This is a genomic window from Cedecea neteri, assembly GCF_000758305.1.
Taxonomy (GTDB): Bacteria; Pseudomonadota; Gammaproteobacteria; order Enterobacterales; family Enterobacteriaceae; genus Cedecea; species Cedecea neteri_C.
The window spans coordinates 3,379,416-3,433,137 of sequence record NZ_CP009458.1; the positions used below are offsets into that span (position 1 = coordinate 3,379,416).

The following is a 53,722-nucleotide window of genomic DNA, read 5'->3' on the forward strand; positions in this document are numbered from 1 at the left end:
ATAGGTGCCTGGCATGCTGCGCAGCGTGGCATCCAGAGATTGCAGGTTTTTATCCGTGGCGCGTGAGCTGGTTGCGCCAGGTTTTTCCAACGCTTCTTGCTCGCGGGTAATGTTTCCGGCAGAAACATTAAGTGGGCTAAATATCACCGAACCTTTTTTATCCCCGTTAGTTATTTCATCATTATTTTTTGCCAATCCGCTGGCGCTGAGCAATAACATGCCCGAGCCGAGAGTTACGGCCAGTTTATTAACGTTCATACGTGTCCTTGAAGTATTGTAATAAAATAAAAGTTATTTTTATTATTATGTCGCCTGAGCTGGCCTTCCCATTAAAGGAAGGCTTTCAGGTTAGCGCTGTTTATCTGCCTCCAGAATAAAACTGTATTCGAGGGCGGTATTCTCCAGACGTTTTATTCGGCCAGATTTACCGCCGTGCCCGGCCTGCATATCGGTCAGCAGAAGGATTTTGCCCGACCCCCGTTGGTTTTCCCGTAGCTTCGCAACCCACTTTGCGGGCTCCCAGTACTGCACCTGCGAGTCATTGAGGCCGCTGGTCACCAACAGATTCGGGTAGTGCGAAGGCTTAACGTTGTCGTAAGGGCTCCAGGATTTGAGCTGCAGATAGTCCGTTTCACGATGCGGGTTGCCCCATTCGTCATATTCTCCCACCGTGAGCGGCAGGGATTCGTCCAGCATGGTTGTCACCACGTCCACAAAAGGCACCTGCGCGACCACGGCATTGAAAAGCGTGGGTTGCTGATTAATCACATTACCCATCAGCAAGCCCCCGGCGCTTCCACCCATGGCGTAAAGCCTGCCGGTCTGCCCGAAGCCCAGCTTAACCAGGCCGTGGGTCGCATCAAGAAAATCATTGAAGCTGTTCGGCTTGTTTTCCAGCTTCCCCTGCTGATACCACTGCTGGCCCAGTTCACCCCCGCCGCGAACGTGCACGATAGCGAATACAAAACCACGGTCCAGCAGGCTGAGGCGGTTGGCGCTGAAGGCCGGATCCATGCTCATTCCGTAGGCACCATAGCCGTAAACCAGCAGCGGACTGTGGGCCGGTTTAAACATTTTCTTGTTATAAACTAGCGAGACAGGCACCTTCACACCGTCACGCGCGGTAACCCAGATTCGTTCGCTGTGATAGTTCTGTGGCGAGGTGTTATTAACCTCCTGGCGTTTGAGCAGGGTACGTTCGCCGCTGGCCAGATCCCATTCATAAGTGCTTGTAGGCGTGGTCATCGAAGAGTAGCCATAGCGCAGCTTGCTGGACTGAGGATCCGGGTTATAGCCGAGCCAGGCCATATAGCTGGCGTCATCAAACTGCAGCGTCTGCTCACTGTGGCTCAGCCAGTTAATCTTGCGTATCTGACTCAGCCCGTCCCGGCGTTCAGCCACCACCAGCCAGTCTTTAAACAGGGTAAATCCTTCCACCATTATATTGGCGTCAGGCGCAACTACAGCCAGCCACTTGTCGCCGGGCGCGTGGCTTTTATACAGTCCAAAATTGGCGCTTTCCTGGTTTGCACGCAGGTAGAATTCGCCCTCAAAATGGTCAAGATAATATTCAATCCCCGGCCTGCGGGTGGCGAAAAGCACAGGAGGTGTTTCGGGCTTATCCGCATCGATCAGACGAGCTTCCGATGAGGTGCTGGCGCTGAGCGTGATAATTAAATAGCGGTCCGATGCCGAACGGGAAAGCCCGAGATAATAGCCGCCGTCAGTCTCTTGATAGACCAGCACATCCTCGGCGACAGGCGTGCCAGGGCGATGCCGCCAGACCTGCGAGGGTACCAGCGTTTGCGGGTTATTACGGAGGTAAAACAGGTAGCGCCCGTCATTAGACCAGACCATATTCCCGGAGGTGTTTTCGATCTCATCCGGGAGCCATTGCCCGCTGTTTAAATCGCGCAGTGACAGGCGATACTGGCGACGGCCCGTCGTGTCTTCGGCAATCGCCATCATCTGATTATCCTGACTGACGACCAGGCCGCTTCGCTGGTAATAGGCCTGGCCTTTGGCGCGTAGGTTGCCGTCCACCAGCGTTTGCCAGTCGCCTTTGCCCCCGACGGACTGCCGCTGGCTGACGGCGTATTCTTGCCCGGCCAGATAAACATCCTGATAGCGATAACCGTTTCGCTGGAAGGGCACCGAGCGGTTTTCCGGGCTCATTCGTGCAACCATTTCCCGATACAGCCTGTCCGTTAACACTGCGGACGGCTTCAGTACCTCGCGGGCATAGTTATTTTCGTCCTCAAGATGACGCAACACTTTCGCGTTGCTGCGGCTGTCATCCCTGAGCCAAAAATAGTTATCCACGCGAACATCGCCATGCTCAATAAGCTGGTGGGGGATTTTTGGCGTAGCCGGGGGCTGCGGCACGTCAGCGATTGCCCAACTGGCTGGCAGCGAGCAGACGAGGAGCAGTGGCGTGGCTTTCCATAGTTTTTCCATGAGGCGTCCTTAATGTCGGGCGATGGCACGCCCTGCCGAATATTCAGCATAAAGTTAACGTTCAGGTTGTGGGGCTTAGCGCTAGCTTCGGCTAAGTTCCGTCAGGTCGAAATTGATTGGCATTGTGACGTTATACACGCCTCCCTTTAAGCGCTCGGCAGGTGGTTTCGGCAGCGGCTGGGCACGTTCTAAAACGGCCACGGCTTCTCGATCAAGCGAGCGCGTTCCCGATGAACCGGTCAGAGAACTGGCAACAACTGTGCCCGCAGCATCCACGGTAAACGTCACCACTGCGATGCCCGTTCTGGCACGCTGACGGGCATCGCCAGGGTAGCGTTTGAAGCGGTTGAGATGGCCTTTGACCCGACTCTCCCAGGCGTCCTGCTGGCTATTTTGTTTCTCGGCATCGCTGTGGTAAGGCGCGGCAATACGCGATGAAACCACGCTGGGCGGAGGGGCGGCATTGGTCGAGATGGCCGCCTGGCTGTTGTCGCTGGTTTGCTCCCGGACGTTGCGAGGTGGACGAGGTTTTTTCTTCTCACCTTCGGCGGCTTTTTTCCGACGGGTGACTTCAATTAGCGCGTCTTTATCTTCTGGCAGCGGCCTTTGCTGCTTATCTTCGGCCTGCCGCTTTTCCTCAGCGGCCGCTGACTCCTGCTGGGCGATACCCACCGGAAGCGGGACGGGGACTGGTGGGGCTTCGATATCCTCCGCCCATTCCAGCATGACGGCGGGCGCTGGCTGCAGGGCCGGCGGCGTGTCAGAGACCTGCCAGATTAGCGCTAAAAAAAGGCCTCCGTGGAGAAGGAGAGACAGCGTAAAGCCCGTGCCGCTTCTTCCCGCCAGAGAAGGAGTAAACGTGTCTGTCATCCACGGTTACCGTTTTGCCGGAGCAGGTGCAACAAACCAGACATAATCAGCCTGATCCGCAGTGATATTCATGCCTTTTTCCGCCAGCATCAGTACAACCGGCAGCGACGGCGGAGACAAGTCTTCCATATGCAGCGGCACGCCGATGCTTCTGGATGCATGATAGCCGCCGGCAATCAGCAAAGCGGGCGTTGGGGCGTTCAACAATTGCTGGGCCATATAGCGATCGCGCTGCTGCTGAATCGCCAGCATCGACGTCAGCTGCTGGCCTTCGATATTGCCGCCGTGCATGGAAATAATCGTTTCCTTCAGCGCGGCCTGAACGGCGGGCGCAGTTGATTTTTTCCCTTCCGGAAAGCGTGGGGCTTTATAAAGGCGCATTATCTCATCGCGGTTGATATTGGCGTTGAGCAAAGGTGAGGGCGCGCGCAGGGCTTCGGTCACAACGCAACCGTACATCTCCCACGGCCAGCCTTTTTGCCAGTGAAGCAGTGCCTGAATGCGGCTGTCCCGCACCTGCGGCTCCTCTTTCAGCCAGGCTTTCACCTGGTTGACGCGCGGTTGCTGGTCAGCGGTCAGCATTTCCAGCAAGACGCTGCCCTGAGGGCGCTCTTTTTGCAGATTCTGCAGCAGCCAAAGTTCAATGTGATGGTGTTCGGCGTTATCGTGCTTTTCGCCGACGATAAGCCGCTGAGCGCCCGCGAGTTTGACCAGCAGCTGCCGTTCAGTCAGCGTTTCGCCACTCTGCAAATCAATGATTTGCCCACGCGTGACGGCGGCATGGCTTGCCGCTTGAGGAGAGTGAGTGGTTTGGCTGCAGGCGCTGAGGCCCAGGCTGGCTAACGCTATCAAAGACGTAAGGATCAATTTTTTATGCATATCTTTTGCCCGGAGGTAGCCTTCACTGGCTGTTAGTCTTGATGTCGATCAATTTACCGCGGGCAGGATGTTAACAAACAATAAACTTAAATGATACTCATTATCATTTAAATGTTTTCATAAGAAGGTGATTTGAGCGGTAGATCGCATTCATAGCAGCAAAAATGCCGCCTGAGGGCGGCATCTGTGGGGCAAAATAGCGTAAGCGCTTAGCGGGCGTAACGCGGCGCTGGCTGAGAAGCGCTCAGATGCGAGCTAATCACCCGGCGTTCGGCCTCCCACTCATCCCATTCGCTGCCTTCCTGCAATGCAGGAATGGTGACTTTCTCACCAGCATCAAGGCCGACCAGCGCGGCGTCCACCATATCTTCGGTACTCATCACCCAGCTTTGCGGCAGATTTTCGTGCCCGCCCACGCCGGCAATATTCCAGAAATCCGTGGCCGTGGCGCCAGGCAGTACGGCCTGAATACGCACGCCGGACTCCGTCAGCTCCTGCTGCAAAGAGTGGCTTAATGCCAACACGAACGCTTTACTGGCGCCGTACACGCCGTTCAGCAATTCAGGCGCAATGGCGACGACTGAGGCAATGTTAATAATGGTGCCGTGCTGGCGGGCGGCCATTGCCGGGGCTGCCGCATAGGTCAGGCGGGTTAACGCGGTGACGTTGAGATCTATCATCGCGGTCATCTCATCCACGCTCGCTTCCAGCACGCTTTCTTTTGAACCGAAGCCCGCGTTGTTAACCAGCAGCGAAATGGACTCGTCGTTTTTTAGCCGCGTTTCGATCTGCAGCAGTTCAGCCGCGTTACCCAGATCGGCGGTAATGACCTCCACCGCTTGCCCGCTTTCCTCGCGAATGCGTCGGGCAACCTGGTTCAGGCGGTCTGTGTTGCGGGCTACCAGAATCAGGTTATAACCGCGTTTGGCCAGACGGGCCGCGTAGACCGCGCCGATCCCGCCGGATGCGCCAGTGACCAGGGCTTTGCCTTTAGATACGTTGCTCATTGTGTGACTCCTGAAAAGAGGATTAATTGACGAAGGCAACATTAACACTGGCTTTTTGTGTCTCAAATGTCATATAACCGTCTTTTTATGACATCATCAATCATGGCGGTCTGTCTCATGCAAAAGGTCGGTTTTGTTGTTACTCCCGGGTATTCCACCATGGGCTTTGCCGTAATAACGGCGTTTGAAGTTGCTAACCTGATGGCGAGCGAGCCGGTGTATGAACTGCATTTACTTTCAGAGCAAGGCGGCAGGGTAACAACGTCAGCCGGGTTTGACGTGATGACCGAGTCAATGGCGGATACGCAGTACGATCTCCTGCTGTTTGGCGCCACGATGGAGCAGGCTTCCCCCACGACGATTCATTTTGTGCGTCAGGCTGCAGCCTATGCGCGCCGCGTGGCTGCCGCTTGTCTGGGAACATTTTTACTGGCCGAGGCCGGGTTGCTGGAGGGCAGACGAGCCACCACGCACTGGATGTACGCGCGAGACCTGCAGCAGCGCTATCCGGGCATCAGCGTGGAAGAAGACAAAATTTTTATTTGCGACGGGCCTTACTGGACCTCGGCAGGGATGACGGCCGCCATCGATCTGGCGCTGGCGCTGATTGAGGACGATCTGGGGGCAGATATCGCGAGAACCATCGCCCGGAAGCTGGTGCTCTATCATCGCCGGGCTGGCGGTCAGTCGCAGTTTTCCTCCCTTCTTGAACTGGAGCCTAAATCGGATCGTATTCAAAAAGTGATGACTTACGCCCGTGCGCACCTGGAAAACGCCTTGAACGTGGAAGAGTTGGCGGCGGTGGCAAATTTATCTCCCCGCCAGTTTAGCCGCAGTTTTCAGGCTGAAACCGGCCAGTCGCCCGCCCGCGCCATAGAGCATCTGCGCCTGGAGTCTGCCCGGATGTTGCTTGAAACCAGCGCCCGCTCCATCGACGAAGTGGCGCGCCAGACCGGATTTGGCGAGCGGGACAGAATGCGCCGGGCGTTTTTGCGCGCCTACGGCCAGCCACCGCAGGTGATACGCCGCCAGGCGCGAGGAGATGAAGAACTGCAAGCCTAAAATTGGCAGTAGCGACATGTTTTTATCTCTGTATTATCAGGCGGATAATTTTCGGACAGAGAGGAAAAGCATGGCCAATTTAGTCTATTACGTCGCCGCAACGCTGGATGGATACATTGCCGACCAGCAGCATCAGTTGGACTGGCTAATGAACTTCCCGCTGGGCGACGACGCAACGCCATACGATGAGTTCTATCAGACCGTCGGGGCGGTGATCATGGGGGCGGAAACCTACAGTTGGATCCTGGAAAATTCGCCAGAGGCCTGGCCCTATGCCGATGTCCCGGCATTTATCGTCACCCGTCGTCCGCTCTCCGTTCCTGAGGGGCAAAATATCACGCTGGTACAGGGCGAAGCCGCCGGCATTGCAGTACAGGCTCGCGCAGCCGCCAAAGGCAAAGATGTCTGGCTGGTTGGCGGAGGCAAAACCGCTGCCCTGTTTGCCGAAGCCGGAGAGCTGCAGCGCCTGTTTATCACCCAGATCCCGGTCGTTATCGGGGCGGGGATCCCGCTGCTGCCGGTGAGTAAGCCGCTAAGTTTCTCTACGGTGAACCAGCGCCTGCTTAAGAGCGGGGCTATTGAGTTTATTGCTGATGTGAGTAGGGCGTAGAAAACTGTTCAGGCGATAGGTTTATTTTTCGCTGCTTTCGCCATCTTTGTGAACGATGGCGTAATGCAGCAAATGAAAGTGGCAACCCATATACCGATGAGACCGGGAAACTGTGCCCCATGATAGTATTTGTCGCCAATGAGATTGCCCAGAGAGTAGCAGGAATAAATAGTGGCAAAACCTACCCATCCATCGGCGATAATTTCTCTACTGTAGGAAAGCAGTGCTCTGCACTTGATCAAAATTTCTCTACGATTCATGGCCATCATCCATTTTTTTGCATCGCCTATTTCTAGCGGTTTTATCTCCAGTGCGTCAGCTATTAATCCTGGTAGAGCAGGCTCTTACTTTCGGTATAAATTGCCCTGGCCCGACCTTGCTCGACCCCAGATTTCTTCATCCTGTAAGGGAATACCAAAATGATGGAAGGTGTAAGTTACATCAGGCTTCATGCTGCCTCGCTGATCGGTTTCGTCACTGTTTTTGATAAAGCCCGGCCAGTCAGTTGGCCGGGTTGAATACTTATTTTTCCATTACTCCGTCTGGTGCGCGGCAGAAAAATCGTTGGCCCGGCGCCAGCGAATCACATCGAATCCGATAAACATAAGCAGGCTGAGGCCCAGCACTGGCATAGCAACACCGAAAAGAATCGCAAGAATCAGAACTGATACTCTTGCTCGGAAGGATAAATCGTACCAGCTCTGCGTCAGCGTCAGGAGTGGATTGTATTTGGCAGGGGTGGGGCGACGTATCCACCACAGACGGTAGCCCATGACAATCATTACGCATAAGCCTGTACCGAATGCGATCAACAACAGTTGGTTAACCAGGCCAAACAGCACGCCCATGTGAAAGTCCACGCCCCATCGGGTCAGCTTTGCCATCAGGGGAAACGTTTCAAATCTGGTGTGATCCACGACTCGCATTGTGGCAGGATCGATAGCCACCGCGTCAACCTGGGTCGGCCAGCCGCGATCAATTTCGGTCACAGTCCAGGCTTTGTCGTGGCTTTTGGCCGGCTTTATCTCGATAGAGTTTGCATCAATCCCGACGCTTTGTGCTAACTGGCGCATTTTATCAAACAGGGAAAGATCTGGGGACATATCCATATCCATCTTCATTGGCATCGTCATACCGGCATGATGTTCTGCATGCGGATCCTGAGCACTGTTCGCGCCGCTGAGTTGTGTTTTAAGCTGAGGGGTTTCCCAGTTGAATGCCGCTCGAAGCAGATCCACATTGCCGCCCGCCCACTGCGACCAGGTTAAACCGGTGGCTGAGAACACCAGCATACCTGCCAACAGTAACCAGCCGAGGGTCACATGCCAGCGGCGGGTGCGCTGGACAAGATTGTTCATTCGACGTTTGGGACGAGTATAAAACCAAAGTGCGATCCCGCCACAGGCGACAATCCACATCCACGAAGCGGCTAATTCACTGTAAAGCCTACCTGCGGAGCCTAATAACAAAGAGCGATGCGCATAATCAATCCATTGACGCAGAGGCAAAATGCCTGAGGTGCCATAGACCGTCATATCTCCCTTTACGGCCAAAGTGATGGGATCGATGAATATAGCCCGGCTTTCAGAACTCCCCAGGCCCGGCGCGTTAAACATTACGCGGGTTGTCACGCCGGGGAGCATTCCCGGACGAACAGCGTACAGCGGCAAATGCTCGCCCGTGACTTGCCTGGCGACGGCGATCTGTTCAGCAATTGAGTGAGTTTCACCGCTTGTGTTTGCCGTTAGCGCATCATGATAAATAAACGACTCCAATTGAGGCGTGGCAACGTAAAGCGTGCCGGTTAGCGCCGCGACGAAAATAAAAGGCCCTACAAATAAACCAATAGCAAAATGCAATCGACGTAGAAAATTTATCCAGGCCGCGCGCGGGGTGCAGGTGGTCATACTTTTCCTTAATACAAGCAAAACGAAGTTATGGCGTTGAAACGCCCATATTTTTAGTTTTCAGCAGGTAAAGTCGTTTATGCCGGAGGCGCGCGAGGATGAGGGTAAAGCCAGGCAAAGAAATGCCGTATTTCGAGTAAAGGTGATGAGGGTTGAAAGCCCTGGAGCAAGAAAAGAGTGTGAAGGGGGGTAATTAGCTCTGGCTGTATACCTGGCATGTGCGACAGCAGTACGCAGTAACCGCAGGCCTCAGCGTGATCGATGGGCATCAGAACCGGTTTATGCCCGGAGTGGTGCTCATCCATTTCCATCATAGGGTGGTGCATCATGCCTGGCATCATCGCCATCGGCGATTTTTGCAGAGATATCGAGACGAGCGGCGCCACAACGATCAGGGCAAGCGCAAACAGCGCCAGTCCAGCGGCGATAACTCTGCTACGACCACGATGAAATCGATTCTCTGCCATGCTTCCCCCAGACTGCCGGAGGAGTGTAAATGATTTGAAGCGGTGAAGTTAATAAAAACTGTTAGTTCTGGGGCTGGTCTGCCGTTTCGTCAAATCAACCCAGAATACCGTCTGCAAACCAACAACGCCGAAATGGCGTCATACCGTCGATAAATTAAAGCGTTATTTCCGGCACTGGGTTTGAGGTGGTGCAATAGCCCTAACATACCGGCTCCTGCCTGCTGCATTCCTTCGCTCAGGGCTTGCTGTTGCTGCCAGCCCGCGACAGAAGAGAGATAAAGCTGCCTTTGTGGCCCGGAGAGCATTAACTGCTTGCAGCTTTCCACTTCGATCTTCTGCGGTAAATCACGAGCCACTTCTTCTTTGGTTCGGCGTAATGTTTGCGGCTCGATCAGCGAGCGTAAACTTTCCAGCCTTTGTGTATCCCGGTCAGCTTCGTTTTCGATGGAGCGAACATAGTGTTTGCCGAATTCATTCAAGGCACCTAAAAGCCCCGGATTTGGGGAGGTTTACTCCGCTTACGGGAATCCAGTCCGGCTGGATAAAATCCTTGCTGGTGGCTTGGGGAGAGTATGTCGGGGGTAAGACTCCGGCAGAATATCGACTCGAGAACTGCAACTGGCTTATCACTGCAGCTAAAAATAATGAGTGGTCCGATGCGCAGCTTCAGCGCATTACCGAAGCGGTAGCAAAAGCAAAGAGAGAGGGGTTTACTGGCCGCCCGGCCGTTGCTCGAGCGCACACAATTCTTTGGGCTAAATCGCTAAGCGAGATGATAGACGAAACAAACCAACGTGAAGATGCCGATCTCGTTGAGCGTGCTGTACTCGCAGCTTTCAAAAGCGATGCTCCGGTGCTGCTAATTGGCCTGCAATATTATACGAGCAGGGCGAAGATTGCGGATATTGCCAGGGAACTGCAAAGAGTGGCGCCGTGGCTGGCAGAGCATGAAGCCCGCCGGCGGTGCCGTTGGTGCGTACAGATATTTGAGGCGAAGGTTTTTCTGGCGGTTCGCAGAGAATCAGCAGTGGATTGACAATATGCAGTATCAAAAGCCCGCGGGCAGAAGCTAGCCTTGATTTGAAAAACCCCAGATTGATAGCCTGGGGTTTAATGAGGAGTGGTGTTGCTCAAAATTTGATGCATGTTCAACATGTCCCAGCCTTAACTCGCTGGTGTGTTATTTTTTGTGGCAAATTTTTGAGTAAGAAATGTATAAATGGCAATACATGGGATAACTACTGCAAAGAACGGCCATAGCGAAGCGGTAATAAACGTTTCAAAAAAGTTAAATTCAATATCGTGTCTTTTATCTCCACGCAGCGACAGCAGCCACATCCCAGCAAAGCCTACGAAATAAGTTGCTAAATATAGGATCATCACTAATTCCATTTAGAGTGTGCGGGATAATTTTAGTGCCAATAGCCATGCAATTAAAATTGGTGTTGTAGATCAATAATCTGAAATTGATCGTTCAAAACGATCAATTAATAAGATATTTCTCGGATTCATGACGGTGGAGCTAAAAAAACAATGATTAAGTTATCGCAATGTATATTATGTTGCGGGAAAGTAATTTCATTTAAGTATTGAAAACGAGTCAGGAAACTTGATAATTGGCTCATGCTTAGCAGAGCTGCGCCACGATGGCAGCGTCGTAAAGCCTAAATAGTCAAACATTAAAACCCCGCCTTGGCGGGTTTTTTTGTGCCTGCATTATTTGTCTGTTGCTGGTCATGCGTACCAGAGTTATTCCCCTGACTGTACGCAGGGATGGAGTTTTTATTATGGCCAAAGCGATTTTTCCCTGGGTGAGCGGCAAGAGAAAGCTGGCCCGGCATCTCCTCCCATTGTTCCCGGAGCACACCTGTTACGTTGAGCCGTTCTGCGGCGCTGCTGCTCTATTCTTCATGAAAGAGCCGTCAAAAGCAGAAGTACTGAACGATATTAACAGCGATATAGTGAATCTATACCGGGTCATACAGCACCACCTTGAAGAGTTTATTAAGCAATTCAAATGGGCGCTGACGAGCCGTGAAATTTTCAAGTGGTAGAACGATACCCCTCCGGACACGTTAACGGATATCCAGCGGGCTGCGCGGTTCTACTACCTTCAGAAATTGTCTTTTGGCGCGAAGACAGGTAGCCGCACATTTGGCGTTCGGAAGGATTCACCGTTGAGCCTGAATCTTCTCAGGCTTGAGGAAACGCTCTCTGAAGCATGGCTACGGTTAAACCGGGTCACGATTGAACATCTGGACTGGAAGTCATGCATCACGCGCTATGACCGCGCCACTACATTGTTTTATCTCGATCCGCCGTACTGGCAGACGTTGGATTACGGTGTCCCGTTCGAGCTGACCGAATACGTTGCGATGGCTGAGCTGGCACACCGGAGCCGGGGAAAAATGATTATCTCGGTGAACGACCATCCCGAAATGCATCGGATATTTTCAGGGCTGGAAATTACCGACGTTAAAACGACCTATACGGTGGGGATTAAAAACACCCATCAGGCTGGGGAGTTGATTATTAGCAATTTCAAGCCATCCGCATCGAAGTAACAATCCGCGCCACGCTCGGCGCAATAACCATAAAGTATTTCAGGGGTGAGTTATGCGCCCGTTATTTAACGAGCATACAGAGAGTATCGTCACACGCTTTTTTGCCGTCGTAGCAGCTTGGGCAGCGGCGATGGGCGTATCTACGCAGGATCTGGCTTATATCGCCTTTGGTGCGCTTGGGGTGATGGTTTCCGTTGTCTCGTTCGTGTGCGGTCGTATCGATGCAAAACACGCTCGAAAAGAAGATTCGAAGCGCACCGCGATAATCGCTGAATACGCTAAAAGCGCGGCAAGTAATGGGCATAACCCGGCGGCGCTGGATGTGCTGATTCATACGTTAGAGAAGGCAAGGAAGAAATGAGTCCATCCCTGAAAAAAAAACTGGCCGGGCTTGGGGCTGCGAGCGCGCTGACGATCGCCAGCTTCGTTATCCCGGAGCTGGAGGGTGTTCGGCATACGCCGTATTACGACGTCGTCGGCGTTCTTACTGTTTGTTATGGCCATACCGGGGCCGACATTATCAAGAGCAAAAAATACACAGAAGAAGAGTGCCAGGCGATGCTGGATAAAGACATTTTGCCTTTTGCCCGATCTGTTGAACGGTCAGTGAAAGTCCCGACTGACGAGTATCAAAAGGCCACACTGATTAGTTTCAGCTACAACGTTGGTGTCCGGGCATTCGAGCGTTCATCACTGCTACGACAGATTAACGCTGGAAATTATCAGGCGGCGTGTGATGGCCTGCGGCAATGGATATATGCCAGTGGCAAGCAGTGGCAAGGCCTGATGAATCGGCGTGAGGTGGAGCATGAGATTTGCATGTGGGGTCAGAAATGAACCTCGCAATGATAATCATCTGCGCCGTAGTGGCCGCCATCTTGATTGCCCTATGCTGGTCAGTCGATCACTTCCGTTCTAACGCTATCGCGTATAAAGAGCAGCGGGATAAAGCACTGGCCACCATCTTAGACATGCAGACACGTCAGCGCGACGTTGCCGCACTTGATGCCAAATACACTGGAGAACTGGCTGATGCGAAACGCACCATTGACGATTTGCAGCGTGATGTTGCTACTGGCAAGCGCCGGCTGCAGCTCAATGCCAGATGTCCCGCGAACGGAGCGACCAGCACCGGCGGCATGGGCGATGCTTCCGGCGCCCGACTTACTGACACCGCTGAACGGGATTATTTCACACTCAGAGAGCGAATCAGCAAAGTGACTAGACAAGTTGGATATTTGCAGGATTACATCGAAGAACAGTGCTTGAAATGAAAGGATAAAGTAGAATCACCGCCAAAATTGAGGTGGTTATGAACGAACAACTAATTGCTTTCGAGGCTATGCTGGCCGCAAAAGATTCAGCTCAGTGGGCATGGTGGACAATGGCTGCTTCCATAGCTACTGTATTAATATCTTTGGCAACACTTGGTATGGCCTTTACTGCCTTGAACACTTGGCGTGATGAAGAAGAACTAAAGTTGAAGATGGAATTCAAGAGGGCGGTTTTAGAGCTTATTTACGCTCTTGAGTCCATGCCTGAAATATGGTGGTATCATCAAATTAGTATAGCCAGGACGCGCCTGAACGCTTATCCTGAAATTGCTAATAGAATTGATGATGACGCGCAAATATACTTTAAGAAGCAAGCTCTGAAAGAAGCTTTTGATGATGCTACAAAAGCATGGCTTATGTGTGAACACCTCTTTTCTGATTCTCAAACTGATTCTGATTGGACTAAATTTAATGATGAATTTAGGCCTTACATCATGAGAGGTGGGAATAAACAACTACTATCAAATATTCTTGATTCATTAAGTTTTAAGCTTAAAATGCTATGAGACAGACCGCCTCCGGGCGGTTTTTTTGTTTCCATCATCATGGATAGGCTCATCGTAATGGAGTAAAAAAGGGCGAGAGATCGCCCTGTATATTAGCCTCGAGCCTCTCGACCTTCTTCGTCCTCAGGAACTCGATACCGCCAGTATTTGTCCGACTTAACCCAAACGACGTTTTCACCGCTATCAACTCTAAATTTATTGATTACTTTTGTTGATAGCGCTTGGTTGCCATCGGCATTTTCTTTGAGATGCTGCTCGTTGTTTTGCTTAACGAGATAATCGACAATATCCTGCTGGTAAAGACAGTCGTCAGATTGAAGATTTGTCATCATCCAGGCAGAAACATCAGAAACGGATAGCGTCGGCGTGTTTGGGATTACGGCTTTGGGGTTGCACGCTCTAGTGAGTCAGGCTTGAAATATCCTTGCTCTAGCTTTTTACCAGCAAACCATTGGCAAAGGAATGAATTCCCCTGAGATGTGATAAAGGCCTTAATAGTCATGTCCGGGCCTCCAGACTTGAGCTTAACAATATCGCCCGTTTTAAACTCATCACTCATAACAAACTCCTTTTGGAAGAAAAATGGCACTCACCGACAAATTAGAAATGTTCTGTCGCGAGTACCTTATCGATTTAAACGCCATACTGGCGATTATTCGGGCGGGGTACAGCGAAAACACCACCCGTAAGATTGGCAGTGAGAACCTCACAAAACCAGACAGTCAGGATCGCATTAGCGAGTTAAAGTCGCAACACTATGAATTGGTAGGTATGAGCACGGCCTTCCATAGTATGCCTGTGATAGGCCATTATCAGAGGAGATAGCGATGAATTATAAATATGGCTAAAGTTTTTTACTTCTTGAGCCGATAACTTGATTACAGGAATTTGCCTGATTTTCAAGGTAATAAAATGAGTAGCGAATTTAATAATGATGAGTACAAATCCAATATCAAAAAGGTTGGAGAGGGGGTTGCTGTAGGGGTTGGGGCCGGGGCCGGTGCAGGAATTGGTGCCGCTATTGGAGTGAGCGGTGCTATTGCTGCGGCAGAGGCAACGGTTGCAACCGCAGTAGCCGCTGGAGCGTCAGCTTCTGCGACCACGGCCGCTTTGGCTACAGCTGGCGGAGGTGCTATTGCGGCAGGCGGTACTGGAATGGCTGGTGGGGTAACTGCAATCGCTTCTGCAGCAGCAAGTAGCGCAGTTGTTCCTGTAGTTGGATGGGCCATTGCAGGAGCAGCAGTAACTGGCTTGGCGGCGTGGGGCGCATATAAATATTTCACTAAGGATTGAACTGAACGAATTTCAATCAGGACTTCATTCCTGACTGTTTAGTTGATATCAAATAGGCCACCATCAGGTGGCTTTTTAATGGTTCTAACAGCAGCATTAAGATACGGCAAAAGTGGGCATGTGTGTTCAATGCTTGGGGATGACTATAAATTGCTAAAAAAGTCTAGCTGCGCATCTACTGAACAGATATTGGACTATTTTAGGCAATTCTCTATAAATTTTTTCTCAAGCAAAGAAAAATGCTGGTCAAACAAGTTTTCCAGATGCCCTGCAAAGTGCTGATTCCCCGATAGCGAGCCAGCCATCAGTTGACATGTTGATTTAAATACTAGTTCTTTCTGTGCAGTTGTAAGTGTTTTTTGTGCATACATAATGGATTTTGGAGATGGGTTGTTTTGACTCATTTTTCTGCCTTATTGGTGGTTGGTTGAATTAAAAAAATCCATGTATAAGTATTTATCGGCGTCGAACAGTAATTCTTTAGAGTGTTATGCACATGATGGTAATCACAGGTTAGCAGTTGATGTTTTTCTTGAGTAATTATTCATATTGTTTCAGGCAGTGAACCAATAGATCGCTCTCACACCCCCCCTTATTTTTGGTAGGGGTGCTTTATTTGCTTCATGTGTAAGTATAAGTTCTGTTTTCAGGTGCGTATCATAGATAGTTTGTGACCTACAATAATTAGAAGGAAGAGGTAATGAGACCTACTGACTATGTTGTTCAGCTTTACTCAGAAACTGACCCTCAAAATTTAAGTTCAGTTGTCGAACTTAAAGAGGTAGGTAGCTCTGTTTTCCTGTATGGGGAGAGTGGAACGTTAATTGCCGTATATGAAGCAAACGACATCCAAAAGCTAGCTCCATTGGGTCAAGAATAAATGGTTTTTAAATCGTTCAGTGAAGATAATTCATTCTTTTAGCTAGATATATTTACTGATCTGCATTTTATTGCTCAATCCAAGCCATCAATCTACTGATGGCTTTTTTATTTGAGTTTATTTCCAGTTCACCAGTGATAACGACTATCATTTCAAAAGGTACTTTACAGCACTTGAAACACCGACGGGCGTACGACGCGCGAAAAGTCGCTATTTATGAGCTTTTTTGGGGCAGATCCCACTTCCTACTTAGTTAACGTTAACCCACTGTTTTCTATTGAATCACCCCCCTTTTAACCGGGAAGTGACGGGATCCTTTTTCCTGCATTTTTAGCCTCTTCACTTCCCAGTTTGATTTTTAACCAACTTTCTCTCCGGGGAGGTCCGGGCATGATCGTGAATAAAACTCAGTTGGCCGGGATCTTTGATGTCTCGGTTCGAACCATTACGACTTGGCAGGCGCAAGGCTGCCCGGTTGAAAATGGCGACGGCAGCGGCGGGCGTGGTGGGGATAATGCGTATTTGCTCAAAGCCGTCATTGACTGGTACTGCAAGCGGGAAACCGATCTCGAAAACGAGGTGCTGCGAAAAGAGCTAAACGAGTTGCAGGCCGTGACCGAATCGGAGCTGGTCCCAGGCACCATCGATTACGAGCGGCACCGACTGACCCGCGCGCAGGCCGACGGGCAGGAGCTGAAGAACGCGAAAGACTCGGCTGAGGTTGTCGAAACCGCCTTTTGCATGTTCGTCCTGTCCAAAATTGCCGGGGAAATTTCCGGCATTCTGGACGGGATCCCGTTGTCGATGCAGCGACGTTTCCCCGCGCTTGATCATCGCTACATCGAGTTTCTGAAGCGTGATGTGGTAAAGGCGATGAACAAAGCGGCGGCGCTGGATGAAAAGCTGCCGGGGTTGCTGAGTGAGTATCTCGAAAAAAACAGATTAAGAGTCTTGGCCGGTGGATAGCCGCCGGGCTTAAATCACTGTTTCGCCCAATGCCGGTCACTGCCGTTGAATGGGCCAACGAACACTATTATCTGCCGAAGGAATCAGCCTACACGGAGGGCCGCTGGGAAACGTTACCGTTTCAGGTTGCGATAATGAACGCGATGGGCAGCGACGATATCCGCGAAGTAAACCTCATCAAGTAGGCCCGAGTGGGTTATTCCAAAATGCTGCTGGGCGTTTTCAGTTATTTCCTGCAGCACAAGCAGCGCAATGGCCTGCTGTGGCAGCCGACCGACGGTGACGCCGAAAACTTCATGAAATCGCACGTCGAGCCGACGATCCGCGATGTGCCTGGGCTGCGCGAGATGGCGCCGTGGTACGGCAAGAAGCACCGCGATAACACGCTTTCCACGAAACGCTTTTCGAATGGTCGCGGATTCTGGTGCCTAGGCGGGAAAGCGGCGAAAAACTATCGCGAGAAGTCAGTCGATTTTGTGGGTTATGACGAGCTAGCCGCATTCGATGAAGATATCGAGAAAGAGGGTTCACCGACGTTCCTCGGCGATAAGCGTATCGAGGGCTCGGTGTGGCCAAAATCTATTCGTGGTTCATCGCCGAAGATAAAAGGCGTCTGTCAGATTGAGCGCGCGGCCAGCGAGTCCGGCCACCTGATGCGCTTTCATCTCAAATGCCCGCATTGCGGCGGTGAGCAGTACCTGAAGTGGGGCGGTAAAGAGGAGCCCTACGGCTTCAAGTGGGAAAACCACGACGCGAAAACCGTCTTTTATCTTTGCGAGCATTCCGGCTGCGTGATTCATCAGAACGAACTGGACTATACCGGGGCGCGTTACATCTGCGATAACACCGGCATCTATACCGAAGATGGCCTGGCGTGGTTCGCGTCTGATGGAGAGGAGATTGACCCTCCAGACGCCGTGTCGTTTCACATCTGGACGACGTACAGCCCGTTCACAACTTGGGTGCAGATCGTCAAAGACTATTTCAAGACGAAAGGCGACCCCGGCAAGCTTAAAACCTTCACGAACACCACGCTAGGCGAAACCTTGTCTGAAGAAGTGGGCAGCGACAGCGCTAAAGAAGTGATTTATGCCCGCTACAAGCTCGAGCGGCCGGTAGATGGTTCGCCGGTTGAGGGCTTAATCCACGTCCCGAACAACCCGGAAATTTTCGATATAGCCGAAGCCCAGCAGCTGGTGGCGGAAGAGCTGATCGAGAAGTACGAGAAGGGCCGGATAAAACTGCTGTGGGACAGTAAAAAGCGGCGAAATGAGGCGCTGGACTGCTTTGTCTATGCTCTGGCGGCGTTACGCATCAGTAAATCACGCTGGCAACTGGATCTGAATGCCCAGGCTGAGAGCCGGGCGCAATCGGGACAGATTGATCAGGACAAATCCTTTGCCGCCCTGGCGGCGCAACTTGCTGGAGATTAACAGTGGCGACAAAAAGCGGAGCTGGACGAGGCACGCAAGGCGCTGCATGACTTGCTGATCGACAAGCGTGTGGCATCGGTACAAAAAGACGGGCGGAGCGTGACGTTTACATCCGCAACACTCAGCGAGTTGCGCACGTATATCGCAAATCTTGAGAGTGAATTGGGGATTGTGTCTGTCCGCCGTCGCCCTGCGAGGTTCGGATTATGAATAACGGCGGGCAATTACTCGCTCCGGACGGAAAAACACCGCTGCGGGAATACGAGTCGTACAGCGGCGGCGGGGCGGGATTCGGTGGCCAGCTGGCGCAGTGGCTGCCGGCATCTCAAAACGCTGATGCGGCGCTGTTGCCGCAGTTTGAACGTGGAAACGCGCGCGCCGATGACCTGGTGCGCAACAACGGCTATGCAGCAAACGGCGTCCAGCTCCACCAGGATCATATTGTTGGCTCATTTTTCCGGCTCAGCTATCGCCCGAACTGGCAGAGGCCGGGTATTTCGGAAGATGACTCGCGCGCGATGGCCGATGATGTCGAAGCTGCCTGGCGGGAGTATGCCGAGGACCATAACTGCTATTTTTTGGGCAAATTTGGGGACAAAATCGCGTTTGGGGGCAGATTTGGGGGCATGTCAATGACTGTGTATGTCCCCAGGTGTCTGTTTGGTATTTCTTTTAAGTAGTTGATAGTAATAAAAAATATAAAATTATCAATAACCTAAAAATTACGGTACTATACCCCCCTACAGTACCTAAGGAGCGGCTATGCCACACTCTCCAGAAGACAAAAAACGCATTTTGACTCGCGTCAGGCGCATTCGCGGCCAGGCTGAGGCGCTTGAGCGCGCGCTGGAAAACGGCGATCCGTGCCTCGCCATTCTGCAGCAGATCGCAGCCGTGCGTGGGGCAGCCAACGGCCTGATGGGCGAAATGATGGAAATTCACCTTAAAGACGAGCTGGTTACCGGCGACACTTCCGAAGAGCAGCGCGCGCTGCGGATGGCGGAAGTCGGGAATTTGCTGCGCTCTTATCTAAAATAAAAACACCCTCACCAAAAGGAACAAAACAATGAAATCACGTGCTGCGGTGGCCTTTGGGCCGGGTAAACCTTTAGAAATTGTTGAAATCGACGTTGCACCCCCGCAAAAAGGTGAAGTGCTGGTGAAAATCACCCACACCGGCGTTTGTCATACCGATGCTTTCACGCTGTCCGGCGATGACCCGGAAGGCGTATTCCCGGCGGTGCTGGGCCACGAAGGCGGCGGCATTGTGGTGGAAGTGGGCGAGGGCGTGACCAGCCTGAAGCCGGGCGACCACGTTATTCCGCTTTACACCGCAGAATGCCGCGAGTGTAAGTTCTGTAAATCCGGCAAAACTAACCTCTGCCAGGCCGTTCGCGCCACGCAGGGCAAAGGCCTGATGCCGGATGGCACCACCCGCTTCTCCTACAATGGCGAGCCAATTTATCACTACATGGGTACCAGCACCTTCAGCGAATACACCGTGGTGGCGGAGATCTCCCTGGCTAAGGTCAACCCACAGGCACCGCTGGATAAAGTGTGCCTGCTTGGCTGCGGCGTGACCACTGGCATCGGCGCGGTACACAACACGGCGAAAGTGAAAGAGGGCGACACCGTGGCAGTATTTGGCCTCGGCGGGATCGGTCTGGCGGTGATTCAGGGCGCGGTGCAGGCTAAGGCCGGGCGAATCATTGCCATCGATACCAACCCGGAGAAATTCACCCTCGCGCGTGAAATGGGCGCTACCGACTGCATCAACCCGAAAGATCACGAGAAGCCGATTCAGGATGTGATCGTTGAGCTGACCGACGGCGGCGTGGATTACAGCTTCGAATGTATCGGTAACGTGAACGTGATGCGTTCCGCGCTGGAGTGCTGCCACAAAGGCTGGGGCGAAAGCGTGATTATCGGTGTGGCCGGGGCCGGTCAGGAAATTAAAACCCGTCCATTCCAATTGGTGACAGGCCGCGTCTGGCGCGGTTCAGCGTTCGGGGGCGTTAAAGGCCGCACTCAGCTGCCGGGCATGGTGGAAGATGCAATGGCGGGCAAAATCAATCTTGATCCGTTCATTACTCACCGGATGCCGCTGGACAAGATCAACGAAGCGTTTGACCTGATGCATGAAGGCAAATCGATTCGGACCGTGATCCACTTCGGCGAAGAGTAAGCAGTAAAAAGGGAAGGCGAAATGCCTTCCCATATAGCGCTCAACCAGGGGAGGCCAAAAGCCTCCCTTTCGTTTTACTGCTGCAGGTCGAAACGGTCGAGATTCATCACCTTCGTCCACGCGGCGATAAAGTCTTTGACGAACTTCTCTTCGGCATCCTGGCTGGCATACACTTCCGCCAGGGAACGCAGCACGGCGTTAGAGCCAAAGACCAGGTCGGCGCGGGTACCAGTGTATTTCACCTCCCCGCTGAGACGATCGCGGCCTTCGAACACTTCGGAACCTGCGTCAGCGGCTTTCCACTCGGTGCGCATATCCAGCAGATTGACAAAGAAATCATTCGTCAGCTCACCCGGACGAGAAGTCAGCACGCCGTGCTGGCTCTCATCGTAGTTAACGCCCAGCGCACGCAAACCACCGATTAATACTGTCAACTCAGGGGCCGTCAGCGTTAGCTGCTGCGCCTTGTCGATCAGCAGTGCTTCGGTTGAGGTCGCATTGGCTATGCGGCGATAGTTTCGGAAGCCATCGGCGGCTGGTTTCAGCAGTTCGAAAGATTCGATGTCGGTCTGGTCCTGAGTGGCGTCCACACGTCCAGGGGTGAACGGTACTTTGCTGTGGCTGGCTTTCTCAATGCCTACTACGCCGGCCAGCACGATAACATCCGCCAGCGACGCCTTACCGGATGCCTTTTGAATCGCTTCAAGTACCGGCAGAGCACGTGCCGCCACGGCGTTCACTTCCCAGCCGCGCTGCGGAGCGAGAGCCAGTCGTGCCCCGTTGGCACCGCCGCGTTTGTCCCCGCCGCGGAAGGTTGAGGCTGATGCCCAGGCCACCGAGACCAGCTCGCTGACGGACAGGCCGGAATCCGCAATGGCTTTTTTCAGCGCGTCGATATCGGCGCTGGACGGCGCGTGGGTCGCTTTTGGCAACGGATCCTGCCAAATCAGATCTTCTTTTGGCACTTCCGGGCCGATGTAGCGTGCTTTTGGCCCCATATCGCGGTGCGTCAGTTTATACCAGGCGCGGGCGAAGGCTTCGTTGAAGGCCTGCGGATCGTTCAGGAAGCGACGAGAAATTTTCTCGAACTCTGGGTCGAAGCGCAGCGTCAGGTCGGTCACCAGCATCGTTGGTTTACGTTTCTTGGACGGATCAAACGGATCAGGGATGATATCCGGGCCGTTGGTCGCCTCAAACTGAATGGCGCCTGCTGGGCTGCGGGTTTGTACCCAGTCGTAACCAAACAGGTTTTCGAAGAAGTAGTTGCTCCACTGGGTTGGCGTTTGCGTCCAGACCACTTCGAGGCCGGAGGTAATGGCATCCGCACCGGCGCCGCTCTTGTAGCTGTTTGCCCAGCCAAGCCCCTGCGCTTCAAGCGGAGCCGCTTCCGGGTCTGCGCCAACGTGGGTGGCGGCCGCAGAACCGTGGGTTTTACCGAGCGTATGGCCCCCGGCAATCAGGGCGACAATCTCTTCGTCGTCCATGCCCATGTTGCCGAAGGTGGCGCGAATAGCAGGCGCGGCGGAAAGCGGGTCGCCGCTGTGCTCAGGGCCTTCCGGGTTCACGTAGATCAGACCCATTTCGGTCGCACCGAGCGGGGCCTGTGCCAGCGATTCCGGATGGCGGTGCTCAAGCCACTCTTTCTCAGCCCCCCAGTTAACGTCGAGATCTGGTTCCCAGACATCTTCGCGCCCGGCACCAAAACCGAAGGTGCGGAAGCCCGCATTTTCCAGCGCTACGTTGCCAGCGAGAATAATCAGGTCAGCCCAGGATATTTGCTGGCCGTATTTTTGTTTAATGGGCCAAAGCAGGCGGCGGGATTTATCGAGGCTGACGTTATCCGGCCAGGAGTTAAGAGGTGCAAAACGCTGTTGACCGCGTCCGGAGCCACCGCGACCGTCGCGGGAGCGATAGGTCCCTGCACTGTGCCATGCCATACGGATAAAGAGACCGATATAGCTGCCCCAGTCTGCAGGCCACCAGGATTGAGAATCCGTTAACAGCGCTTTGATGTCGCCTTTCAGGGCGTAATAATCGAGTTTGCTAAATTCTTTGCGGTAGCTGAAGTTTTCGTCCAGCGGGTTAGAACGGTTGGAGTGTTGATTCAACAGGTCGACGCGCAGCTGGTGCGGCCACCAGTCCTGGTTGCTGGTTCCCTCGCCGGCAATGTCCGTGCTCTGGCCGTGGTTAAATGGGCACTTTCCTGCGCTCGCTGAGGAAGCATCGTGTAAGTCAGTAGAATTGCTCATTTTGCTCTCCGTTATATGTATGCCCGACAACGATAATCTGTACGATCGATAATTAATATCTGGATGGGCCTACGAATTTGATAGCCGTTGCCTTTTAAACGCAAAATTTTACAGCCCTATTATTTTAGTTCTCATTGAGTGGTTTGCAGGAAAAACCCGTCTGATTGTCTGGAAAATAGACGAAGCGGCAAGAAGGAGGCGGACTAAACTGGGGAGAGACAGATGAACGCCCGTGCGAGGCGGCATTCATCTGTGAAAAGCGGTTACTGAGCCGTCGGCTTCAGCAGGGTTTTTTCCGGGGTTTTCTGCGCCAGGAACTGCTGCTGGAAGATGCACATCCGAATGGCATCGCGGTACTGGCCGTTAATGAAGAACTCGTGGATTAGCTCGCCTTCCACGATAAAGCCCAGCTTTTTATAGATATGTACCGCTTTTTCGTTCTCTTTATCGACAATCAGGTAGAGCTTGTAGAGATTGAGCACGGTAAAGCCGTAATCCATGGCCAGTTTGGCCGCGCGCGAGGCGAGCCCTTTGCCCTGGAACTCCGGCGTGATGATTATCTGGAATTCCGCCCGGCGGTGAATGTGGTCGATTTCGACCAACTCAACCAGCCCGGCATTCACGCCGTTGCAGTCGATGACAAAGCGGCGCTCGCTCTGATCGTGAATATGTTTGTCATACAGGTCAGACAGCTCCACGAAGGCTTCGTAGGGCTCTTCAAACCAGTAGCGCATAACACTGGCGTTATTGTCCAGTTGATGGACGAAGCGGAGATCTTCGCGCTCAAGCGGGCGAAGACGAATAGGCAGTTCGTTACTCATAGCAAATCCTTGCGCAGATGACGGTGAGGCTTCTTGAGCAGAAGCCTCGTTTGGGGTGGGAGCTGTTACGGATTAATCGCGCGGCCGGTGCGGCGATCCAGGCAGCGTAGGGTGTTCGGCTCCCAGTAGGCGTTCACGTTGGCGCTCTGCTGGCATTTGTCGAAGGTGTCCTGGGCTGCATCCTGTTTATTCCAGTTTTTATCATCACGCGCAGCTTCACGATCGAACACTTTTTCGTCATGGCGATTCATCTTCTGGCGCAGAGTGCGGGTGTCGTTCCACTGCTCTTTTTCTTCCGCCGCGCGTTGGCGGGTCATGGAGTTTTCCTGCCCGGCCAGGCTATTAGTATTGTTGCCGTTACTGTTGCCCGGTTGGACAACGATGATATTGGTGTCCGCCTGTGTTGGCACAGAAACCATGAACGCAGCCCCCAGCAAGGCTAACGGCATCCATGACAAAGACTTACGAAGGATTGAGTTCATTGAGATTTCCTTTTTAATTTAATGACACTAATCATATCATTCGGCCTGATTCGTGCCTAATGCCAGAGTTAGTGGGCATCATTATTACTGAAGAAAAGACAATATGATCAAAACAACACTGCTATTTTTTGCCACCGCTTTGGCGGAGATTATTGGCTGCTTTCTGCCCTGGCTGTGGCTGAAACGCAACGGCTCTCCGCTGTTATTGCTGCCTGCGGCGCTATCGCTGGCGATTTTTGTCTGGCTCCTGACGCTGCATCCGGCGGCCAGCGGGCGAGTCTATGCGGCTTACGGCGGGGTTTATGTGGTGACGGCGCTGCTCTGGCTGCGCGTGGTGGACGGCGTGAAGCTCAGCGTTTACGACTGGACCGGAGCGGCGATTGCTTTCTGTGGGATGCTGATCATCGTTGCTGGCTGGGGCAGGGCCTGATCGCTACGTAATAAGATGAAAAAACGGGGCTACAAAGGCCCCGTTGCAATATGACTTTCGGCAAAATTACCCTTCGCGATGGACGCTCAGCCCGGCAAACGTCTGGCTGACCGGCATCATTTCCAGGGTATTGATATTGACGTGTTTTGGCAGCGTAGCCACCCACCAGACGGCCTCGGTAACGTCTTCCGGCGTCAGCGCGTTGGCGTTTTCGTAGGTTTTGCCTGCTTTGTCATCGTCGCCTTTAAAGCGAACGTTGGAAAACTCGGTGCCGCCCACCATGCCTGGTTCTATATCGGTCACGCGAACGGCCGTTTTATGCAGGTCGGTGCGCAGGTTAAGGCTGAACTGACGCACAAAGGCTTTAGTCGCCCCGTACACGTTGCCCCCGGCGTAAGGCCAGCTTCCTGCCGTAGAACCGATGTTAACGATATGACCGCGATTGCGCTCGACCATGCCCGGCAGTACGGCGCGAGTCATGTAAACCAGGCCTTTGTTGTTGGTGTCGATCATGTTTTCCCAGTCATCGACGTTGGCTTTATGCGCAGGCTCCATGCCTAACGCCAGCCCGGCGTTGTTGACCAGGATATCAATCTGTTGCCATTCAGCCGGCAGGGAGGCCAGCGCTTCTTCAATTGCCGCGCGATTGCGCACATCCAACTGCAGCGTAAACAGGTTGTCACCCAGCTCTTCTTTAAGCTCGAGCAGGCGTTCCTGACGGCGGCCGGTGGCAATAACCTTATGGCCATTTTTAACGAAACGGCGGGTAATGCTTTCACCAAAGCCCGCGGTAGCACCCGTAACCAGTACAATCATCTCTCTGTTCCTCAACGCTTTTGTCCGGCACTACCTTAGCACGCTAACGGGCCACGGTAATCTTAGTTTTTCTTTTAAGAAACGAGGCTAAATGCGCTATAACTAACCCACATTTAAGGTCACCGGGAGTAGAGGATGTTGCAGAGCAACCCGTTTTTCCAGCCGAGTTTATTGCCTTATCAGGCCCCGCATTTTGATGAGATAACTAACGACCATTACCGACTGGCCTTCGATGAAGGTAAGCGCATCAAGCGTGAAGAAGTCGCCGCCATTGCCGGTAATCCGGCTGAGCCTACGTTTGAAAATACTTACCTGGCGCTGGAGAAAACCGGTGCGATGTTGGGCCGCGTGACCACCGTGTTCTACGCTATGACGTCGGCACACACCAACGATTTCCTCCAGCAGCTTGATGAAGAGTTCTCCACCGAACTGGCTGAGCTTGCCGATGAAATTCGCCTGAACGACACCTTATTCGCCCGGCTGAATAGCGTTTATCAGCAGCGCCACGATCTTAGCCTGGATGCGGAATCCCTGCGGCTGGTGGAGGTGACTTGGCAGTCGTTCAAGCTGGCGGGGGCCACATTAAGCCAGCAGGATAAAACGCAGCTGAAAGCGCTGAACAAAGAGAGCGCCCAGCTCACCAGCCAGTTCAACAATCGTCTTCATGCGGCGGATAAAGCCGGTGGGCTGGTGGTTGACCACGCTGAGGCGCTTAACGGCCTGACCAGCGCAGAAATTGCGGCTGCGGCTCAAGCAGCGGCGGACAAAGGCCTTCAGGGTAAATGGCTACTTCCGTTGCTGAATTTCACCCAGCAGCCCGCGTTACAAAGCCTGAGCAATCGCGCCACGCGAGAAGCGCTCTTCGAGGCTGGCTGGATGCGTTCCCAGCGAAACGATGCAAACGATACCCGTGCCATCGTCGGTCGTCTGGCTACGCTGCGGGCTGCACAAGCTCAGCTTTTGGGTTTTGAAAACTATGCGGCATGGAAAATGGCCGACCAGATGGCGAAAACTCCTGATGCGGCGCTGCGCTTTATGCGGAATATTGTCCCTGCGGCAACCGGGCGTGCGCGCCGCGAACTGAAAGATATTCAGGACGTCATTGATGCGCAAAACGGCGGCTTCCAGGCCACGGCATGGGACTGGCAGTTTTACGCCGAGCAGGTGCGTAGCGCGAAGTACGATCTCGATGAAGGGCAGATTAAACCGTATTTTGAACTGAATAGCGTGCTGACCAACGGCGTGTTCTGGGCCGCAAGCCAGCTCTTCGGGCTGCGTTTTGTGGAACGCTTTGATATCCCGACTTACCACCCGGATGTGCGCACCTGGGAGATTTTTGACAACGACGGGCGTGGTATGGCGCTGTTCTACGGTGATTTCTTCGCCCGCGACAGCAAAGGCGGCGGGGCGTGGATGGGGAACTTTGTCGAGCAATCCACGCTGTTTGACGCCATGCCGGTGATCTACAACGTTTGCAACTACACCAAACCGGCCAGCGGCGAGGCGGCACTGATTTCCTGGGACGATGTTATAACGCTGTTCCATGAGTTCGGCCACACGCTGCACGGCCTGTTTGCTACCCAGCGCTATGCGAGTCTGTCGGGGACCAACACACCGCGAGATTTTGTGGAGTTCCCTTCGCAGATTAACGAGCACTGGGCGAGCCATCCCGAGGTTTTTGCTAACTATGCCCGGCATCACCAGACCGGCGAGCCAATGCCGGAGTCGCTGCGCAGCAAACTGTTCCGCGCCGCGCAGTTCAACAAAGGCTACGACATGACCGAGCTGCTGGCGGCGGCGCTGCTGGACATGAACTGGCATAGTCTGGCGCCGGACACGGCTATTGAAGACGTGACGCGTTTTGAATGCGCAGCGCTGGAAAAAGAGCATATCAATCTGGCTGAAGTCCCGCCTCGCTACCGCAGCAGCTATTTTGCCCATATTTTCGGCGGCGGCTACGCGGCGGGGTATTACGCCTACATCTGGACGCAAATGTTAGCGGACGACGGTTATCAGTGGTTTGTGGAGCAGGGTGGGCTCAGCGCCGAAAGCGGCCAACGTTTCCGGGAGGCAATTCTTTCTCGTGGCAACAGCAGCGATCTGGAAGCGTTATACCGCGACTGGCGAGGGCACGATCCGCACAGCGAACCGATGCTGAAAAACCGAGGGCTGGCGGAGTAATAACGTCGAAGAAAGCGCTCTCACTAGTGTAGCCGCAGTGAAATCGCACTTAACGCAAACTGCAAAGCCCTGATTTGCGTTAAGTGCCTTAAAAATCAAGCAGAATATATCCGTGCAATGTGCAGGGTTGCTGGCTATAAATTGCAAACCTGCTCGGGAAAAAGCAGGGTACTTCTGGGTTATTTTGAACGATTACGGGGCCTGATCGATGTCGGCAGGCTCCCGGATTTTCACCCTTCGCTTTATGCTTCCGTTGACTCGTCGTCTTTCCCATAGAAAAGCTTGCCGATTTTAATCATCGGACGGTTATTGGCTTTCCGGTGCAGGTTGGTATCGCGCAGGGAATAGACGCAGCCGCAGTACTCTTGCTGATAGAACTGTTCGCGCTTGCTGATTTCAATCATGCGCGCGGAGCCGCCCTGTTTACGCCAGTTGTAATCCCAGTAGCTCATACCTTCATAAGGCGCGGCGGCACGGTGCCCACAGTCGTTAATCTGCTGCATGTTTTTCCAGCGGGAAATACCCAGCGAGCTGCTGATGACATTAAATCCGTGCTCATGCGCGTAAAGTGCGGTACGCTCGAAACGCATATCAAAGCACATTGTGCATCTGACCCCACGCTCCGGCTCCCACTCCATACCTTTCGCACGCTCAAACCAGTTATCGGTATCGTAATCCGCATCCACAAACGGCACGCCGTGCTGTTCCGCAAAGCGAATGTTTTCATCCTTGCGCAGTAAATACTCTTTCTGCGGGTGAATGTTTGGGTTGTAGAAGAACACGGTGTATTCGATACCGGACGCGTGTATGGCCTCCATGACTTCACCCGAGCAGGGGGCGCAGCAGGAGTGCAGCAGCAGTTTCTTCTCGTTGTTAGGCAGGTTCAAAACCGGCCGGATAAATTCTTGCATGCGGGTGATCCTAAGTCTTATTCACTTTTTTGCCAGAGGGTAGCAGGAACGAGGGCGTGGAATCACCATAAATCAGTTAAGAAAATAATGTTTGGGAGGTTTATGAACAATATTCAGGTGAAACGTGTGGTGCTTACCGGCGGGCCAGGTTCCGGGAAAAGTACCCTCATTAATGAGCTCAAACGCCGGGGTTTTGATTGTCAGCCGGAGGCCGGGAGGAGCATTATTCAGCACCAGCAGCAAATTGGCGGGCACGCCTTACCCTGGCAGGATCCTGCGGCATTTGCTGAGCAGATGCTTGGGTGGGAAATGCGTTCCTGGTATGGCGCAGACGAAAAACAACGTTATTGTTTTTACGATCGCGGCGTGCCGGACATCCTGGGTTATCTCACCCTGATGCAGTTGCCCATTCCCGATCATCTGTTGGAAGCCGTTAGGCGGTTTTCCTACCATTCTGATATTTTCCTGGCACCGCCCTGGAAGGCTATTTATGCCGGGGATGCAGAAAGAAAGCAGAGCTGGGAAGAGGCGGTACAGACTGCCGAGATTATGGCGGAAACCTACAGCAAACTAGGTTATCGAATCATTACCTTGCCGGCAGGGAGCGTGGAGTGGAGAACAGATTTTATCCTCCAGACGCTGGGGAAGCGTTAGCGAAGAGCGCATTGCCCTTCGCTAATCGACGTTAGAGCTGTTCCAGCGCGTTCAGCACGGCTTCCGGCATGGAAGGGCGGCCATTGGCCAGGCAGGTCGCGACAAACGTCGCTTCGGCATAGACCACGCCGTCAACTTTGATCTGCTGAGCGAAGTTCACGCGGTTGCGTTTCTCGTTACGCTCAAGCTGGCAGGTGACCTCAACGTTGTCGCCTTTCTGCAGGCTCTTACGAAAACGCAGAGAATACTCCAGCACCATATAGAGTTTGCCCTGGCGGAACTCTTCTTCGATATCAATGCCGAGCGCTTCGCGCATATAGGCGTGACGCGTCCACTCCATGTAAAACGGATAGTACAGGCCGTCGACTACGCCCTGAAAATCAATATGGCTTTCATCCACTTCATAATGCTTAGAAAACATGTTTCAGTCCTGATGTTGTTATAAAAGTTTAGCGCCAGAATTCCTGTCCTGGCTGTTTTTTGCACAGCGCGATGGTGGTACAATACTGTCGATTTCACAACCCAACAGAGGATTACCATGGACACCGAGATAACCCCAACCACGTTAGCGTTTGAATTTCTTCGTCGTGAACAAGAGCAGTTAACCCCCGCGCAATTCCTGATCCGCCTGCAGCAGCTTAAGCTGGAGTTTGCCGATCTGCTGGGTTTAACTCATCTCGAACTGCGTGAAGAGATTTTCCATGCGCACCGGTTGGGGATTCACTGATCCCTCTCTGTCTGAGCCACCCCAAGGGTGGCTTTCTGTTTTTTAGCGTGAGAAGAAAATTAGCTTCAGCCCCAAAATCCCCATCACGCCGCCCGCTAAGCGGTCAATTACGGTTTTAAAACGCAGGTAGGCATTGCGCGGCTTCTCGGAAGAGAGCACCAGCGTGACAATCGAATACCATCCCGCATCAATCACAAAGCACAGCACCGGCAGCACGACGTAGTAGAACGCCGGGATCTCGCGCGGCAGCAGCGCGGTAAAAATACTGGCAAACACGACGGCGGTTTTCGGGTTGCTCAGCTGAGTGAACAGCCCGTCGCGGAAAGTCGCCATCATGCTTTTATCGCTTTTCCCCACGGCGCCAACGTGCAGCGGTTCGCGCGAGTGTTTGATGATCTTATACGCCAGCCACAGCAGATAAAGCCCTCCGGCTATCTTGATCCCGGTATAAGCCACCGGCACCGCCAGCAGAAAAGCCTGCAGACCCAGCAGCGCCATCAGTGAAAACGCCGCCGCTCCGACGCCAGTCCCTAGTGCGGTCACCAGGCCATGCGCGCGGGAACGGGCCACGGCATTCTGGGCGACATAAACAAAGCTTGGGCCGGGGCTCATGGCGCCCAGCGCGATAGTTGCGGTAATAGCAAAAAGGGGTGTAATAACGCTCATTTACGGGATCCGGTTGGTGGGAAAACAATTTTTTAACCTGAAAGCGCAAGAGGTGACAACCGCAAGTGTGTGCCGATTTATTACCGCCGCTCGCGCAGCCGGTCGATCATCCAGCGGCCAGCCGGGCCGGGCGGCGTTTTGTTCGACCAGGCGACATCCACCTCAAGATTCTGCGGCCAGCCTTCCACCTTCAGCGGCTTAAGCACGCCGTGTCCAAACTGGTTCACCAACCAGCTCGGCAAAATCCCCCAGCCAAACCCCTGTTCCGCCATCTCAAGCAGCAGCAGTAAAGACGGAGACGACCAGATGGGGCCGCGCGCGGCGACCTTGCCGGGGCGCACAAAGGTTTTAAGCACCAGCTGCCGCACGGTATGCAGCTCATCCATCCGCACCTCTGTCTGCTTCGCAAGCGGGTGATCGCGATGGATAAAAATAGTCATTTCTGCGCCGACCTGGAGACGGGCGACGGTGATATCCGGCGGGTAACTCTCCTGCACGCGCAGGACACCGACGTGGGCGCGACCGATCTGTAGACTATCAATTACGTCTTCATCTTCGGCAATAATGCATTCAAATTCGATATCCGGATAACGATCGGAAAACTGCTGCAGGATGGATTCGTGGTGGGCGGTTTGCCACATGTCGGAAAGCACAAAAGTCAGGCGTGGTTCGACGTTGTCTGCCAGCCGGACGGATACTTCATCCAACCGCTCGCTGGCGGCAAAAATCGCCTGCACATAGGGCAAAACCCGCTGCCCGTGCGGGGTGAGCGTTGGCTGCCTGGCGTGGCGGTCAAACAGGGTGACGCCGAGATCGGCCTCCAGGTTGGCAATGGCGCTGCTGATGGTGGACTGGCTCTTTTTAAGCTTACGCGCGGCGGCGGAAAAAGAACCCGTTTCAACGGCCTGCAAAAATGCTTCCAGTGATTCCGGGGAGTAACGCATAAACTATCGCTTTTATCGATGGCTGTTAGCTATATCATATCAACAATTACGATGATAATGGCGGCCTTGTGAAAAAGGAGTCATCAAAATGAAATCGCAAAACAACAGAAGCCTGTCTGAGCGCATTGTGCATGCCGTCGGCTTCGAGGCCATCGCCATCGGTATCTGTGCGCCAACGGCCGCGTGGCTGATGAACAAACCGCTGTTCCAGATGGGCGCGCTGGCCATCATGCTGTCCACCGTCGCAATGGTCTGGAACATTATTTACAACGCCGGGTTTGATAAATTTTACCCGCCGTCACGCAAGCGTGGCATGGGGCTGCGCGTTGCCCACGCGCTGGGCTTTGAAGGGGGCTTTATTCTGATTGGCCTGCCGCTCGCCGCGTGGATGCTGAACGTCACGCTGCTCCAGGCGCTAATGGTAGAGATTGGTTTCTTCCTGTTCTTCCTGCCGTACACCGTGGCTTATAACTGGTGCTACGACTGGCTGCGCGCCAAACGCTTTCAGAACGTGGCCAGCAGAGAGATGAAAAAACAGTCCTGATTTGCAGGATTGTGCAAGCATCAAACAGGATTGCGCTACAGGAAAACGGGCGTGTTCGACGACACTTTAAGCGTCAAACACACCCCCTGGAGCGCAAAAAATGAAAACCATCGACACCCTCTATATTAACGGTCAGCACGTCACGCCCCACGGCACTGAGGTGCTGACCTTAATTCATCCCGTCAGCGAACAACCTGTCGCTCAGGTTCGCCTGGCAGACGAAGAAGACACCCGCCTTGCCATCGCCGCCGCAAAAGCCGCTTTTCCGCAAATGCGCCTCTCCAGCCGCGAACAAAGAATGATTTGGCTGCAGCTGCTGCACGACGCCGTGAAAGCGCGTGAAGATGAGCTGGTGGAGACCATGGTGGATGAATACGGCTGCCCGGTCGCTTTCGCCCAAAGCACCGTGGCGCGCTCGTACAACAGCTTCCTGCAGGCTATCGATCTGCTGAAAGACTATGCCTTTGAAACGCAGGCTGGAATGGCGAAAGTGGTCATGGAGCCGCTGGGCGTAGTGGGGCTCATTACCCCGTGGAACGCTAACTACGGATTTATCGCCGGCAAACTGTCGATGGTGATTGCCTCCGGCAGCACCGCAGTTATCAAGCCCAGCGAACTCAGCGCCCGGCAAACGGCGATCATCACGGAATGCTTGCATGCAGCCGGGCTGCCCGACGGCGTGATTAATATCGTTACTGGTTTGGGCAATGTGGTTGGGGCGGAAATCACGCGTCACCCGGACGTGGCTAAAATCTCGTTCACTGGCTCAACGGCGGTAGGCAAAACGATTGCCCGCGATGGGGCGGCCACCATGAAGCGCGTCACGCTTGAGCTTGGCGGCAAGTCTGCCAACGTGCTGCTGGACGATGCCGATCTGGACACCGCCATTCCTTTGGCGCTGCAGGTGATGAGCTGGAACAGCGGCCAGGCCTGTATCGCAGGGACACGGCTGCTGGTGCCAGAAAGCAAGCTTGCAGAAGTCAAAGCGCAAATTCTCAAACATCTGTCTATTCTGGTACCCGGCAACCCGCGGGATCCGAAAACGAACATCGGAGCCGCCGTGACTGCCCGCCAGTACCAGCGCGTGCAGGAGTATATTCGTAACGGAATGGCCGAAGGGGCGGAGCTGCTTTGCGGCGGAGAAGGGCGTCCAGAGGGGCTGGAAAGCGGTTACTTTGTAAAACCGACTGTGTTTGTGAACGTGCGTAACGACATGACCATCGCCCAGCAGGAAATTTTTGGCCCGGTGCTGTCGGTCATTACCTACCGCGATGATGCCGAAGCGGTGCAGATTGCCAACGATACGGTTTATGGCCTGCAGGCCTACGTCAGCGGGAAAGATGCTGCACGCACTGCGGCCGTTGCCAGTCAGCTTATTGCGGGGCGCGTGTTCGTCAACGGCGTTTATGATGAACCGCTCGCGCCGTTCGGCGGTTTTAAACAGTCCGGTCTTGGTCGTGAATTTGGTACTTACGGGCTGGAAGCGTATCTTGAACCCAAAGCCATCATGGGGCAGTAATATGCAACAATCTGAGCGGCCTTCGGGCCGCATTATTGAAGAGCTACACCAGCGCGTAGCCCGTCGTTACCCGGCGGGCGGCGGCGGGGTGAAAGAGCTGAGCTGCGCGCTGCCGTGGCTCAGCTTTATTCGCATTGAACAGCCGACTCTGCTCAATCGCGGGATGCTTTCTCCGTCCATGTGCATGGTGCTGCAGGGCAGCAAAAAAATGCTCATCGGTGACAACGTCACGGAATACGGCCCTGGCAGCTATTCGCTGGCCGCCGTGGATATGCCGGTGTCCGGGCAGGTGACCCGTGCCAGCGAAGCAGAGCCTTACTACGGCGTGCGTATCGATCTCGACGGGAAAGAAATTGCCGACCTGATCATGAACATGAACGTGGTGCTGCCGGACGGCAACGGGGAGAAAACCGGGGCCTGGGTCGCCGCCGCGGAAGAAGAACTCCAGGCCGCTTTTCTGCGCCTGGTCACGCTGCTGGACAGCCCGCAGCATCTGAATGCTCTCGCGCCGCTCATCAAGCAAGAAATACTTTACCGGCTGGTTATCGCTCCCGCCGGGGCTTCATTCTGGAAACAGGCGTTGGGCTGGTCGCAGGGCAAAGGCGTGGGGGAAGCCATTAACTGGATCAAAGAGAATTACGCCGAGCCGCTGGTTATTGATGAGCTGGCGAAGCGCGTGGGAATGAGCGCCTCCAGCCTGCATCACCGCTTCAAAGCCCTGACGATCATGAGCCCGCTGCAGTACCAAAAGCAGCTTCGCCTGCTGGAGGCTCGCCGCCGTTTATTGAGTTGCGAAGGTGATGTGGCAAGCATTGCCTGGAAGGTGGGCTATGACTCTCCCTCCCAGTTTAACCGGGAATACCGCCGGGCATTTGGCGCGTCGCCGCTGCAGGACATTGATGCCCTGCGCCAGCAGGGCACCTCGTTCTAGACCGTTTTCCGCGCCACAATAAACAGGCGAGGGAACGGCATCAGCACGTTACCGTCATGCTGCTTGCGGTAGGCGCGCTGCAGCAGCTGGTGGTAGCGCTCAAGAAACGCTTCCTGTTGAATCGAGTCCAACCCGTTCAGGTAAGGGCGCAGGCCCGTCGAGCTTAACCATTCAATGATGGCGCGGGCCGACGGCATGACGTGGAAATACGTCGTGCGCCAGATATCCACTGTGCAGCCGCTTTCGGCCAGCAGATCGTAATATTCCTGAGCCGTCAGCAAGGCTTCGCGGCTTGAACGTGAGATCCCCAGTTCATCTGCCACCTGGCGCATCAAGGTATGCGTCGGTTCCTGCCAGTTATCGGGCATTTGCACCGCCAGCACGCCGCCGTCTGCCAGCTGCGCGGCGAGATGCGGGAAGACCTGCTTATGGTTGGCTATCCACTGTAGAGAGGCGTTGGCGAAGATCACATCCTGCTTCACCGCGGGCTGCCAGGTAGCGATATCCGCCTCTTCAAAGCGGCAGTCAGGCAGCGCGGCACCGGCTTTGGCGAGCATCGCGGGAGAGTTATCCAGCCCGGTAATTGTGGCCTTTGGCGCCAGATTACGCAGCAGCGCCGTGGAGTTGCCGGGGCCGCAGCCCAAATCGGTAAAGGTGTTTGCTCCAGGGTGGTTAATTCGGGCAACCAACTCAGCGGCCGGGCGGGTACGTTCAGCTTCAAACTGCAAATAGAGCGCGGGGTTCCAGTCCTGCATCGTTTTATCCTCTTTGCTTTGCTAACATTGCCGACAAATTATTTTATACGCTATTGAAGGTAACGCATGGCTAAACATCCGGTTGGCAAATATTTGAGACTAGAGCTCACCCATAACGACAATGACCTGCTGATTTATGTGGTGAAGGGCAGCCGCATCGAAGACATGCCGCCTGACGAAGATGAGGATTATCCTGGGGAAATGCACCTGGCGATGCCGAAAATGAACCGGGAGCTGGATGCCGAGCTGGCGCGTTTGCTGGATGAAGCCTCCGGTGGTGATGTTATCGTGATTATCTGTGCCGCTGACAGCGTGTTTGAGCACGGTTTTTCGCAGGTCAGGGCGCTGCGTAAATAAAATCAGTTACCCGGCGGCAGGCCGGGTAATTTTTAGCAATTAATGTAAGCCCAGGCGGAATAACTCCGTCGGTTCAAATTGCCCTTCACAACCTTCCACTTCCACGCATTTGCTGCGGCGAATTTGCTCGGCATTCTTACCTTCACCGTGAATGGCTTTAATCAGCCCGGTTTTGCCTGTGCCGTTAATCAAAACGCGGCTGCCGGTAGTAATGGCGTTACGGTTGCGGTCCCAGGTCATCATCATGTTGAGCACTCCTCTTAACGAATGAAACAGTTTGACCGGAGCCTATTTAAGGCCGATGCGAGGCGGGATTCATTAATCAAAATCAAATTGTATGATGAATTGGCTATTATTTTGCGATGAGTAAAGTGGACAGAATAATTTCCACCAGGTGGTTTTTCTCCATAATTAACTCAAGCGAAACGGCTGGTTACGTATTACTGGTTTAGAATATGACTTTAGACACACTCTTTTGGCATAGTGATTAACCTGTGTTGTCAGGAGCTTACTATGGATCGTCGCCATTTTATTACCTGTGTTACTGCTGGTTTACTCGCGGCTAAAGCGGGTGTTTCTTTTGCTGCATCGGGCGTGAAGCGCACGGTTATTCCGCTGTGGAAAGGCACACCTCCCGGCGGCGGTGGGCCGACAGGAAGTATCCAGACTTCGGCGCGCGGGGCGCAAAGCAATATTGCGATCCCGATTCTGACCGTGATTGAACCGGAGTCACCTAATGGCCATGCCGTGCTGGTGGCTGCGGGCGGGGGATATAAACGCATTGAAATGGGGTCAGAAGCCTGGCCTGCGGCAGAATGGCTGGTGGCGCGTGGGTATACGGCTTACGTGCTGAGCTACCGTTTGCCGTCGGAAGGCTGGGCTGACGGCAATCTGGTTGCTTTGCAGGACGCGCAGCGCGCCTTAAGAATCGTGCGCGATCGTGAACATAACGTCAGCGTACTGGGCTTTTCCGCCGGTGGGCATCTGCTTGGCCTCGCCGCTACGCGTCCCGATTTCCGCTCGTATCCAAAGCAGGATCGTTTAGATGATAAACCCGCTTTTGCTGACAAGGCCGCGTTAATTTATCCGGTTATTACGCTGGAAAAACCTTACGAGCACACCTCCACGCACAAGATTCTTGTCGGTAAGGATGCTTCATCATCTGAGAACGCCGCCTGGTCCGTGCAGAATTATGTCACCCCGCATTCGCCGCCGTTCTTCCTGGTCCAGGCAGAAGACGACCCCATTTCCGACCCGCAAAATACGCTGATTATGGCCGCAGCCTGCGAGCAGCAGCATGTTCCGGTTGAAATGCACCGCTACAGCAGCGGCGGCCACGGTTTTGGTATGGGTAAACCCGGCACGCCGACCGTGAAATGGCCCGAGCATTACGCGAAATGGCTGGCGAAAAGTTAGCGCCGGATCGTTATCTAAAATAAGTATTACGTAGCCCCCTCAAGAATTTCCCCCGCAATCCGATATCCATAGGGATGTATTTCGGCAGGATGCCGTTTCCCATTCCCAATGATGGCACGCAAATAACAATTAACTTTACGTGGTCAATATGGATATCAACGAAAAAATCAAAACCTTTGGTGAGGCTCTTAAAAACCGGCTCGATTCGTCACTCATTGACTTCGCGCTGGAATATATCGACTTCTCAGAAAATGTACTGGCTTTTGAAACGCTGTGTGGACATATCGCAAATTATCAGGTGCGTATTAGCCCTGATGAGTACAGGCAGGTATTGGATATTGCGGGGCTACTGGAGATCGATAATCAATATGCTGAAATCGATCCCCTGAGAAATTTATTAAATTAAACCCTTTCGGTCTTAAGGATATCCAGCCTCAGGGTTGGATTATCCTTAGTGCTGATAAAAAATATCGCCCGCCATTGCCTGAAGGATTTTTCCTTCGGCGTCGGTAATTAAGACGTAGTTGCCGCCCATGTAAGTCCAGTGACTACCGGCCTGTGGTGCAGGAAGATGGCGAAGCTGCCAGCTTTTGATGTTATAGGGTTCGGTACGATAGATGTCTGGCGCAATGTCGCCGATCTTGTACATTTTGAAATCTGAGGAGAATTCTTTCAGTTCATAGGACTGTGCCGACGTGCCCGGTGCCGTCGCTTTTAGTTGCTTGTCCCCTGAATAGGCAAAGGCCAGAGAGGGCAGCGCGCCCGCGAGCCATACCGCTGTTAATACCGCTACTTTTGTTGACTTGCGCATAAATTCTCCAGAGTGAATCCAGTCTGCTTTTGTTGATTCCATATAGGAAGACAACAAATTGTGCCGATTTACTCATTACGCGCTGTATTTTTTTGTTAGCAAATCCTCCACCGCGGTGGGGCAGAAATGAAAACGCCTCCCGGAAAGTTTATTTCGCGAGAGGCGTTGTAGGTGGGGGAAGGTCACCGTTCATTAGTCATCCCATTTGTGGCTAAACCAGGCGGCAAGAAAACCGGAAAATAAGATGAATCCCAGTACTGCCATAAATACGTTCATGTTCCCTAACATAGTTAATCCTCCAGGTTACTGCATTTCTATAGAAATACCTCGCGTGATAAAAAAGGGTTTACTCAGATGAGTGGAGCTATCATACCGTACACAACTTAAACAATCCCTAACCGCTGGTAAATTATTCGTTTTGTGAAGTAAATGAGTTTCTGTATGTGGCGGGTGACGTCCGAAGATGTTTCCGGAAGTGATGGCGCAGCGTCGCCGCCGAGCCAAATCCCGTCTGTTCGGCAATATGTTCTATCGGCAGCGTGCTGTTTTCCAGCAGCTCCCGGCAGCGTTTAAGGCGGGTTTGCAGCAGCCAGGCGGCGGGCGTGATCCCCGTGGCGGCTTCGAAGCGGCGTAAAAAAGTTCTCGGGCTCATGCCGACAAAGGCCGCCAGGCTTGCCACTGAATGTCGCTCGCGTAAATGGCGCTGCAGGTGATCAAACAGCGGCGCAAACCGTTCGCCTTCGTACTCGACCGGAACGGCCTGTTCGATAAACTGCGCCTGGCCACCCTCGCGATGAGGCTGCACGACTAAGCGACGGGCAACGCTGTTGGCCGCTGCGGCACCAAAATCCCGCCGCACCAGATGCAGGCCAAGGTCAATCCCCGCCGCGCTGCCCGCCGAGGTCAAAACATCCCCGTTATCCAGATAAAGTACGTCAGGTATCACTTCGATCTTCGGATAACGAGCCTGCAGCGCTTCGGTATAACGCCAGTGGGTGGTTGCCCGCTTGCCATCAAGCAGGCCAGTCGCCGCCAGCACAAACACGCCGGAGCAAATGGACATCAGGCGGGCGCCGCGCGTATGTGCCGCCCGCAACGCTGCAATAAGTGATGCCGGTACGGGCTCATTGATGCCGCGCCAGCCGGGAATAACAATCAAACTGGCTTCAGCCAGTAAATCCAGCCCGCCATCAACCGCCAGACGAATATCGCCCATCGCCCGCAGCTCGCCGGGTTCAATGCCGGCGACGACAAAGTGATACCAGTTCTCGCCGAGCTCGGGGCGCGGCAGGCCGAAAATTTCTACGGCCACGCCGAATTCGAACGTACAAAGGCCGTCGTAAGCCATCACGACGACAAGGGGGTTTTTAGGCAGGGCGGCTAATTTTGTCATGATATTTACGCTAATCGTCATTCGTGCCAGCTGTCAAGCATCCGTCGTGGCGTCAGAATCACAGCTCACACCAAAAGGAGACAACCATGAGCTACGTGACTGATTACCCTGCGGCAACCCCAGAAACCGTCGCCGCGCATTACCTGCGTAAACTGTCGTTTGAAACCGACTGTGCCGACGTCAACGCGGCGATCCAGAGTGGTGACCTTGATTTTGTGCTGCTGCATGTGGTGGGTTCAAATGAAACATTTGCCCGCCGACATCTGCCGGGGGCTATTCATTTGCCGCACAGATTCATCACAGAATCCCGCATGACTGAATGGCCAGACGACACGCTGTTTGTGGTGTACTGCGCCGGGCCGCACTGCAACGGTGCTGACCGCGCGGCATTGAAACTTGCGCAGCTCGGCAAGTTAGTGAAGGTTATGCCTGGCGGCATAACCGGCTGGGAAGATGAAGGTCTGCCTTTCGCCTAAAACAGCGCGCGGAGCACCATATCACCGCCAAGCAGAACGAGGCAGATCAGGAAGCCGCGCTTAAAGGCTAATGGGCTGATGCGTTTGCGGATACGCTGGCCCGCAAACAGGCCGATAAGCGCGGCGAAAACCGCCATAACCGACGTGCTAATGGCAATTTCCTGCAGCGCACCGTGCCACCAGAGCCCGGCGGCCAGTGCAAGGGTTGAAAAGGTAAAGGACAGCCCGAGCGCCTGCACCAGCTCATCGCGCTCAAGCCCCAGCGACTGAATATAGGGCACGGCAGGGATCACAAACACCCCCGTTCCGCCGGTCAATAAACCGGTGAGGAGGCCGATCAGCGGCGAAAGCCAGCGCTCGTGGCGGGCGGGAATATGCAGTGGTCTGGCAAACAACGTCCATAACGCATAAACGATCAGGGCAATACCCAGCGCCACGGTGGTTGCCTGACTGCTGCCCGAGGCCAACAAACTGCTGCTGGCGACGGTGCCCAACACAATGGTCAGCATCATCGGCCACAGGCGTTGGAGCAATGCCGCCAGGTTACCGCCTTCATAAAGCTGGAAAATATTGGTCAGAAAAGAGGGCAGAAGCAGCATGCCGGCCGCCGCCACCGGGGAAATCAGCGCGCCTAAAATTCCCATAGCTACGGTGGGTAGCCCCATTCCCGTGACGCCCTTGACGGTACCTGCGAGAACAAATGTGGCGGCAATCGCCAGGCTTAGTGTGATATCAGTCATGGGCGTTTTCCTTGTGCGCATCGCGGCTGTCCTGCGGAGCCTGTTCGCGCTCAAACATGCCGTAATCCCGGATCACGCCCGCCACCCTGAGCCGGTAATCGCTAAAGACTGAGTGGCGGCCCTGGTGCTGAACGCTGCGGTGTAATTCCTGATTGCGCCAGTGCAGCACGGCGGCCTCATCGCGCCAGAACGAAAGCGAGAGGATTTTTCCCGGTTCACTAAGGCTTTGAAAACGTTCAATGGAAATAAACCCGTCAATATCGGCAAGCAGAGGTTTTAGCTCTGCCGCCAGTTCAAGATAGCGGCTATAGTGTCCTTCTGCAGGCAGGACTTCAAAGATTACGGCGATCATCAGGTTGCTCCTTATTGTTATCTCCTGCTAACCCTAATCCATCGTCACACAGGACGCTTCGCTGAGCATCGAAATATGGAAACAGACTTTCTCGAAACCCGACTTGCCGCCGTTGCCACCGCCATTGCGGACAAAACCCGGGCCAGCATACTGTGCGCGTTAATGGATGGCCGGGCCTGGACGGCAACCGAGCTGAGCATTATGGCGAATGTGGCGCCGTCCACAGCCAGTAGCCATCTGGCAAAGCTAATGGAGCAATCGCTGATTGCCTGCGTGCAGCAAGGGCGACACCGCTACTACCGGTTGTACAGCAGCCAAATCGCCGGGGCGCTGGAAGGGTTAATGGGATTAGTGGGGCGTGATGACGCGGTTATGCGCACTAAAACACCCGGCAATCTTCGCTACGCCAGAACCTGCTACGACCATATGGCAGGGGAAATTGCGGTGGCGCTGCATGACGCATTATTTCGCCTTAACTGGCTGGAAGGGGAAGAGTATTCCGTTACCTCCTTAGGCAAAGAGCAACTGCAGCTCCTGGGGGTAAACATAGAAGAAAGTGCATCTCGTCGCCGCTATGCCTGCGGCTGCCTTGACTGGAGCGAACGACGCGAACATCTGGGCGGGCAATTAGGGAAAGCGTTACTGCACACCTGCGAGCAAAAAGGGTGGATGCGGCGGGATTTAGTCAGCCGAGAGTTGCATGTGTCCGAGAGCGGTAAGCGCAAATTAGCAGGGATGTTTGGGGTGGTGTTCTGACAGCGAAACCTGGCACTAGTGCTTTTATTCAAGGCAGCACATTTTCTGGTTTTGACCCTCTCCCTTTTCAGAGAGAGGGCCGGGTGAGGGTGATCCTCCCGGTTACTCGCTAACCTTTTCCGCTTTACCCGCTAGCTGTGCCAGGAAGTCATACCGCTTCTGCAAATCTGCGGCGGCATCTTTCCACAGCTGCTCGGCAACTTCCGGCTGCTGGGCGTTCAGGCGGCGGAAACGCTGCTCCTTCATTAGCGTATCGGCCAGCGCATCGGACGGTGGACGGGAATCCAGCGCCAGCGGCACTTTGCCTTCGTCCGCACGGCTCGGATCGAAGCGATAAAGTGGCCAGAAGCCGGTGGCGGTCAACTGGCGCATCTGATCGTGGCTCAGCGCCAGATCGTAGCCGTGCTCTTCGCAAGGGCTGTAGGCGATAATCAGTGACGGGCCAGGATAAGCTTCCGCTTCCTGAATGGCTTTCATCGTCTGGTTAAGCTGTGCCCCCAGCGAAATCTGCGCGACGTAAACATGGCCGTACATCATCATGCTGACGCCCAGGTCTTTACGCGCTTTGCGCTTGCCGTGCTCGCCGAACTTGGTGACGGCGCCCAGCGGCGTGGCTTTAGACGCCTGGCCGCCGGTGTTGGAGTAACACTGCGTATCCAGCACCAGAATGTTGACGTTTTCTGTCAGGCTCAGCACGTGGTCGAGGCCACCGAAACCGATGTCATAGGCCCAGCCGTCACCGCCAATCAGCCAGATGGATTTCTCCACCAGCGCGTCGGCATCGGTCACCAGTTGACGGGCATCAGCATCGTCAATGTCCGCCAGATGTTTACGCAGCTCGGCAACCTGTTCACGGCGAACTTCCGGCGTCGCTTCCGCGTGAAGCTGCTCATTAAGCTCGGCTGGAAGTTTATCGGCAAACTGGCCCAGCAAACGCATGACGCGGGCGCGGTGCTGATCCACCGTCAGGCGGAAGCCCAGACCAAATTCGGCGTTATCCTCAAACAGCGAGTTGGCCCAGGCTGGCCCACGGCCGTTAGCGTCGGTGGTGTACGGCGTGGACGGCAGGTTACCGCCGTAAATAGACGAACAGCCGGTGGCGTTAGCGATCAGCATCCGGTCGCCGAACAGCTGGGTCAGAATTTTAATGTACGGCGTTTCGCCGCAGCCGGAGCAGGCCCCGGAGTACTCAAACAGCGGCGTTAGCAATTGCGAAGTACGAATGTCGATACGTTCCAGGCTGGTACGGTCGATTTCCGGCAGCGCGAGGAAGAAGTCATAGTTCTCTTTCTCTTCTTCAACGTGTTCAAGGCGAGACAGCATATTAATCGCCTTGATTTCCGGGTTCTGGCGATCTTTGGCCGGGCAGACTTCTACGCAAAGGTTGCAGCCGGTGCAATCTTCCGGGGCTACCTGCAGCACGTATTTTTGGCCGCGCATATCCCGGGACTTCACGTCCAGCGACTGCAGGGCTTCCGGGGCGCCTTCCATTGCCTCAGGCTGAACCACTTTGGCACGAATAGCCGAATGCGGGCAGGCTGCGACGCAGTGGTTGCACTGGGTGCAAATGTCCGGCTTCCAGATAGGAATTTCTTCGGCGATGTTGCGTTTTTCCCAGCGGGTGGTGCCCATCGGCCAGGTTCCGTCCGGCGGCAGAGCGGAAACCGGCAGGGCATCGCCGAGGCCAGCGAGCATCGCGGCGGTGACGGTTTTCACAAAATCAGGTGCGGCGTCGGAGACGACCGGCGGACGCATCGCGCTTGCCGGGTTAACGTCCTGCAGAGGGACCTCGGCGAGGGAGTCACGAGCCAGCGCCAGCGCCTGCCAGTTGCGCTCGACGATTTCCGTCCCTTTGCTGCTGTAGCTTTTGGCAATCGCGCCCTGCAGTTCTGCCAGTGCGGTGTCGCCAGGCAGGATCTGCGTCAGGTGGAAGAACGCCATTTGCATCACGGTGTTGATGCGGGCGCCAAGATGACACTCGCGGGCGATCTTCGCCGCATTAATGACATACAGGCGAGCCTGTTTCTGGTTAAGTACCGCCTGAACTTCCTGCGGCAGGCGGCTCCACACCTCGTCGGCGGCATACGGAGTGTTCAGCAGGAAAATACCGCCGGGCTTCAGGCGCTCGGCCATCTGGTACTTGTCGATAAACTGCAGCTGGTGGCAGCCAACAAAATCGGCTTTCTCAATCAGGTAGGTGGAGTTGATCGGCTGCTCGCTCACGCGCAGGTGAGAAACCGTCAGCCCCCCGGCCTTTTTGGAGTCATAAACGAAATAACCCTGAGTAAACCACGGCGTGGAGTTACCGATAATTTTGATATTGTTTTTGGTCGCCGAGACGCTGCCGTCGCTGCCCAGGCCATAAAACAGCGCTTCGAGTTTGGCGCGGTTCGGCAGGGTGTTTTCCGGCAGCGGCAGCGACAGGTTGGTCACATCGTCGTAAATGCCCACGGTAAAGCGCGGGCGCGGTTTGGCTTCGCGTAGCTCGTTGAATATAGCCAGGACGCATTCCGGGCCGAATTCTTTGGATGACAGCCCGTAGCGGCCTCCAATCACGCGAGGCAGCGTTTCGCGGTCGCCTCGGCTCACTGCTTCGGCAAGCGCGGTCATTACATCGAGATACAGTGGCTCAGCAAGGGCGCCTGGCTCTTTGGTGCGATCAAGCACCGCCACCTGGCGCGCGGTTTGCGGCAGAACTTCCAACAAGTGCTCGGCGGAGAAGGGGCGGTACAGACGGACTTTCAGCACGCCAACTTTCTCGCCACGGGTCAGCAATTCATCGACAACTTCTTCGCAGGTGCCGACGGCAGAGCCCATCACGATAATCACGCGTTCCGCTTCCGGGTGGCCGTAATACTCAAACGGGCGATAGCTTCGGCCGGTGGTGGTGGCAAAGTCGTTCATCGCCTGTTCAACGTGAGCGTAAACCGCGTTGTACCACGGGTTGGTCGCTTCACGGGACTGGAAGTAAGTATCCGGGTTGGCCGAAGTCCCTCGAATCACCGGATGCTCCGGGTTCAGGGCGCGGGCTCGATGCTCATCGATCTCTTTTTGCGGCAGCAGGCTGCGAAGGGTATCGTCCGCCAGCGGCACAATTTTGTTGATTTCGTGCGAGGTGCGGAAGCCGTCGAAGAAGTGAATAAACGGCACGCGGCTTTTCAGGGTCGCAATATGGGAAATCAGCGCGAAGTCCTGTGCTTCCTGGACGCTGCTCGCGCACAGCATGGCGCACCCTGTCTGGCGCACGGCCATCACGTCTGAGTGATCGCCAAAAATGGAAAGCGCGTGGGTGGCCACGGTGCGCGCGGCAACGTGGAGAACAAATGGCGTCAACTGGCCCGCAAGCTTGTACAACGTTGGGATCATCAGCAGCAAGCCCTGCGATGATGTGAACGACGTGGAAAGCGCGCCGGTTTGCAGTGCGCCGTGCACTGCGCCAATGGCTCCGGCTTCAGACTGCATCTCGACTACACGAGGGACATCTCCCCACACGTTCTTCCTGCCATCGCCGGACCAGGCATCGGCCTGTTCCGCCATTGTCGAGCTGGGAGTAATGGGATAGATGGCAATTACTTCGCTGGCACGAAACGCCACGGAGGCGACTGCGCCGTTGCCGTCGATAGTGATCATAAGACACCCTTACATTGCGCAAAATAAAGGGACTCGCCTGCCTGCCTTGAGTCCCGTAATAACCCCCAATTATAGTACGTCCATCTATCTGCTTGAAGTTGCTGAGCCTCCGAGTGCACAAATTGATCCAGGCCTGACGTGAAGGGTGAGTGAAATGTGTTACCTGAATATCTTATGGTGATTAAGAATTTGTAACCCAGACGAGATGCGGTATGGATATCGTTTTCTCAGAAGAAGGCGAACAAATGTCTACAGGATCGTTACCAACGCTTGCGGGAACGTTATCGGATATCTGGCGTTCGCGCCTGCTTGGGCAAGTCGGGCGGGCCAACATCAAGCTGATCAAAATGGGGGGAGAGGGAATACCGAATGAATCCCATGCCGGGTTTGCGGAGTTACTGGTGGTGATTGAAGGGCAGATGACGCTCGTGGTGAATGAGAAAACCTTCACCCTCGACGCCGGCGATTATTATCTTGTCCCTAAAGAGGCGGTACATCGCGTACTGCCTGGCAGCCACGGCACGCTGTTACTTATCGATGAAGAGCAGAGCTGAGCGCGAACCGATCGGAAAACTCCGATGTTTTGCTTTGAAAGGTGATGTAACCCACAAAAACCAACACATTTTATTGCGTTATGCTCTCGACGCAGCGGGAGCCATGCGCCATTATGCAAAGGTTTTGCATATTCAGACGGGAGAGAGAAGCCATGCGCGCTGCGTTTTTAGCCGGTTGTGCCGCACTGTTATTATCAGCTTGCAGTAATGAACCCCCTCAACAGGCCACTGCGGCCCACGTCCCTCCAGGCCTCAGGGCGGCGATGTCCAGCCAGGGCGAAGCGAACTGTGCGATGATTGGCGGCACGATGAGCGTTGCGCGTCAACTGGACGGCAGCGCGATTGGCATGTGTGCTATGCCGAACGGCAAGCGCTGTAACGAAAACTCGCTTGCCGCTGGCACCTGTGGCAGCTACTGATTAATTAACGAGATCGGCCAGTTTGTACGTCAGCGTATGCTGGCCGCTCTTCAGCACCAACTGCTGGTTAGCCAGAGAAACATTGGCCCCGCTGGTCAGCATGTCATTAATGCGGTGATCCAGGTCGTTCAACTGCGGCTCAACGCAAAGCATCATCGTCATGCCCAGACCTTTCACCTTCAGCGTATTGTTCTCGAGTGTCGCCTGGCCCATAAAGCGGTTACACATCGCGCCAGAAATATGCATGTTCTCACCGAAGCTCAGCTCAGGCGCGCGCTTGCTGTTTTTCACGTCCAGAGGCTTACCGTCTACGCTCTCCAGCACAAAACGGTGGTGCTGCAAATCTTGTGCAGTCACGCTGCCTTTATCTGCCGGTTGGGCACAGCCCGCCAGTACAACGCTTGCCAGCATCAGTGAAGCAAACTTTTTCATCTCTTCTCCCTAAGGTTTATGTGTCATCAATGAAAGCGCGCCACTTTCGCAGGATGTGGCGCATGAATCAGTAAGGATATTCTTAAAATCAGCCCGCCTCCTGCGAGAGACGGGCGAAAAATCAATTCAATTGGTTAGGGCAAGGCTCGCCTTTTTCCAGTTGACGCAGATTCTCAAGCGTCGTCTCGGAAATACTGATCAGCGCCTCCGCCGTCAGAAATGCCTGGTGACCGGTAAACAGCACGTTGTGACAGGCGGAAAGACGGCGGAACACGTCGTCCTGAATCACGTCGTTGGACTTATCCTCAAAGAACAGATCGCGTTCGTTCTCGTACACGTCCATGCCGAGCGCGCCGATTTTCTGGTGTTTCAGAGCGTCAATCGCGGCCTGAGAATCAATCAGCCCACCACGGCTGGTGTTGATGACCATCACGCCATCTTTCATTTGATCAAAAGCGGCCTGGTTTAGCAGGTGATAGTTTTCCGGCGTCAGTGGGCAATGCAGGGAAATAATGTCGGACTGCGCAAACAGCGTTTCGAGGTCGACATATTCCACGCCTAAATCCAGCGCCGCTGCGCTAGGATACGGATCAAATGCCAGCAGGCGCAGGCCAAATCCTTTCAGGATACGCAGCGCGGCAACGCCGATTTTCCCGGTGCCGATCACGCCTGCTGTTTTGCCGTGCATGGTAAAACCGGTTAAGCCTTCGAGCGAGAAGTTGGCGTCACGAGTGCGCTGGTAGGCGCGATGAATGCGACGGTTAAGGCACATCATCATCCCGATAGCGTGCTCGGCCACGGCTTCCGGCGAGTAGGCGGGAACGCGAACTACCGGCATACCAAGCTCTTTCGCCGCGTCTAAATCGACGTTGTTAAAGCCAGCACAGCGTAGCGCGATAAACTTAACGCCGTGTTTTTTTAGCTCTTCCAGCACCGGGCGACTACCATCATCATTAACGAAGATACACACGCCGTCGCAGCCGTTGGCGGTTTTGGCCGTTTTTTCGCTCAGCAGGAAGTCAAAAAATTCAAGATCAAAGCCATATTCCTGGTTAACCTGCTCCAGATACTTTTTGTCGTACTGTTTTGTGCTATAAACCGCAAGTTTCATAAGACTTATCTCCAGAAGGGGTTGGTTCCAAAACTATCATGCTTAAAATAATCATACAATTTATAAACTGAAATTTTAACGGCAGGTGACTATTTCACTTTCCGGGCAGACTATGCTTACTATTGCCGCCGCCTTCACGCCCGGCCTGAATCGTGCCAGAATAATGACATATTTCGGCTTAAATTGTCGCTGAATCAGGATATTAACCACCCATGAAGGGTAAATATAAAGCCGCGCTTGCGCTGATACTTGCATTGATTCTGCTGCCGCTGTCGCTGTTGCTCACGGTGGCGTACTGGCTACCGACGCTCGCCGGGATCTGGCTGCCGCAGGGCACCCGTATTGCGTTGGAGGCTAGTCCGCGTCTGCACAACGGCGCGATTATTATCCCCGATCTTCGTTATCTCGCCGGGGAGTGTGAGCTTGCCAGCCTCAAAGATGCAAGCCTCAGCCATCCGAGCCGCTGGCGGCTTCACCTCGCGGAGCTGAATCTCAATCCAGACTGCATCAGCAAGATCCCCGCCGATGATGTGGCTCCCGCCGCGCCACGCACCCTTGAAGAATGGCAGAAAATGCTGCCGAACACCTGGCTGACTATCGACCAGCTTAACGTCACGCCCTGGCTGCAGTACGCTGGCGCGCTGCATCTTTCTCTGACGCCGCAGCAACAGCAGCTCGATTACCAGGGAAAACTGCTCACGCTTTCCGCCACGCTTAAAGGGCAAAACCTGAAAATTAGCGACCTGAAAGTCGGGGCATTCGAAGGGCTTCCGCCGCTTGAGCTGGTGGGCGACTTAACGCTCCCGCTGGTGCCGGATGGCCTGCCGACGGACGGGCAGGTGGCCACGCAGGTGCAAATTCCGCAGGAACCGGACAGGCTGCAGGTGGCCCTGAACTGGCATACCAACGCCGGCAACCTGACGGTGAAAAAATTATCAGGCGACGAGGCACCGCTGCTGAGCATTCCGTGGCGCCTGAGCGAAAATACCCTGGAGATTAACGCCGGGCAGTGGCGCTGGCCTTATGAAGGTTTCCCGCTGGGCGGCGGGGTGTCTCTGAAGGTGGATAACTGGCAGAACGGGCTGGATAACGCCATCTTCACCGGGCGGCTGAATGTGCTGACTCAGGGCGACGCCGGCAAAGGCAACGCCGTGCTTAACATCGGCCCCGGCAAACTCAGCCTGACCGACAGCGCCTTGCCGCTGCAGCTCACTGGAGAGGCGAAGCAGGACCAGCTGATTTTCTATGCCGCGCTGCCCGGTGAACTGACAGGCGCACTGGCTGACCCGACGCTGTTGTTCCATCCGGGGGCCTTGCTGCGCTCCCGTGGCCGCCTGATTGAAACGCTGAATATTGACGATGTGCGCTGGCCGCTGGCGGGCGTGCGAGTCTCCAGTAAAGGCATCGACGGCAGGCTGCAGGCTATCTTACGCGCCCACGACAATGAAATGGGGGCCGTGGAACTGCACCTGGACGGCAAGGCCAATGATTTCCTGCCGGACGCCGGGCTGTGGCAATGGCGCTACTGGGGTAAAGGTAGCTTTACGCCGATGCAGGCAAAATGGGACGTTCGCGGCGTGGGCGAATGGCGTGACAGCGCCATTGAACTGAGTTCGCTGTCTACCGGTTTCGACAAGCTTCAGTACGGCTCGATGCTGATGTCGAAACCCCGGCTTAGCCTGGACAACCCGCTGCGCTGGGAGCGAAACGAACAAAAAGAGGTCTTCACCGGCGATTTCTCGCTAGACGCGGGGGCGACGGCCTTTAGCGGCGGCAGCACCTTGCCGCCATCGACGCTTAAATTCAGCGTGGACGGGCAAAACCCGACCTCTTTCCTGTTCAAAGGCAATTTACACGCCGGGAAAATTGGCCCGGTGCGTGTGGTCGGGCGCTGGGATGGGGAGCGCCTGAGAGGCAACGCGTGGTGGCCAAAACAAACGCTCACCGTGTTTCAGCCGCTGCTGCCCGCCGACTTGAAAATGGAACTTAAAGGGGGCGACCTCTACGCCCAGGTGGCCTTCTCCGCGGCGACCGGGCAGGGTTTTGAAGCCGGGGGCCACGGCGTGGTCAAAAGCGGAAGCGTGTGGATGCCGGATAACCAGATTAACGGCGTCGACTTTGTGCTGCCGTTCCGCTTTAGCGATTCGACCTGGCATCTTGGTACCCGTGGGCCAGTCACGCTGCGCATTGCTGAAGTTCGCAACCAGATAGCGGCACAAAATATTACCGCCGATCTGGAAGGCTGGTACCCCTGGAGCGAACAGCAGCCGCTGCTGCTGACCAACGTCAATGCGGATGTGCTGGGCGGCAAGATCTCTATGCAGCAATTGCGCATGCCGCAGAAGGACGCGGCGCTTTTAAGGTTGCAGGGACTGTCTTCCAGCAAGCTCGTCACCGCCATTAACCCTAAACAGTTCAGTATGTCCGGGCGCTTCAACGGCGCGCTGCCGCTGTGGCTCAACCATCCGCAGTGGATCATCAAAGACGGCTGGCTGACCAACCCTGGCCCAATGACCTTCCGCATGGATAAAGACATGGCGGACGCCATCGTCGATAACAACATGGCCGCAGGTGCGGCAATCAACTGGCTGCGCTACATGGAAATCTCGCGATCCTGGACACAAATCGATCTAGACAACCTCGGGGTAGTCAGGATGCGCTCCAGTGTGACCGGCATCAGCCATGTCGAGGGCAAGACCAACACCGTCAATCTCAACTATACCCATCAGGAAAACCTGTTTACCCTGTGGCGCAGTTTGCGCTTTGGCGATAATTTACAAACCTGGCTGGAAGAGAACGCCGCGTTGCCATCGGCTCGCTGCACCCAACCCGGCGAAGCCTGTGAGGAATCCAAATGAATTATTTTACCGCTGTGCTGCTGGCATCAACGGCGTTGATGCTGACCGGCTGCACGCCGCGTATTGAAGTGGCCGCCCCTAAAGAGCCGATCACCATCAATATGAACGTTAAAATTGAACACGAAATCCATATCAAAGTGGATAAAGACGTCGAAAGCCTGCTTAAAAACCGTAGCGATCTGTTCTGAGAAGGGGAACGGCGATGAACTTTATAATTAAAGGTGTGCTGCTGGCCTGCCTGTTCTTCAGTACAGCCGCGATGGCCCTGACCTTAAACGAAGCGCGTGAGCAGGGTCGGGTGGGTGAAACACTCAGCGGCTATGTTGCGCCGATCAAGCAGGATCCGGAAACGCTGGCGCTGGTGAAAAGCATCAATGAAGGTCGCGCGCAGCACTATCAGCAACTGGCGGACACCAACAATGTTTCGCTCAATGAGGTGGCTCGTCTGGCCGGACAGAAATTGGTCGACAGAGCGCCCGCCGGGGAATATGTGCGTGGGCTGAACGGGCAGTGGATGAAGAAATAGCTTTATGTTAGTGCCTCGCTCTCTGCGAGAGGGCGTAAACAAGATTCCCATTGACTATTTTCCCCCTCTTCCTCTGGGAGAGGGCTGGGGTGAGGGTTGTGTTAAATACCTTTCAGGCAGACTGAAAACGCTTGCGATACTCCCCCGGCGACACGCCAAATCTGCTCTTAAATGCCGTTGAAAAATGGCTGTGATCGGCAAATCCCCAGCTGTAGCCAATCCCCGCCAGTTTTTCGCTGTGGTTGGCCGTACGCAGCGCCTGAGCGCAGAGATCCAACCGACGGTTTTTAATGTATTGCGCCACCACCAGACCTTTATCGGCAAACAGGCGATAAAGGCTTCGCACTGACATACCTGACTCGGCGGCGATCCACTCCGGGCGTAGCGTTTCGGACTGAATATGCTCATCTATCAGCGACATGACTTTTTGTAGATGCCGATCGCGCTTTGAGGTCGGCAGGCTGTGCCGGATCAGCGCCGGAGCGAGCAGGCAGGCTATCGCCTCGAGCGTGGCTTCACTTTCCCCACCGGTCAGACCGTCGCTGCCCATACTTTCACGCAGCAAACCGTGGCTGAGGCGCACCATAGGCATTTCAGCCGGGAGCCTTTGCGCGCAGGGGATTTCGCCCATCCGCAGGTGCTGCTCCAGCAGGTGGCGGGGCAGCAACAGTGAAACCTGTTTCGCGCCGAGGGTATAGGTAAAGCAGCTGGGTCGCGAGGCGTCGATAAGCGTAATATCTCCCTGGCCGAGCACGGCCTGATTTTCCCCTTGCTCCATGACGGCTTCCCCCTCCAACTGGAAGACGGTATAAAACCAGGCGTCGTTGCTTTGGGCGACTTCACGGCTTGTCCTCAGCAGACGCGCCTGGTTAATCTCCACCACGCTGAGCTTAATGGCATGGGCCAGGTGTTCACTCAGACTGCCGTGAAATCCTTGCTCCAGTGCGATCCCCGAAAAACGGCCACATGCGCGATTCACCTGATCAAGCCATTTTTCGAATCGCTCGTTGCACTGTTTTTCTGCCATATATCCTCACTTATCGCCGCCGGAAGCCAATAACTATAGGTAAACGTGATTCAAAAAAAGAAACATTATCGACATTTGTGTAGCGTGTCACAGCCAGCAAAGCGATTGTCAGCCGCAGAAAACCCTAACCTCAACATAGCGCCTAGAATGAAGGTGGGCTACACGATAATGACCTTGATAAGGAGATGCTATGACTGAGCCAGAAACGGTAAGCGTGCTGGGCAGTGTGCGCCAGTTTCTTCAGCGTTCGCACGGGCTGTACATTGACGGCCGCTGGCAGACGTCAGACAGCGAAGGACGCCTGCCGGTCTTTAACCCGGCGGACGGGCAGCAAATTTCCAGCAGCGCCGACGCCAGCGCCTCGGATGTGGATCGCGCGGTAACGTCTGCATGGCGTGCCTTCAGCAGCGGCGTATGGGCCAACATGCTGCCCGCCGGGCGGGAGCGGATCCTGCTACGATTTGCCGACCTGCTTGAGCAAAACTCGGAAGAGCTGGCTCAGCTTGAGACGCTGGAGCAGGGCAAATCCATTAATATCTCTCGCGCATTTGAAGTCGGCTGTACGCTGAACTGGATGCGTTACACCGCTGGCCTGACGACTAAAATCAGCGGTCAGACGCTGGATGTGTCTATCCCGATGCCAGAAGGTGCGCGTTATCAGGCGTGGACGCGTAAAGAACCCGTTGGTGTGGTGGCCGGGATCGTGCCGTGGAACTTCCCGCTGCTGATTGGTATGTGGAAAGTGATGCCAGCGCTGGCGGCAGGCTGCTCGATTGTCGTCAAACCATCAGAAACTACGCCGCTAACGCTGCTGCGTATGGCAGAACTGGCGACAGAGGCTGGCGTACCGGATGGCGTATTTAACGTTGTCACCGGCAGCGGCGTGGGCTGTGGCAAAGCCCTGACCGAACACCCTCTGATTGCCAAAGTCAGTTTTACCGGCTCGACGGCGACGGGCAAAGGCATTGCCAAATCAGCTGCGGACAGGTTAACGCGCGTGACGCTGGAGCTGGGGGGTAAAAACCCGGCCATCGTTCTGAAAGACGCCGATCCGGAAATGGTTATTGCAGGCTTGATGGCGGGCAGTTTCCTCAACCAGGGGCAGGTGTGCGCTGCCAGTTCGCGAATCTATATCGAAGCGCCGCTGTTCGACACGCTGGTGAGCGGGTTTGAACAAGCGGTGAAGTCCCTGCAGGTGGGGGCGGGCATGAACCCAGCGGCCCACATCAACCCGCTGGTATCAAAAGTTCAGCAGGAAAAGGTGGCTGGGTATCTGACCCAGGCAGAAGAGCAGCGCGCGGAGCTAATCTCCGGGAGTTCAGGCCCGCAGGGCAGCGGCTATTATATTGCCCCGACGCTGGTGGTTAACCCAGCTGAATCGCTGCGTCTTGTCAGAGAAGAGGTCTTTGGCCCGGTGGTTAACCTGGTACGCGTGGCGGATGCGGAAGAAGCCTTACGACAGGCCAACGACAGCGACTACGGCCTGACGGCAAGCCTGTGGACCAACAACCTGCAGGCGGCAATGCAGTACACCGGGCGGATACAAGCGGGCACGGTCTGGGTGAATAGCCACACGCTGATCGACGCGAATATGCCGTTTGGCGGAATGAAGCAGTCGGGCACAGGGCGTGATTTTGGCCCGGACTGGCTTGATGCTTATACCGAAACCAAAACCGTGTGCGTGCGTTACTAAACGTTGGCACATTTCGGTACTTATCACGTCCCGGAATAAATTGCGGCTGGTAATCTGCACGTCCCCTCCCGCGAGGGAAGATCGTTGTCCGATCTTGACCATTACTCTTGATAAGAAATGT

General features: G+C 54.5%; 62 protein-coding genes and 5 pseudogenes (1 of these 67 running past the window's edge). 35 read left to right on the plus strand and 32 right to left on the minus strand.

Annotated features, from left to right (window positions below):
• The 5 genes from LH23_RS15800 to LH23_RS15820 all read right to left on the minus strand — a co-directional run.
• Nucleotides 1–258, minus strand: partial view of a TonB-dependent receptor domain-containing protein gene (locus tag LH23_RS15800; protein WP_039293064.1) — the 5' end (the start) only. Its footprint begins 2,010 nt before the window's first position; the window shows 258 of its 2,268 coding nt (coding positions 1–258); the start codon lies at nt 256–258; its stop codon lies beyond the left edge, outside the window.
• Between the two features lie 90 nt (nt 259–348).
• Nucleotides 349–2,457, minus strand: a complete 2,109-nt coding sequence (locus LH23_RS15805; protein ID WP_156108046.1) for a S9 family peptidase — start codon at nt 2,455–2,457, stop codon at nt 349–351.
• Between the two features lie 81 nt (nt 2,458–2,538).
• A complete protein-coding gene (locus LH23_RS15810) occupies nt 2,539–3,327 on the minus strand; it encodes a cell envelope integrity protein TolA (RefSeq protein WP_039293066.1) in 789 nt (262 codons plus the stop codon).
• 6 nt (nt 3,328–3,333) lie between these two features.
• The gene (locus LH23_RS15815; protein ID WP_039293070.1) at nt 3,334–4,206 is read right to left on the minus strand and encodes a ChaN family lipoprotein; all 873 of its coding nucleotides are present in this window, start codon (nt 4,204–4,206) and stop codon (nt 3,334–3,336) included.
• A 209-nt stretch (nt 4,207–4,415) separates the two neighbouring features.
• Complete coding sequence (locus tag LH23_RS15820; RefSeq protein ID WP_039293072.1) at nt 4,416–5,213, minus strand: SDR family NAD(P)-dependent oxidoreductase; 798 nt, start codon at nt 5,211–5,213, stop codon at nt 4,416–4,418.
• A 117-nt stretch (nt 5,214–5,330) separates the two neighbouring features.
• Between LH23_RS15820 and LH23_RS15825 the strand changes: the two genes are divergently transcribed.
• Both LH23_RS15825 and LH23_RS15830 read left to right on the plus strand, forming a co-directional pair.
• Nucleotides 5,331–6,275 carry a GlxA family transcriptional regulator gene (locus tag LH23_RS15825; RefSeq protein WP_039293076.1) on the plus strand — a complete coding sequence of 315 codons (945 nt, stop codon included), beginning with the start codon at nt 5,331–5,333 and terminating at the stop codon, nt 6,273–6,275.
• 70 nt (nt 6,276–6,345) lie between these two features.
• On the plus strand, nt 6,346–6,885 hold the full coding sequence (locus LH23_RS15830) for a dihydrofolate reductase family protein (RefSeq protein WP_039296757.1): 540 nt from the start codon (nt 6,346–6,348) through the stop codon (nt 6,883–6,885).
• A gap of 8 nt (nt 6,886–6,893) precedes the next feature.
• Here LH23_RS15830 and LH23_RS15835 read toward each other — a convergent pair whose 3' ends face one another.
• From LH23_RS15835 to LH23_RS23110, 4 genes and pseudogenes are all read right to left on the minus strand, one after another.
• Nucleotides 6,894–7,145, minus strand: coding sequence for a hypothetical protein (locus LH23_RS15835; protein ID WP_039293078.1), 252 nt, complete (start codon nt 7,143–7,145; stop codon nt 6,894–6,896).
• 273 nt (nt 7,146–7,418) lie between these two features.
• Nucleotides 7,419–8,792, minus strand: a complete 1,374-nt coding sequence (locus LH23_RS15840) for a PepSY-associated TM helix domain-containing protein (RefSeq protein ID WP_039293081.1) — start codon at nt 8,790–8,792, stop codon at nt 7,419–7,421.
• 77 nt (nt 8,793–8,869) lie between these two features.
• Nucleotides 8,870–9,259, minus strand: a complete 390-nt coding sequence (locus tag LH23_RS15845; RefSeq protein WP_039293084.1) for a DUF2946 domain-containing protein — start codon at nt 9,257–9,259, stop codon at nt 8,870–8,872.
• 152 nt (nt 9,260–9,411) lie between these two features.
• A pseudogene (locus LH23_RS23110) lies at nt 9,412–9,756 on the minus strand (SNF2-related protein); the annotation flags it as partial.
• A gap of 53 nt (nt 9,757–9,809) precedes the next feature.
• On the opposite strand from LH23_RS23110, the gene LH23_RS15850 reads away from it, so the two are divergent.
• Nucleotides 9,810–10,295, plus strand: coding sequence for a hypothetical protein (locus LH23_RS15850; RefSeq protein ID WP_052050264.1), 486 nt, complete (start codon nt 9,810–9,812; stop codon nt 10,293–10,295).
• 128 nt (nt 10,296–10,423) lie between these two features.
• Here LH23_RS15850 and LH23_RS15855 read toward each other — a convergent pair whose 3' ends face one another.
• The gene (locus LH23_RS15855; protein ID WP_052050267.1) at nt 10,424–10,639 is read right to left on the minus strand and encodes a hypothetical protein; all 216 of its coding nucleotides are present in this window, start codon (nt 10,637–10,639) and stop codon (nt 10,424–10,426) included.
• 407 nt (nt 10,640–11,046) lie between these two features.
• On the opposite strand from LH23_RS15855, the pseudogene LH23_RS15860 reads away from it, so the two are divergent.
• The 5 genes and pseudogenes from LH23_RS15860 to LH23_RS15880 all read left to right on the plus strand — a co-directional run bounded on the left by LH23_RS15860 (nt 11,047) and on the right by LH23_RS15880 (nt 13,663).
• Nucleotides 11,047–11,823 (plus strand): annotated as a pseudogene (locus LH23_RS15860) (DNA adenine methylase).
• A 52-nt stretch (nt 11,824–11,875) separates the two neighbouring features.
• Nucleotides 11,876–12,184, plus strand: coding sequence for a hypothetical protein (locus LH23_RS15865; protein WP_039293090.1), 309 nt, complete (start codon nt 11,876–11,878; stop codon nt 12,182–12,184).
• The gene (locus LH23_RS15870; protein WP_039293093.1) at nt 12,181–12,660 is read left to right on the plus strand and encodes a lysozyme; all 480 of its coding nucleotides are present in this window, start codon (nt 12,181–12,183) and stop codon (nt 12,658–12,660) included. The genes LH23_RS15865 and LH23_RS15870 overlap by 4 nt, the downstream gene beginning before the upstream one ends.
• Nucleotides 12,657–13,097, plus strand: coding sequence for a lysis protein (locus LH23_RS23820; protein ID WP_039293096.1), 441 nt, complete (start codon nt 12,657–12,659; stop codon nt 13,095–13,097). The genes LH23_RS15870 and LH23_RS23820 overlap by 4 nt, the downstream gene beginning before the upstream one ends.
• Nucleotides 13,098–13,135: 38 nt before the next feature.
• The gene (locus tag LH23_RS15880; RefSeq protein ID WP_039293100.1) at nt 13,136–13,663 is read left to right on the plus strand and encodes a hypothetical protein; all 528 of its coding nucleotides are present in this window, start codon (nt 13,136–13,138) and stop codon (nt 13,661–13,663) included.
• A gap of 92 nt (nt 13,664–13,755) precedes the next feature.
• Here the strand turns inward: LH23_RS15880 and LH23_RS15885 are convergent, their stop codons facing one another.
• Both LH23_RS15885 and LH23_RS15890 read right to left on the minus strand, forming a co-directional pair.
• Entirely contained in the window at nt 13,756–13,992 is a 237-nt protein-coding gene (locus tag LH23_RS15885) for a DUF6953 family protein (protein ID WP_039293102.1), read from the minus strand.
• Between the two features lie 47 nt (nt 13,993–14,039).
• Nucleotides 14,040–14,222, minus strand: coding sequence for a YodC family protein (locus tag LH23_RS15890; RefSeq protein ID WP_039293105.1), 183 nt, complete (start codon nt 14,220–14,222; stop codon nt 14,040–14,042).
• 23 nt (nt 14,223–14,245) lie between these two features.
• Between LH23_RS15890 and LH23_RS15895 the strand changes: the two are divergent.
• Nucleotides 14,246–14,449, plus strand: a pseudogene (locus tag LH23_RS15895) (terminase small subunit); the annotation flags it as partial.
• A 126-nt stretch (nt 14,450–14,575) separates the two neighbouring features.
• The gene (locus tag LH23_RS15900) at nt 14,576–14,956 is read left to right on the plus strand and encodes a hypothetical protein (protein ID WP_052050270.1); all 381 of its coding nucleotides are present in this window, start codon (nt 14,576–14,578) and stop codon (nt 14,954–14,956) included.
• 194 nt (nt 14,957–15,150) lie between these two features.
• Here the strand turns inward: LH23_RS15900 and LH23_RS24035 are convergent, their stop codons facing one another.
• Entirely contained in the window at nt 15,151–15,360 is a 210-nt protein-coding gene (locus LH23_RS24035; RefSeq protein WP_156108048.1) for a hypothetical protein, read from the minus strand.
• 296 nt (nt 15,361–15,656) lie between these two features.
• On the opposite strand from LH23_RS24035, the gene LH23_RS15905 reads away from it, so the two are divergent.
• The 7 genes and pseudogenes from LH23_RS15905 to LH23_RS15930 all read left to right on the plus strand — a co-directional run bounded on the left by LH23_RS15905 (nt 15,657) and on the right by LH23_RS15930 (nt 20,420).
• Nucleotides 15,657–15,836, plus strand: coding sequence for a hypothetical protein (locus tag LH23_RS15905; RefSeq protein WP_039293107.1), 180 nt, complete (start codon nt 15,657–15,659; stop codon nt 15,834–15,836).
• Nucleotides 15,837–16,226: 390 nt separating this feature from the next.
• Nucleotides 16,227–16,802, plus strand: a complete 576-nt coding sequence (locus LH23_RS15910; protein ID WP_039293110.1) for a terminase small subunit — start codon at nt 16,227–16,229, stop codon at nt 16,800–16,802.
• Nucleotides 16,778–18,235: pseudogene (locus LH23_RS15915) on the plus strand (terminase gpA endonuclease subunit). Before LH23_RS15910 ends, LH23_RS15915 begins: the two are co-directional and overlap by 25 nt.
• A gap of 21 nt (nt 18,236–18,256) precedes the next feature.
• Nucleotides 18,257–18,445, plus strand: coding sequence for a phage head-tail joining protein (locus LH23_RS23535; protein WP_071842735.1), 189 nt, complete (start codon nt 18,257–18,259; stop codon nt 18,443–18,445).
• Nucleotides 18,442–18,807 (plus strand): annotated as a pseudogene (locus tag LH23_RS15920) (phage portal protein); the annotation flags it as partial. The gene LH23_RS23535 and the pseudogene LH23_RS15920, both read left to right, overlap by 4 nt.
• Nucleotides 18,808–18,997: 190 nt before the next feature.
• Nucleotides 18,998–19,273 carry a metal/formaldehyde-sensitive transcriptional repressor gene (locus LH23_RS15925; RefSeq protein ID WP_008459160.1) on the plus strand — a complete coding sequence of 92 codons (276 nt, stop codon included), beginning with the start codon at nt 18,998–19,000 and terminating at the stop codon, nt 19,271–19,273.
• 28 nt (nt 19,274–19,301) lie between these two features.
• Complete coding sequence (locus LH23_RS15930) at nt 19,302–20,420, plus strand: S-(hydroxymethyl)glutathione dehydrogenase/class III alcohol dehydrogenase (protein WP_039293112.1); 1,119 nt, start codon at nt 19,302–19,304, stop codon at nt 20,418–20,420.
• Between the two features lie 74 nt (nt 20,421–20,494).
• Here LH23_RS15930 and katG read toward each other — a convergent pair whose 3' ends face one another.
• From katG to LH23_RS15945, 3 genes are all read right to left on the minus strand, one after another.
• Nucleotides 20,495–22,669: a catalase/peroxidase HPI gene (katG, locus tag LH23_RS15935; protein WP_039293117.1), complete on the minus strand. Its 2,175-nt coding sequence runs from the start codon at nt 22,667–22,669 to the stop codon at nt 20,495–20,497.
• A gap of 263 nt (nt 22,670–22,932) precedes the next feature.
• Nucleotides 22,933–23,490, minus strand: coding sequence for a spermidine N1-acetyltransferase (gene speG / locus LH23_RS15940; protein ID WP_039293119.1), 558 nt, complete (start codon nt 23,488–23,490; stop codon nt 22,933–22,935).
• A gap of 65 nt (nt 23,491–23,555) precedes the next feature.
• Nucleotides 23,556–23,972, minus strand: coding sequence for a DUF1283 domain-containing protein (locus LH23_RS15945; protein WP_039293122.1), 417 nt, complete (start codon nt 23,970–23,972; stop codon nt 23,556–23,558).
• A 103-nt stretch (nt 23,973–24,075) separates the two neighbouring features.
• Here LH23_RS15945 and LH23_RS15950 point away from each other — a divergent pair, with 103 nt between their 5' ends.
• Nucleotides 24,076–24,402 (plus strand): YnfA family protein, encoded by a 327-nt coding sequence (locus LH23_RS15950; RefSeq protein ID WP_008459149.1) that lies wholly within the window; start codon nt 24,076–24,078, stop codon nt 24,400–24,402.
• 66 nt (nt 24,403–24,468) lie between these two features.
• Here LH23_RS15950 and ydfG read toward each other — a convergent pair whose 3' ends face one another.
• Nucleotides 24,469–25,218 (minus strand): bifunctional NADP-dependent 3-hydroxy acid dehydrogenase/3-hydroxypropionate dehydrogenase YdfG, encoded by a 750-nt coding sequence (ydfG, locus tag LH23_RS15955; protein WP_039293126.1) that lies wholly within the window; start codon nt 25,216–25,218, stop codon nt 24,469–24,471.
• Nucleotides 25,219–25,353: 135 nt separating this feature from the next.
• Here ydfG and dcp point away from each other — a divergent pair, with 135 nt between their 5' ends.
• Nucleotides 25,354–27,399, plus strand: coding sequence for a peptidyl-dipeptidase Dcp (gene dcp, locus LH23_RS15960; protein WP_039293129.1), 2,046 nt, complete (start codon nt 25,354–25,356; stop codon nt 27,397–27,399).
• Nucleotides 27,400–27,641: 242 nt separating this feature from the next.
• Here dcp and LH23_RS15965 read toward each other — a convergent pair whose 3' ends face one another.
• On the minus strand, nt 27,642–28,310 hold the full coding sequence (locus LH23_RS15965; RefSeq protein ID WP_039293132.1) for an epoxyqueuosine reductase QueH: 669 nt from the start codon (nt 28,308–28,310) through the stop codon (nt 27,642–27,644).
• A 102-nt stretch (nt 28,311–28,412) separates the two neighbouring features.
• Between LH23_RS15965 and LH23_RS15970 the strand changes: the two genes are divergently transcribed.
• The gene (locus LH23_RS15970; protein WP_039293136.1) at nt 28,413–28,964 is read left to right on the plus strand and encodes an AAA family ATPase; all 552 of its coding nucleotides are present in this window, start codon (nt 28,413–28,415) and stop codon (nt 28,962–28,964) included.
• A gap of 31 nt (nt 28,965–28,995) precedes the next feature.
• Here LH23_RS15970 and LH23_RS15975 read toward each other — a convergent pair whose 3' ends face one another.
• Nucleotides 28,996–29,385 (minus strand): acyl-CoA thioesterase, encoded by a 390-nt coding sequence (locus LH23_RS15975; protein ID WP_008459134.1) that lies wholly within the window; start codon nt 29,383–29,385, stop codon nt 28,996–28,998.
• Nucleotides 29,386–29,502: 117 nt separating this feature from the next.
• Between LH23_RS15975 and LH23_RS15980 the strand changes: the two genes are divergently transcribed.
• Nucleotides 29,503–29,691, plus strand: a complete 189-nt coding sequence (locus LH23_RS15980; RefSeq protein ID WP_008459131.1) for a YdiH family protein — start codon at nt 29,503–29,505, stop codon at nt 29,689–29,691.
• A 42-nt stretch (nt 29,692–29,733) separates the two neighbouring features.
• Here the strand turns inward: LH23_RS15980 and LH23_RS15985 are convergent, their stop codons facing one another.
• Together LH23_RS15985 and LH23_RS15990 are read right to left on the minus strand one after the other, a co-directional pair.
• Nucleotides 29,734–30,357: a LysE family translocator gene (locus LH23_RS15985; protein WP_039293138.1), complete on the minus strand. Its 624-nt coding sequence runs from the start codon at nt 30,355–30,357 to the stop codon at nt 29,734–29,736.
• An 80-nt stretch (nt 30,358–30,437) separates the two neighbouring features.
• A complete protein-coding gene (locus LH23_RS15990; protein ID WP_039293143.1) occupies nt 30,438–31,301 on the minus strand; it encodes a LysR family transcriptional regulator in 864 nt (287 codons plus the stop codon).
• Between the two features lie 88 nt (nt 31,302–31,389).
• On the opposite strand from LH23_RS15990, the gene LH23_RS15995 reads away from it, so the two are divergent.
• The 3 genes from LH23_RS15995 (at nt 31,390) to LH23_RS16005 (ending at nt 34,295) form a co-directional block, all read left to right on the plus strand.
• Nucleotides 31,390–31,845, plus strand: coding sequence for a multidrug/biocide efflux PACE transporter (locus LH23_RS15995; RefSeq protein WP_039293146.1), 456 nt, complete (start codon nt 31,390–31,392; stop codon nt 31,843–31,845).
• 100 nt (nt 31,846–31,945) lie between these two features.
• Nucleotides 31,946–33,364, plus strand: a complete 1,419-nt coding sequence (locus LH23_RS16000) for an aldehyde dehydrogenase family protein (RefSeq protein WP_039293149.1) — start codon at nt 31,946–31,948, stop codon at nt 33,362–33,364.
• 1 nt (nt 33,365) lies between these two features.
• Nucleotides 33,366–34,295, plus strand: a complete 930-nt coding sequence (locus LH23_RS16005) for an AraC family transcriptional regulator (RefSeq protein ID WP_039293152.1) — start codon at nt 33,366–33,368, stop codon at nt 34,293–34,295.
• On the opposite strand, the gene tam is transcribed toward LH23_RS16005, so the two are convergent.
• Nucleotides 34,292–35,050 carry a trans-aconitate 2-methyltransferase gene (gene tam / locus LH23_RS16010; RefSeq protein ID WP_039293155.1) on the minus strand — a complete coding sequence of 253 codons (759 nt, stop codon included), beginning with the start codon at nt 35,048–35,050 and terminating at the stop codon, nt 34,292–34,294. The two genes, LH23_RS16005 and tam, sit on opposite strands and share 4 nt — an antisense overlap.
• Before the next feature lie 66 nt (nt 35,051–35,116).
• On the opposite strand from tam, the gene LH23_RS16015 reads away from it, so the two are divergent.
• Nucleotides 35,117–35,407, plus strand: a complete 291-nt coding sequence (locus LH23_RS16015) for a hypothetical protein (RefSeq protein WP_039293158.1) — start codon at nt 35,117–35,119, stop codon at nt 35,405–35,407.
• Between the two features lie 39 nt (nt 35,408–35,446).
• On the opposite strand, the gene ydfZ is transcribed toward LH23_RS16015, so the two are convergent.
• Nucleotides 35,447–35,650 (minus strand): putative selenium delivery protein YdfZ, encoded by a 204-nt coding sequence (gene ydfZ, locus LH23_RS16020; RefSeq protein WP_039296773.1) that lies wholly within the window; start codon nt 35,648–35,650, stop codon nt 35,447–35,449.
• Between the two features lie 270 nt (nt 35,651–35,920).
• Here ydfZ and LH23_RS16025 point away from each other — a divergent pair, with 270 nt between their 5' ends.
• Both LH23_RS16025 and LH23_RS16030 read left to right on the plus strand, forming a co-directional pair.
• A complete protein-coding gene (locus tag LH23_RS16025; protein ID WP_039293161.1) occupies nt 35,921–36,823 on the plus strand; it encodes an alpha/beta hydrolase in 903 nt (300 codons plus the stop codon).
• Between the two features lie 148 nt (nt 36,824–36,971).
• A complete protein-coding gene (locus LH23_RS16030) occupies nt 36,972–37,229 on the plus strand; it encodes a MafI family immunity protein (RefSeq protein ID WP_039293162.1) in 258 nt (85 codons plus the stop codon).
• A 45-nt stretch (nt 37,230–37,274) separates the two neighbouring features.
• On the opposite strand, the gene LH23_RS16035 is transcribed toward LH23_RS16030, so the two are convergent.
• The 3 genes from LH23_RS16035 to ftrA all read right to left on the minus strand — a co-directional run bounded on the left by LH23_RS16035 (nt 37,275) and on the right by ftrA (nt 39,048).
• Nucleotides 37,275–37,634, minus strand: a complete 360-nt coding sequence (locus tag LH23_RS16035; RefSeq protein WP_008459111.1) for an RcnB family protein — start codon at nt 37,632–37,634, stop codon at nt 37,275–37,277.
• 192 nt (nt 37,635–37,826) lie between these two features.
• Nucleotides 37,827–37,922 carry a protein MgtS gene (mgtS, locus tag LH23_RS24040; RefSeq protein WP_008459108.1) on the minus strand — a complete coding sequence of 32 codons (96 nt, stop codon included), beginning with the start codon at nt 37,920–37,922 and terminating at the stop codon, nt 37,827–37,829.
• Nucleotides 37,923–38,043: 121 nt separating this feature from the next.
• Nucleotides 38,044–39,048 carry a transcriptional regulator FtrA gene (gene ftrA / locus LH23_RS16045; protein ID WP_052050273.1) on the minus strand — a complete coding sequence of 335 codons (1,005 nt, stop codon included), beginning with the start codon at nt 39,046–39,048 and terminating at the stop codon, nt 38,044–38,046.
• Nucleotides 39,049–39,113: 65 nt separating this feature from the next.
• Here ftrA and LH23_RS16050 point away from each other — a divergent pair, with 65 nt between their 5' ends.
• Nucleotides 39,114–39,503: a rhodanese-like domain-containing protein gene (locus LH23_RS16050; RefSeq protein WP_039293167.1), complete on the plus strand. Its 390-nt coding sequence runs from the start codon at nt 39,114–39,116 to the stop codon at nt 39,501–39,503.
• On the opposite strand, the gene LH23_RS16055 is transcribed toward LH23_RS16050, so the two are convergent.
• Nucleotides 39,500–40,243 (minus strand): sulfite exporter TauE/SafE family protein, encoded by a 744-nt coding sequence (locus tag LH23_RS16055; RefSeq protein ID WP_039293170.1) that lies wholly within the window; start codon nt 40,241–40,243, stop codon nt 39,500–39,502. The genes LH23_RS16050 and LH23_RS16055 overlap by 4 nt on opposite strands.
• Nucleotides 40,236–40,595, minus strand: a complete 360-nt coding sequence (locus tag LH23_RS16060) for an antibiotic biosynthesis monooxygenase family protein (protein ID WP_039293173.1) — start codon at nt 40,593–40,595, stop codon at nt 40,236–40,238. Before LH23_RS16060 ends, LH23_RS16055 begins: the two co-directional genes overlap by 8 nt.
• A 75-nt stretch (nt 40,596–40,670) precedes the next feature.
• Between LH23_RS16060 and LH23_RS16065 the strand changes: the two genes are divergently transcribed.
• Nucleotides 40,671–41,351 (plus strand): ArsR/SmtB family transcription factor, encoded by a 681-nt coding sequence (locus LH23_RS16065; RefSeq protein ID WP_039293176.1) that lies wholly within the window; start codon nt 40,671–40,673, stop codon nt 41,349–41,351.
• A 102-nt stretch (nt 41,352–41,453) separates the two neighbouring features.
• Here the strand turns inward: LH23_RS16065 and nifJ are convergent, their stop codons facing one another.
• On the minus strand, nt 41,454–44,981 hold the full coding sequence (nifJ, locus tag LH23_RS16070) for a pyruvate:ferredoxin (flavodoxin) oxidoreductase (RefSeq protein WP_039293178.1): 3,528 nt from the start codon (nt 44,979–44,981) through the stop codon (nt 41,454–41,456).
• A gap of 212 nt (nt 44,982–45,193) precedes the next feature.
• Between nifJ and LH23_RS16075 the strand changes: the two genes are divergently transcribed.
• Nucleotides 45,194–45,535, plus strand: coding sequence for a cupin domain-containing protein (locus LH23_RS16075; protein ID WP_231560139.1), 342 nt, complete (start codon nt 45,194–45,196; stop codon nt 45,533–45,535).
• A gap of 152 nt (nt 45,536–45,687) precedes the next feature.
• Nucleotides 45,688–45,954, plus strand: coding sequence for a DUF333 domain-containing protein (locus tag LH23_RS16080; protein WP_008461385.1), 267 nt, complete (start codon nt 45,688–45,690; stop codon nt 45,952–45,954).
• Here the strand turns inward: LH23_RS16080 and hslJ are convergent, their stop codons facing one another.
• Nucleotides 45,955–46,386, minus strand: coding sequence for a heat shock protein HslJ (hslJ, locus tag LH23_RS16085; RefSeq protein ID WP_039293180.1), 432 nt, complete (start codon nt 46,384–46,386; stop codon nt 45,955–45,957).
• Between the two features lie 121 nt (nt 46,387–46,507).
• On the minus strand, nt 46,508–47,497 hold the full coding sequence (locus LH23_RS16090) for a 2-hydroxyacid dehydrogenase (protein ID WP_039293181.1): 990 nt from the start codon (nt 47,495–47,497) through the stop codon (nt 46,508–46,510).
• 212 nt (nt 47,498–47,709) lie between these two features.
• Between LH23_RS16090 and LH23_RS16095 the strand changes: the two genes are divergently transcribed.
• Genes LH23_RS16095 through LH23_RS16105 form a run of 3 tightly spaced genes read left to right on the plus strand, consistent with a single transcriptional unit; the run spans nt 47,710 to nt 50,881 of the window.
• A complete protein-coding gene (locus LH23_RS16095) occupies nt 47,710–50,355 on the plus strand; it encodes a YdbH family protein (RefSeq protein WP_039293184.1) in 2,646 nt (881 codons plus the stop codon).
• Nucleotides 50,352–50,543: a YnbE family lipoprotein gene (locus LH23_RS16100; protein WP_039293186.1), complete on the plus strand. Its 192-nt coding sequence runs from the start codon at nt 50,352–50,354 to the stop codon at nt 50,541–50,543. Before LH23_RS16095 ends, LH23_RS16100 begins: the two co-directional genes overlap by 4 nt.
• A gap of 14 nt (nt 50,544–50,557) precedes the next feature.
• Nucleotides 50,558–50,881: a YdbL family protein gene (locus tag LH23_RS16105; RefSeq protein ID WP_039293189.1), complete on the plus strand. Its 324-nt coding sequence runs from the start codon at nt 50,558–50,560 to the stop codon at nt 50,879–50,881.
• Nucleotides 50,882–50,993: 112 nt separating this feature from the next.
• Here the strand turns inward: LH23_RS16105 and feaR are convergent, their stop codons facing one another.
• Complete coding sequence (feaR, locus tag LH23_RS16110; protein ID WP_039293191.1) at nt 50,994–51,908, minus strand: transcriptional regulator FeaR; 915 nt, start codon at nt 51,906–51,908, stop codon at nt 50,994–50,996.
• A gap of 190 nt (nt 51,909–52,098) precedes the next feature.
• Between feaR and LH23_RS16115 the strand changes: the two genes are divergently transcribed.
• The gene (locus LH23_RS16115) at nt 52,099–53,601 is read left to right on the plus strand and encodes an aldehyde dehydrogenase family protein (protein WP_039293193.1); all 1,503 of its coding nucleotides are present in this window, start codon (nt 52,099–52,101) and stop codon (nt 53,599–53,601) included.
• Nucleotides 53,602–53,722 lie beyond the last annotated feature (121 nt).

Bases quoted from the DNA above. Each gene is read 5' to 3' on its own strand.
- LH23_RS15805 (WP_156108046.1), bottom strand. From the start codon at position 2,457: ATGGAAAAACTATGGAAAGCCACGCCACTGCTCCTCGTCTGCTCGCTG.
- LH23_RS15810 (WP_039293066.1), bottom strand. From the start codon at position 3,327: ATGACAGACACGTTTACTCCTTCTCTGGCGGGAAGAAGCGGCACGGGC.
- LH23_RS15815 (WP_039293070.1), bottom strand. From the start codon at position 4,206: ATGCATAAAAAATTGATCCTTACGTCTTTGATAGCGTTAGCCAGCCTG.
- LH23_RS15820 (WP_039293072.1), bottom strand. From the start codon at position 5,213: ATGAGCAACGTATCTAAAGGCAAAGCCCTGGTCACTGGCGCATCCGGC.
- LH23_RS15825 (WP_039293076.1), top strand. From the start codon at position 5,331: ATGCAAAAGGTCGGTTTTGTTGTTACTCCCGGGTATTCCACCATGGGC.
- LH23_RS15830 (WP_039296757.1), top strand. From the start codon at position 6,346: ATGGCCAATTTAGTCTATTACGTCGCCGCAACGCTGGATGGATACATT.
- LH23_RS15835 (WP_039293078.1), bottom strand. From the start codon at position 7,145: ATGAATCGTAGAGAAATTTTGATCAAGTGCAGAGCACTGCTTTCCTAC.
- LH23_RS15840 (WP_039293081.1), bottom strand. From the start codon at position 8,792: ATGACCACCTGCACCCCGCGCGCGGCCTGGATAAATTTTCTACGTCGA.
- LH23_RS15845 (WP_039293084.1), bottom strand. From the start codon at position 9,259: ATGGCAGAGAATCGATTTCATCGTGGTCGTAGCAGAGTTATCGCCGCT.
- LH23_RS15855 (WP_052050267.1), bottom strand. From the start codon at position 10,639: ATGATCCTATATTTAGCAACTTATTTCGTAGGCTTTGCTGGGATGTGG.
- LH23_RS15865 (WP_039293090.1), top strand. From the start codon at position 11,876: ATGCGCCCGTTATTTAACGAGCATACAGAGAGTATCGTCACACGCTTT.
- LH23_RS15870 (WP_039293093.1), top strand. From the start codon at position 12,181: ATGAGTCCATCCCTGAAAAAAAAACTGGCCGGGCTTGGGGCTGCGAGC.
- LH23_RS23820 (WP_039293096.1), top strand. From the start codon at position 12,657: ATGAACCTCGCAATGATAATCATCTGCGCCGTAGTGGCCGCCATCTTG.
- LH23_RS15880 (WP_039293100.1), top strand. From the start codon at position 13,136: ATGAACGAACAACTAATTGCTTTCGAGGCTATGCTGGCCGCAAAAGAT.
- LH23_RS15885 (WP_039293102.1), bottom strand. From the start codon at position 13,992: ATGACAAATCTTCAATCTGACGACTGTCTTTACCAGCAGGATATTGTC.
- LH23_RS15890 (WP_039293105.1), bottom strand. From the start codon at position 14,222: ATGAGTGATGAGTTTAAAACGGGCGATATTGTTAAGCTCAAGTCTGGA.
- LH23_RS15900 (WP_052050270.1), top strand. From the start codon at position 14,576: ATGAGTAGCGAATTTAATAATGATGAGTACAAATCCAATATCAAAAAG.
- LH23_RS24035 (WP_156108048.1), bottom strand. From the start codon at position 15,360: ATGAGTCAAAACAACCCATCTCCAAAATCCATTATGTATGCACAAAAA.
- LH23_RS15905 (WP_039293107.1), top strand. From the start codon at position 15,657: ATGAGACCTACTGACTATGTTGTTCAGCTTTACTCAGAAACTGACCCT.
- LH23_RS15910 (WP_039293110.1), top strand. From the start codon at position 16,227: ATGATCGTGAATAAAACTCAGTTGGCCGGGATCTTTGATGTCTCGGTT.
- LH23_RS15925 (WP_008459160.1), top strand. From the start codon at position 18,998: ATGCCACACTCTCCAGAAGACAAAAAACGCATTTTGACTCGCGTCAGG.
- LH23_RS15930 (WP_039293112.1), top strand. From the start codon at position 19,302: ATGAAATCACGTGCTGCGGTGGCCTTTGGGCCGGGTAAACCTTTAGAA.
- katG (WP_039293117.1), bottom strand. From the start codon at position 22,669: ATGAGCAATTCTACTGACTTACACGATGCTTCCTCAGCGAGCGCAGGA.
- speG (WP_039293119.1), bottom strand. From the start codon at position 23,490: ATGAGTAACGAACTGCCTATTCGTCTTCGCCCGCTTGAGCGCGAAGAT.
- LH23_RS15945 (WP_039293122.1), bottom strand. From the start codon at position 23,972: ATGAACTCAATCCTTCGTAAGTCTTTGTCATGGATGCCGTTAGCCTTG.
- LH23_RS15950 (WP_008459149.1), top strand. From the start codon at position 24,076: ATGATCAAAACAACACTGCTATTTTTTGCCACCGCTTTGGCGGAGATT.
- ydfG (WP_039293126.1), bottom strand. From the start codon at position 25,218: ATGATTGTACTGGTTACGGGTGCTACCGCGGGCTTTGGTGAAAGCATT.
- dcp (WP_039293129.1), top strand. From the start codon at position 25,354: ATGTTGCAGAGCAACCCGTTTTTCCAGCCGAGTTTATTGCCTTATCAG.
- LH23_RS15965 (WP_039293132.1), bottom strand. From the start codon at position 28,310: ATGCAAGAATTTATCCGGCCGGTTTTGAACCTGCCTAACAACGAGAAG.
- LH23_RS15970 (WP_039293136.1), top strand. From the start codon at position 28,413: ATGAACAATATTCAGGTGAAACGTGTGGTGCTTACCGGCGGGCCAGGT.
- LH23_RS15975 (WP_008459134.1), bottom strand. From the start codon at position 29,385: ATGTTTTCTAAGCATTATGAAGTGGATGAAAGCCATATTGATTTTCAG.
- LH23_RS15980 (WP_008459131.1), top strand. From the start codon at position 29,503: ATGGACACCGAGATAACCCCAACCACGTTAGCGTTTGAATTTCTTCGT.
- LH23_RS15985 (WP_039293138.1), bottom strand. From the start codon at position 30,357: ATGAGCGTTATTACACCCCTTTTTGCTATTACCGCAACTATCGCGCTG.
- LH23_RS15990 (WP_039293143.1), bottom strand. From the start codon at position 31,301: ATGCGTTACTCCCCGGAATCACTGGAAGCATTTTTGCAGGCCGTTGAA.
- LH23_RS15995 (WP_039293146.1), top strand. From the start codon at position 31,390: ATGAAATCGCAAAACAACAGAAGCCTGTCTGAGCGCATTGTGCATGCC.
- LH23_RS16000 (WP_039293149.1), top strand. From the start codon at position 31,946: ATGAAAACCATCGACACCCTCTATATTAACGGTCAGCACGTCACGCCC.
- LH23_RS16005 (WP_039293152.1), top strand. From the start codon at position 33,366: ATGCAACAATCTGAGCGGCCTTCGGGCCGCATTATTGAAGAGCTACAC.
- tam (WP_039293155.1), bottom strand. From the start codon at position 35,050: ATGCAGGACTGGAACCCCGCGCTCTATTTGCAGTTTGAAGCTGAACGT.
- LH23_RS16015 (WP_039293158.1), top strand. From the start codon at position 35,117: ATGGCTAAACATCCGGTTGGCAAATATTTGAGACTAGAGCTCACCCAT.
- ydfZ (WP_039296773.1), bottom strand. From the start codon at position 35,650: ATGATGACCTGGGACCGCAACCGTAACGCCATTACTACCGGCAGCCGC.
- LH23_RS16025 (WP_039293161.1), top strand. From the start codon at position 35,921: ATGGATCGTCGCCATTTTATTACCTGTGTTACTGCTGGTTTACTCGCG.
- LH23_RS16030 (WP_039293162.1), top strand. From the start codon at position 36,972: ATGGATATCAACGAAAAAATCAAAACCTTTGGTGAGGCTCTTAAAAAC.
- LH23_RS16035 (WP_008459111.1), bottom strand. From the start codon at position 37,634: ATGCGCAAGTCAACAAAAGTAGCGGTATTAACAGCGGTATGGCTCGCG.
- mgtS (WP_008459108.1), bottom strand. From the start codon at position 37,922: ATGTTAGGGAACATGAACGTATTTATGGCAGTACTGGGATTCATCTTA.
- ftrA (WP_052050273.1), bottom strand. From the start codon at position 39,048: ATGACGATTAGCGTAAATATCATGACAAAATTAGCCGCCCTGCCTAAA.
- LH23_RS16050 (WP_039293167.1), top strand. From the start codon at position 39,114: ATGAGCTACGTGACTGATTACCCTGCGGCAACCCCAGAAACCGTCGCC.
- LH23_RS16055 (WP_039293170.1), bottom strand. From the start codon at position 40,243: ATGACTGATATCACACTAAGCCTGGCGATTGCCGCCACATTTGTTCTC.
- LH23_RS16060 (WP_039293173.1), bottom strand. From the start codon at position 40,595: ATGATCGCCGTAATCTTTGAAGTCCTGCCTGCAGAAGGACACTATAGC.
- LH23_RS16065 (WP_039293176.1), top strand. From the start codon at position 40,671: ATGGAAACAGACTTTCTCGAAACCCGACTTGCCGCCGTTGCCACCGCC.
- nifJ (WP_039293178.1), bottom strand. From the start codon at position 44,981: ATGATCACTATCGACGGCAACGGCGCAGTCGCCTCCGTGGCGTTTCGT.
- LH23_RS16075 (WP_231560139.1), top strand. From the start codon at position 45,194: ATGGATATCGTTTTCTCAGAAGAAGGCGAACAAATGTCTACAGGATCG.
- LH23_RS16080 (WP_008461385.1), top strand. From the start codon at position 45,688: ATGCGCGCTGCGTTTTTAGCCGGTTGTGCCGCACTGTTATTATCAGCT.
- hslJ (WP_039293180.1), bottom strand. From the start codon at position 46,386: ATGAAAAAGTTTGCTTCACTGATGCTGGCAAGCGTTGTACTGGCGGGC.
- LH23_RS16090 (WP_039293181.1), bottom strand. From the start codon at position 47,497: ATGAAACTTGCGGTTTATAGCACAAAACAGTACGACAAAAAGTATCTG.
- LH23_RS16095 (WP_039293184.1), top strand. From the start codon at position 47,710: ATGAAGGGTAAATATAAAGCCGCGCTTGCGCTGATACTTGCATTGATT.
- LH23_RS16100 (WP_039293186.1), top strand. From the start codon at position 50,352: ATGAATTATTTTACCGCTGTGCTGCTGGCATCAACGGCGTTGATGCTG.
- LH23_RS16105 (WP_039293189.1), top strand. From the start codon at position 50,558: ATGAACTTTATAATTAAAGGTGTGCTGCTGGCCTGCCTGTTCTTCAGT.
- feaR (WP_039293191.1), bottom strand. From the start codon at position 51,908: ATGGCAGAAAAACAGTGCAACGAGCGATTCGAAAAATGGCTTGATCAG.
- LH23_RS16115 (WP_039293193.1), top strand. From the start codon at position 52,099: ATGACTGAGCCAGAAACGGTAAGCGTGCTGGGCAGTGTGCGCCAGTTT.